The 51,356-nt window shown below is 73.1% G+C and carries 48 protein-coding genes and 2 pseudogenes (1 of these 50 cut by a window edge); 38 read left to right on the top strand and 12 right to left on the bottom strand.

The window, feature by feature from the left end; translation table 11 throughout:
* Positions 1–189: pseudogene (locus tag A6A08_RS09270) on the bottom strand (1,3-beta-glucanase); the annotation flags it as partial.
* A 474-nt stretch (positions 190–663) separates the two neighbouring features.
* Here A6A08_RS09270 and A6A08_RS09265 point away from each other — a divergent pair.
* The 3 genes from A6A08_RS09265 (at position 664) to mshC (ending at position 2,623) form a co-directional block, all read left to right on the top strand.
* Positions 664–873 (top strand): hypothetical protein, encoded by a 210-nt coding sequence (locus tag A6A08_RS09265; RefSeq protein WP_073702129.1) that lies wholly within the window; start codon positions 664–666, stop codon positions 871–873.
* A gap of 232 nt (positions 874–1,105) precedes the next feature.
* Complete coding sequence (locus A6A08_RS09260; RefSeq protein WP_073702128.1) at positions 1,106–1,294, top strand: hypothetical protein; 189 nt, start codon at positions 1,106–1,108, stop codon at positions 1,292–1,294.
* 105 nt (positions 1,295–1,399) lie between these two features.
* Positions 1,400–2,623 carry a cysteine--1-D-myo-inosityl 2-amino-2-deoxy-alpha-D-glucopyranoside ligase gene (gene mshC / locus A6A08_RS09255; protein ID WP_073702127.1) on the top strand — a complete coding sequence of 408 codons (1,224 nt, stop codon included), beginning with the start codon at positions 1,400–1,402 and terminating at the stop codon, positions 2,621–2,623.
* Between the two features lie 77 nt (positions 2,624–2,700).
* On the opposite strand, the gene A6A08_RS09250 is transcribed toward mshC, so the two are convergent.
* Together A6A08_RS09250 and A6A08_RS28705 are read right to left on the bottom strand one after the other, a co-directional pair.
* Positions 2,701–3,222 carry a nitroreductase family deazaflavin-dependent oxidoreductase gene (locus tag A6A08_RS09250; protein ID WP_073702126.1) on the bottom strand — a complete coding sequence of 174 codons (522 nt, stop codon included), beginning with the start codon at positions 3,220–3,222 and terminating at the stop codon, positions 2,701–2,703.
* A gap of 171 nt (positions 3,223–3,393) precedes the next feature.
* Positions 3,394–3,678, bottom strand: coding sequence for a hypothetical protein (locus A6A08_RS28705; RefSeq protein ID WP_242422218.1), 285 nt, complete (start codon positions 3,676–3,678; stop codon positions 3,394–3,396).
* Between A6A08_RS28705 and A6A08_RS09245 the strand changes: the two genes are divergently transcribed.
* Both A6A08_RS09245 and A6A08_RS09240 read left to right on the top strand, forming a co-directional pair.
* Positions 3,658–4,557, top strand: coding sequence for a hypothetical protein (locus A6A08_RS09245; RefSeq protein WP_242422204.1), 900 nt, complete (start codon positions 3,658–3,660; stop codon positions 4,555–4,557). The two genes, A6A08_RS28705 and A6A08_RS09245, sit on opposite strands and share 21 nt — an antisense overlap.
* Positions 4,558–4,688: 131 nt before the next feature.
* Positions 4,689–5,105 carry an ABATE domain-containing protein gene (locus A6A08_RS09240; RefSeq protein ID WP_199866887.1) on the top strand — a complete coding sequence of 139 codons (417 nt, stop codon included), beginning with the start codon at positions 4,689–4,691 and terminating at the stop codon, positions 5,103–5,105.
* Between the two features lie 97 nt (positions 5,106–5,202).
* Here A6A08_RS09240 and A6A08_RS09235 read toward each other — a convergent pair whose 3' ends face one another.
* Positions 5,203–6,042 (bottom strand): PAC2 family protein, encoded by an 840-nt coding sequence (locus tag A6A08_RS09235; protein WP_073702125.1) that lies wholly within the window; start codon positions 6,040–6,042, stop codon positions 5,203–5,205.
* A gap of 284 nt (positions 6,043–6,326) precedes the next feature.
* On the opposite strand from A6A08_RS09235, the gene metH reads away from it, so the two are divergent.
* The 7 genes from metH (at position 6,327) to A6A08_RS09200 (ending at position 17,869) form a co-directional block, all read left to right on the top strand.
* Positions 6,327–9,800 carry a methionine synthase gene (gene metH, locus A6A08_RS09230; RefSeq protein ID WP_073702124.1) on the top strand — a complete coding sequence of 1,158 codons (3,474 nt, stop codon included), beginning with the start codon at positions 6,327–6,329 and terminating at the stop codon, positions 9,798–9,800.
* A 299-nt stretch (positions 9,801–10,099) separates the two neighbouring features.
* The gene (locus tag A6A08_RS09225; protein WP_073702123.1) at positions 10,100–10,813 is read left to right on the top strand and encodes an HAD family phosphatase; all 714 of its coding nucleotides are present in this window, start codon (positions 10,100–10,102) and stop codon (positions 10,811–10,813) included.
* Between the two features lie 157 nt (positions 10,814–10,970).
* Positions 10,971–11,465, top strand: coding sequence for a cellulose synthase (locus A6A08_RS09220; protein WP_242422202.1), 495 nt, complete (start codon positions 10,971–10,973; stop codon positions 11,463–11,465).
* A 580-nt stretch (positions 11,466–12,045) separates the two neighbouring features.
* Positions 12,046–13,095 (top strand): ABC transporter permease, encoded by a 1,050-nt coding sequence (locus tag A6A08_RS09215; protein WP_073702121.1) that lies wholly within the window; start codon positions 12,046–12,048, stop codon positions 13,093–13,095.
* 100 nt (positions 13,096–13,195) lie between these two features.
* A complete protein-coding gene (locus A6A08_RS09210) occupies positions 13,196–14,944 on the top strand; it encodes an ABC transporter substrate-binding protein (protein ID WP_073702120.1) in 1,749 nt (582 codons plus the stop codon).
* A gap of 84 nt (positions 14,945–15,028) precedes the next feature.
* Entirely contained in the window at positions 15,029–16,042 is a 1,014-nt protein-coding gene (locus A6A08_RS09205) for an ABC transporter permease (protein ID WP_073702119.1), read from the top strand.
* Between the two features lie 45 nt (positions 16,043–16,087).
* Complete coding sequence (locus A6A08_RS09200) at positions 16,088–17,869, top strand: ABC transporter ATP-binding protein (protein WP_073702118.1); 1,782 nt, start codon at positions 16,088–16,090, stop codon at positions 17,867–17,869.
* Positions 17,870–18,062: 193 nt separating this feature from the next.
* Here A6A08_RS09200 and A6A08_RS09195 read toward each other — a convergent pair whose 3' ends face one another.
* Positions 18,063–18,695, bottom strand: coding sequence for a TetR/AcrR family transcriptional regulator (locus tag A6A08_RS09195; protein WP_199866886.1), 633 nt, complete (start codon positions 18,693–18,695; stop codon positions 18,063–18,065).
* 66 nt (positions 18,696–18,761) lie between these two features.
* Between A6A08_RS09195 and A6A08_RS09190 the strand changes: the two genes are divergently transcribed.
* From A6A08_RS09190 to A6A08_RS09155, 9 genes are all read left to right on the top strand, one after another.
* Positions 18,762–19,988, top strand: coding sequence for an amidohydrolase family protein (locus A6A08_RS09190; protein WP_073702116.1), 1,227 nt, complete (start codon positions 18,762–18,764; stop codon positions 19,986–19,988).
* Positions 19,985–20,710 carry a hypothetical protein gene (locus tag A6A08_RS09185; RefSeq protein ID WP_073702115.1) on the top strand — a complete coding sequence of 242 codons (726 nt, stop codon included), beginning with the start codon at positions 19,985–19,987 and terminating at the stop codon, positions 20,708–20,710. The genes A6A08_RS09190 and A6A08_RS09185 overlap by 4 nt, the downstream gene beginning before the upstream one ends.
* Before the next feature lie 173 nt (positions 20,711–20,883).
* A complete protein-coding gene (locus A6A08_RS09180; RefSeq protein ID WP_073702114.1) occupies positions 20,884–21,597 on the top strand; it encodes an ABC transporter ATP-binding protein in 714 nt (237 codons plus the stop codon).
* Positions 21,594–23,456 (top strand): hypothetical protein, encoded by a 1,863-nt coding sequence (locus A6A08_RS09175; RefSeq protein WP_242422200.1) that lies wholly within the window; start codon positions 21,594–21,596, stop codon positions 23,454–23,456. The genes A6A08_RS09180 and A6A08_RS09175 overlap by 4 nt, the downstream gene beginning before the upstream one ends.
* A complete protein-coding gene (locus A6A08_RS28700) occupies positions 23,402–23,773 on the top strand; it encodes a hypothetical protein (RefSeq protein WP_242422198.1) in 372 nt (123 codons plus the stop codon). The genes A6A08_RS09175 and A6A08_RS28700 overlap by 55 nt, the downstream gene beginning before the upstream one ends.
* Before the next feature lie 521 nt (positions 23,774–24,294).
* Complete coding sequence (locus A6A08_RS09170) at positions 24,295–24,867, top strand: GNAT family N-acetyltransferase (RefSeq protein ID WP_073702113.1); 573 nt, start codon at positions 24,295–24,297, stop codon at positions 24,865–24,867.
* Positions 24,868–25,352: 485 nt separating this feature from the next.
* Positions 25,353–25,517, top strand: a complete 165-nt coding sequence (gene rpmG, locus A6A08_RS09165; RefSeq protein ID WP_073702112.1) for a 50S ribosomal protein L33 — start codon at positions 25,353–25,355, stop codon at positions 25,515–25,517.
* A 67-nt stretch (positions 25,518–25,584) separates the two neighbouring features.
* Positions 25,585–25,833 (top strand): type B 50S ribosomal protein L31, encoded by a 249-nt coding sequence (locus tag A6A08_RS09160; protein WP_073702111.1) that lies wholly within the window; start codon positions 25,585–25,587, stop codon positions 25,831–25,833.
* Between the two features lie 205 nt (positions 25,834–26,038).
* The gene (locus A6A08_RS09155; protein ID WP_073702110.1) at positions 26,039–28,420 is read left to right on the top strand and encodes a lysylphosphatidylglycerol synthase transmembrane domain-containing protein; all 2,382 of its coding nucleotides are present in this window, start codon (positions 26,039–26,041) and stop codon (positions 28,418–28,420) included.
* Between the two features lie 15 nt (positions 28,421–28,435).
* Here the strand turns inward: A6A08_RS09155 and A6A08_RS09150 are convergent, their stop codons facing one another.
* Entirely contained in the window at positions 28,436–28,894 is a 459-nt protein-coding gene (locus A6A08_RS09150) for a hypothetical protein (protein ID WP_073702109.1), read from the bottom strand.
* Positions 28,895–29,061: 167 nt separating this feature from the next.
* Here A6A08_RS09150 and A6A08_RS09145 point away from each other — a divergent pair, with 167 nt between their 5' ends.
* Positions 29,062–29,814, top strand: a complete 753-nt coding sequence (locus A6A08_RS09145; RefSeq protein WP_073702108.1) for a class I SAM-dependent methyltransferase — start codon at positions 29,062–29,064, stop codon at positions 29,812–29,814.
* Positions 29,815–29,842: 28 nt separating this feature from the next.
* On the opposite strand, the gene A6A08_RS09140 is transcribed toward A6A08_RS09145, so the two are convergent.
* The 3 genes from A6A08_RS09140 to A6A08_RS09130 all read right to left on the bottom strand — a co-directional run bounded on the left by A6A08_RS09140 (position 29,843) and on the right by A6A08_RS09130 (position 32,514).
* Complete coding sequence (locus A6A08_RS09140; RefSeq protein WP_073702107.1) at positions 29,843–30,664, bottom strand: SigB/SigF/SigG family RNA polymerase sigma factor; 822 nt, start codon at positions 30,662–30,664, stop codon at positions 29,843–29,845.
* 364 nt (positions 30,665–31,028) lie between these two features.
* A complete protein-coding gene (locus A6A08_RS09135; protein WP_242422237.1) occupies positions 31,029–32,024 on the bottom strand; it encodes a glycosyltransferase family 9 protein in 996 nt (331 codons plus the stop codon).
* A 70-nt stretch (positions 32,025–32,094) separates the two neighbouring features.
* The gene (locus tag A6A08_RS09130; RefSeq protein WP_073702105.1) at positions 32,095–32,514 is read right to left on the bottom strand and encodes a CBS domain-containing protein; all 420 of its coding nucleotides are present in this window, start codon (positions 32,512–32,514) and stop codon (positions 32,095–32,097) included.
* Positions 32,515–32,892: 378 nt separating this feature from the next.
* On the opposite strand from A6A08_RS09130, the gene A6A08_RS09125 reads away from it, so the two are divergent.
* From A6A08_RS09125 to A6A08_RS09065, 13 genes are all read left to right on the top strand, one after another.
* Positions 32,893–34,551 (top strand): carbamoyltransferase C-terminal domain-containing protein, encoded by a 1,659-nt coding sequence (locus tag A6A08_RS09125; protein WP_073702104.1) that lies wholly within the window; start codon positions 32,893–32,895, stop codon positions 34,549–34,551.
* Positions 34,548–36,044, top strand: a complete 1,497-nt coding sequence (locus A6A08_RS09120; protein WP_073702103.1) for an HAD-IIIA family hydrolase — start codon at positions 34,548–34,550, stop codon at positions 36,042–36,044. Before A6A08_RS09125 ends, A6A08_RS09120 begins: the two co-directional genes overlap by 4 nt.
* A complete protein-coding gene (locus A6A08_RS09115) occupies positions 36,041–37,057 on the top strand; it encodes a glycosyltransferase family 9 protein (RefSeq protein ID WP_073702102.1) in 1,017 nt (338 codons plus the stop codon). The genes A6A08_RS09120 and A6A08_RS09115 overlap by 4 nt, the downstream gene beginning before the upstream one ends.
* Positions 37,054–38,121 carry a glycosyltransferase gene (locus A6A08_RS09110; protein ID WP_073702101.1) on the top strand — a complete coding sequence of 356 codons (1,068 nt, stop codon included), beginning with the start codon at positions 37,054–37,056 and terminating at the stop codon, positions 38,119–38,121. Before A6A08_RS09115 ends, A6A08_RS09110 begins: the two co-directional genes overlap by 4 nt.
* The gene (locus A6A08_RS09105) at positions 38,118–39,377 is read left to right on the top strand and encodes a glycosyltransferase (protein WP_073702100.1); all 1,260 of its coding nucleotides are present in this window, start codon (positions 38,118–38,120) and stop codon (positions 39,375–39,377) included. Before A6A08_RS09110 ends, A6A08_RS09105 begins: the two co-directional genes overlap by 4 nt.
* A complete protein-coding gene (locus tag A6A08_RS09100) occupies positions 39,377–39,967 on the top strand; it encodes an SIS domain-containing protein (protein WP_073702099.1) in 591 nt (196 codons plus the stop codon). Before A6A08_RS09105 ends, A6A08_RS09100 begins: the two co-directional genes overlap by 1 nt.
* Before the next feature lie 53 nt (positions 39,968–40,020).
* A complete protein-coding gene (gene rfaE2 / locus A6A08_RS09095) occupies positions 40,021–41,343 on the top strand; it encodes a D-glycero-beta-D-manno-heptose 1-phosphate adenylyltransferase (RefSeq protein ID WP_143181727.1) in 1,323 nt (440 codons plus the stop codon).
* Between the two features lie 88 nt (positions 41,344–41,431).
* Positions 41,432–42,118 (top strand): SDR family oxidoreductase, encoded by a 687-nt coding sequence (locus A6A08_RS09090; protein ID WP_073702097.1) that lies wholly within the window; start codon positions 41,432–41,434, stop codon positions 42,116–42,118.
* Positions 42,119–42,256: 138 nt separating this feature from the next.
* Complete coding sequence (locus A6A08_RS09085) at positions 42,257–43,249, top strand: UDP-glucuronic acid decarboxylase family protein (protein ID WP_073702096.1); 993 nt, start codon at positions 42,257–42,259, stop codon at positions 43,247–43,249.
* A gap of 40 nt (positions 43,250–43,289) precedes the next feature.
* Positions 43,290–44,162 (top strand): glycosyltransferase family 2 protein, encoded by an 873-nt coding sequence (locus A6A08_RS09080; RefSeq protein ID WP_073702095.1) that lies wholly within the window; start codon positions 43,290–43,292, stop codon positions 44,160–44,162.
* On the top strand, positions 44,159–45,058 hold the full coding sequence (locus A6A08_RS09075) for a glycosyltransferase family 2 protein (RefSeq protein ID WP_073702094.1): 900 nt from the start codon (positions 44,159–44,161) through the stop codon (positions 45,056–45,058). The genes A6A08_RS09080 and A6A08_RS09075 overlap by 4 nt, the downstream gene beginning before the upstream one ends.
* 114 nt (positions 45,059–45,172) lie before the next feature.
* Positions 45,173–45,940 (top strand): MerR family transcriptional regulator, encoded by a 768-nt coding sequence (locus A6A08_RS09070; RefSeq protein WP_073702093.1) that lies wholly within the window; start codon positions 45,173–45,175, stop codon positions 45,938–45,940.
* A complete protein-coding gene (locus A6A08_RS09065) occupies positions 45,937–46,299 on the top strand; it encodes a hypothetical protein (protein WP_073702092.1) in 363 nt (120 codons plus the stop codon). The genes A6A08_RS09070 and A6A08_RS09065 overlap by 4 nt, the downstream gene beginning before the upstream one ends.
* A 46-nt stretch (positions 46,300–46,345) precedes the next feature.
* On the opposite strand, the gene A6A08_RS09060 is transcribed toward A6A08_RS09065, so the two are convergent.
* Positions 46,346–46,846, bottom strand: a complete 501-nt coding sequence (locus A6A08_RS09060) for a hypothetical protein (protein WP_143181723.1) — start codon at positions 46,844–46,846, stop codon at positions 46,346–46,348.
* Positions 46,847–47,190: 344 nt separating this feature from the next.
* On the opposite strand from A6A08_RS09060, the gene A6A08_RS09055 reads away from it, so the two are divergent.
* Positions 47,191–47,823 (top strand): DUF2461 domain-containing protein, encoded by a 633-nt coding sequence (locus tag A6A08_RS09055; RefSeq protein ID WP_073702090.1) that lies wholly within the window; start codon positions 47,191–47,193, stop codon positions 47,821–47,823.
* 166 nt (positions 47,824–47,989) lie between these two features.
* Here A6A08_RS09055 and A6A08_RS09050 read toward each other — a convergent pair whose 3' ends face one another.
* The gene (locus tag A6A08_RS09050; RefSeq protein ID WP_073702089.1) at positions 47,990–49,786 is read right to left on the bottom strand and encodes an acyl-CoA dehydrogenase; all 1,797 of its coding nucleotides are present in this window, start codon (positions 49,784–49,786) and stop codon (positions 47,990–47,992) included.
* A gap of 138 nt (positions 49,787–49,924) precedes the next feature.
* On the opposite strand from A6A08_RS09050, the gene aroQ reads away from it, so the two are divergent.
* The gene (gene aroQ, locus A6A08_RS09045) at positions 49,925–50,413 is read left to right on the top strand and encodes a type II 3-dehydroquinate dehydratase (RefSeq protein ID WP_073702088.1); all 489 of its coding nucleotides are present in this window, start codon (positions 49,925–49,927) and stop codon (positions 50,411–50,413) included.
* A gap of 63 nt (positions 50,414–50,476) precedes the next feature.
* Here the strand turns inward: aroQ and A6A08_RS09040 are convergent, their stop codons facing one another.
* Complete coding sequence (locus tag A6A08_RS09040) at positions 50,477–51,112, bottom strand: histidine phosphatase family protein (protein ID WP_073702087.1); 636 nt, start codon at positions 51,110–51,112, stop codon at positions 50,477–50,479.
* 136 nt (positions 51,113–51,248) lie between these two features.
* Between A6A08_RS09040 and A6A08_RS29105 the strand changes: the two are divergent.
* Positions 51,249–51,356 (top strand): annotated as a pseudogene (locus tag A6A08_RS29105) (SAM-dependent methyltransferase) (its annotated part continues 81 nt past the right edge of the window); the annotation flags it as partial.

Here is a 51,356-nt window from a genome sequence, read left to right as displayed (position 1 = left end):
GCCGTCGAACTCGTCCGACCACACCAGGGCGGACTGCGCCGCCTGGGCGGTCTCCGCGCCGGCGGCCGCCGCACCGGCCTCCGGCGCGGGGGCGGCCGACGCGGTACCGGGGAACAGGAGCGCCGCGGCGGTGAGGACGGACGCGGCCGCGGAGAGGAGGGCCGGACGTGGAGGGGACGCGGTACGCATGGACTACTCCGGGGGGAAGGCCCCGCGACGGCGGGGCGTTGGCGGGCGGAGTCGGGCCCGGCGCGTGTACGCCGGACACGGTGGTGACGACCGTTCGGAGTCGGTGCGTCACTCAGAGGGTTGAAACGTTAAGTTACTTTACGTTTAGTCAGCCTTCCGCACAAGAGGTGTGAAGGACGAAAGGGACAAGGATTCGGCTCGGGGGTGCGGCTCCCTTCCGGTGCGGCGCGCCGCACGCGCGGAAGGCGGCGGCCCGGTGCCATGTATTCCGCTCGGGACAACGGGTAGAGGACAGGGACACCGTGGCCCTGTCCCTCCCGATCCCCACTGACCTGGGGGAGGGCGAAAGGATTCCGGAAGCGTGCCGTAGGCGCGGGACGGGATCGTGTCCACGGTGAACCCGGGACGCGGGAGACGCATCCCACCGTGCCCCGGGGTATCCCTGACCCGCCCATCCACCCCGAAGGACCGCCCATGAGCGTCATCACCGCCCACGACCGTGCACTTCTCGACGACCAGGCTCCGTACGCACGTACCGGGCGCCGTGACACGGCCCGGGCGAGGTGGCGGCTCCGCGCGATCCAGGCGGACATCGCCGAGTTCGGTTCGCCCGAGGACCCCGACCTGGCACAGGCGAGGGAGGAACTGGACCTGCTGGAGACCGCGGCGGCCGCCCGGCCCTGACCTCGCAGCCCCCGGGCCCCGCCCGCCCCTCCGGCCGTGCCCCGCCACCCGCCCGGGCGCACCACGTCCCCGACCCCACCGCCGCGGCCGCCTGCCGGGTCCTCGCGGCCACCGTCACGTTCGTGCTCACCAGGGGCTTGTCAACCCCCAGGGTGACCAGGGCGTCTCTGAGGGAGACGGCGCGCACGCCGTCAGGCTCGCGTGGAGGCACGCGTTCAGGGCAGGGGGCACGATGGAGGGCCGTAACGGCAACCTGATGGAGACCGGGGCGTACTGGCTGCTCTACGTGGTCTCGGTCAGCGGGGCGCTGCTGCACTGGCGGCTGGGCAACGAGGGCATGGCCGCGGTGTGCGCCATCGCGGCGCTGTTCGGCGCGGTCCTCATCAGTAGGAGGCGCCTGAGGATCGCCGCGCACCGCTGAGTCCGCCCGCCGCGCTATTCCCGTCCGTTCTGGGGCGATCATCACGTGTGGCGACCACCCTTCTGGGGAGGTGTGCCACGTGCGCGTCCGGATAGGCTTCCCGGTATGCGTTCATGGTCTGCGCCTGACATCGTCCCCCTGCCGGGTACCGGCGGCCCCCTCCGCGTCCACGACACCGCCACCGGCCGGATACGGACGACGACGCCGGGCCCCACGGCGGGGATGTACGCCTGCGGCATCACCCCCTACGACGCCGCCCACCTCGGCCACGCCTTCACCTACCTCACCTTCGACCTGGCCAACCGGGTGTGGCGCGACGCCGGGCACGACGTCGACTACGTGCAGAACACCACCGACATCGACGATCCGCTGCTGGAGCGCGCGGAGGCCACCGGTGTCGACTGGCGCGACCTGGCCCACCGCGAGATCGACGTGTTCCGCGAGGACATGGCCGCCCTGCGGATCATCCCCCCGACCTCCTACGTCGGAGTGGTGGAGTCCGTCGACCTCATCAGCGACCTCGCCGCGCGCATCCGCGACACCGGCGCCGCCTACGAGATCGACGGTGACCTGTACTTCTCCGCCGCGGAGGCCGCCGACCTCGGCAGTATCAGCCACCTGGACCGCGACCAGATGCTGGAGCTGTTCGGCGAGCGCGGCGGCGACCCGGGGCGCGCCGACAAGAAGGACCCGCTGGACTGGCTGCTGTGGCGTGCCGAGCGCCCCGGCGAGCCCGCATGGGACAGCCCCCTGGGCCGCGGCCGCCCCGGCTGGCACATCGAGTGCAGCGCCATCGCCCTGGACCGGCTGGGCCCGGCCTTCGACCTCAACGGCGGCGGCAGCGACCTGATCTTCCCCCACCACGAGATGGGCGCGGCCGAGACCCGCTGCGCCACGGGCGGACCCAACGCCCACAACCACCTGCACGTGGGCATGGTCGGCCTGAACGGCGAGAAGATGTCCAAGTCCCTGGGCAACCTGGTGTTCGTGTCCAAGCTGCGCGAGCAGGGCGTCGACCCGGCCGTCATCCGCCTGGCCATGCTCGACCACCACTACCGCGCGCCGTGGGAGTGGACCGACGCCGAGCTCCCCGGAGCCAACGCGCGCGCCGACCGCTGGCGCGCGGCCCTGGCCCTGGGCGCCGCTCCCGACGCCGCTCCGGTGCTCGCCGCCGTGCGCGCGGCCCTGGCCGAGGACCTGGACTCGCCCGCGGCCCTGGCCGCGGTGGACGCCTGGGCCGACACCGCCCTCACCGAGGGGGGCGTCGACACCGGCGCGCCCGCCCTGGTGCGCGCCACAGTGGACACCCTGCTGGGCGTGGCGCTGTAGGGAGCCGCCGCGGTTCCCGCGGCGGGTCCCGCACGGGCGCGGAGGGTGCCGCCGGGCCGTGCGCGTGAGCGGTCGGCTCAGCGCTCGGACAGGTCGGGGTAGGGCGTCCTCGGCGGGTCGTCGGGGGACAGGCGGACGACCGGAACGCCGTTCTCGCGGTCGGCTCCCAGCCGCTCGAAGGACTCCGGACCGCCGTCCACCCCGTGTCCCAGCCCCCGCACCAGCGCTGAGGCGGTCCCGGGGTACCGCTGCGCGTAGTGCGCCAGCACCTGTCCGGACTCCTCGGGGGGAAGGACGGTGGCCGTGCCCCGTCGGCGCCGGCCGCCCACCTGGAACAGCACCCGCGGCTCCCGCAGGATGTTGCGGAACCACTGCGACCGCGAGCCGTACCCGGAGGCCACCAGCACCGTTCCGGTGGCGTCGTTGCCGCCCACCACCTCCAGCACCGCCTGCCGGACCTCGCCCGTGGTGCGCCCCCTGTGGGTGAGCAGCACGAACCGGTCGCCCAGCAACGCCCCCAACCCGAGCCGGTACAGCCAGATCGGGGCGCGCAACAGCGCCCGGCGCGTGGGTGTGGCGGGCGGCTGGGCGAACGACATGTGAGGCGGCCTTCCTGCGGTCGGTCCCGGGGCGGCACGAGTGTAGCCACGCGGCCGCCCCGGCGCCGGGCGCCACGCCCGTGGACCGTCGGCGGGCGCTGCCACGATCCGGGGCATGCAGACAGGACCGGACGTACTCCGCACCACCGACTGGACCCGCACCTTCCACGCCTACGGCTCCGGTGCCGACGCCCCCGCGTACCTCGCCCCCTGCTCACCGGCGACGGCGAGGAGCGCACGCGCGCTCCGGACTACCTCCACAGCGCGATCGTCCACCAGGGCACGGTCTACACGGCCACCGTCCCCGCCGCTCTGTTCGTCGCCGGGATCCTGGACCGCCCCGAAGTCGACGACCGGACCCAGGACCCGCTCTCCGCGGCGACGGGCGCCGGGGCCGGTCCCCTCCGGCACGCCCTGCTGGGTTTCCTCGCCCACGTGGCCGAGGGAGCGCTCCACGCGTTCCTCGACGGCGAGCCCGAATCCGGCCTCCCCTCCGAGGCCGAGTTGGACCGGGTGCACGACGCCCTCGACCCCGAGAACGAGGACGAAGCTGTCGAGGTGCGGGAGGAACCCGTCATGGAGGTGCTCATGCGCCGGGTGGGACAGGACATGCGCGCCGCCGCACCCGCGCTGTACGAGGCCGTCCGGCCCCTCCTCACCCACCACGGCGCCCTGACGCGCATCCGGGCGGTGGAGGCCGCGGCGGCCCTCGCCCGGCTGGGCGGCCTGGAACCGGACCTGTCCGGTGCCGCCGACATGGCCGAGTCCCGGGACGAGGGCGCGGCCATCGTCCTGGCCCTGGGCGGGTCCGGCGGCGACACCACCGAGTTCCTCACCCACGCCGACCCGGCGATCCGCGCCTGCGCCGCCCTGGCCCCCTGCCAGCGCGGCAACCCGGTCGCCACCGCGGAACTGGTCGCCGCGCTCGCCGACCCCGCCGGGGCCGACGCCTGGTTCACCTTCCGCCCGGCCTTCTTCGACGGGCACGTCCGCTCCTCCCTCGTCCGCGCCCTCGCCGACCGTTCGGGCCCCCAGGGCGCCGAGCGCCTGCTCCCGGTGCTGCGCGCGGTGGCCCCGTTCACCACGCCCCTCACCGCGGAGAGGGACGCCGGTCCGCTGCTCACTCTGGCCTTCGCGCCTCGCGTGAGGGCCGAGGGGCCGCGCGACCCGGTCGGCGACCCGTCGTCCCTCACGGACGTGCAGCGCGCCTACCTGTGCGTCCTTGCCGAAGCGGACGGGTTCTGGAGCGACAGGACCGCCGACTTCGCGGTCGTCCTCGCACGGCTGGGGCTGCCACGGGACCGAGAGGGGGTCCGCGCCCTGCTCGATTCCTGAGGACGATCGTCCGGCGAACCGGCGCCGTCCGCGCGCACCCGTCTCACCGTGCACGTGCACGGTGACCACCTGTGGCCACGACCTCGCTCAAACACCGGCATCCGGGGCCCAACCGTGGTGGGATAGCCTCCATGACGACCACCACCCCCACGCGGCGCAGCACGGCCGCCGAACTCATCGCGGACTTCGTCTCCACAGGGGGCGGCCTCACCGACCGGGCCGACCTCGCACGGTTCCTCCGTGAGCACCGCCTGGCCACCGAGGGCGCCATTCCCATCACACTGGCCGACCTCGACGAGGCCATCGCCCTGCGTGACGGTATCCGAGCCGTCCTGGAGTGCCGCCCCGACCCCGACCACGAGGCGATCGCCCGGGCCCAGAAGGTCCTGGACGGCCTGCGCGTCACCGTCCGCCTCCAGCCCGTGCCCGACGCCGGGACACAGCTCGCCCCCGCCGTCGTGGACGAGGTCCGCCGCGGCCTGGCCCGCATCGCCGGTGCCTGGGCCTCGGTCCTGGCCACGGGGGAGTGGCGCCACCTGCGGCTCTGAGGCCGACCGCCCCGGCGCCTGAGCCCAGGCGCCCGGACGGACCCGCACGGAAGCGGGCCCCGGCGATCCGCCGGGGCCCGTCGGCTCGTGGAGGCGCTCAGCCCTCGTCGTGGCGGCGCAGGTAGCGCTCGAAGTCCCGGGCGATCGCGTCCCCGGAGGCCTCCGGCAGATCGGCGGTGTCCTTGGCCTCCTCCAGGCCGCGCACGTACGCCGCGATGTCCTCGTCCTCGGCGGTCAGCTCGTTGACGTTGGACTCCCACGAGACGGCCTCGTCGGGCAGCTCGCCCAGCGGCACCCGCAGGTCCAGGAAGTCCTCCAGCCACGCCAGCAGCGCCAGGGTCGCCTTCGGGCACGGCGGCTGGGCGACGTAGTGGGGGATGGCCGCCCACAGCGACACCGTCTCCATACCCACCGAGCTGAACGTCTCGTGGGCCACGCCCACGATCCCCGTCGGACCCGAGTAGGTGGTCGCCTCGAGCCCCAGGGCGGTGCCCAGGTCCACGGGCGAGGCCATCCCGGTCACCGGGATCGGCCGGGTGTGCGGGGCGTCCGCCAGCAGCGAGCCCAGCATCACCACCCGCCGCACGCCCAGTTCCCGGGCGACCGCCAGCAGGTCGGCGGTGTAGGAACGCCACCGCATGTTCGGCTCGGGGCCGGTCACCAGCACCACGTCGCGCCCCGACCCCGGCGGCCTGGCCACCTGGACCCGGGTCGTGGGCCACTCGACCTCGCCGACCACGCCGTCCACGACCGACATGCGCGGCCGTGTCACCTGGAAGTCGTAGTAGTCGTCCGGCGTCAGGGCGCACAGCTCGTAGGCGCCCCACTCCCTGGAGAGGTGCTCCACGGCGAGACTCGCCGCCTCTCCGGCGTCGTTCCACCCCTCGAACGCCGCCACCATCACAGGTTCGACAAGCTCCCGGACGAGCTTGGTCATCGATGGCCCCTTCCTGCACGCGGACGGGGTCCACCCTACGGGGTTCCGACCCGCCCGGGAAACCGTCGCCCGCACTCCGGTGGAGGGAGCGGGTCACACTCCGTGGGACACCCGTCTCACGTGCTGGAACGGGCGATCGGGTAACCTCGCAGACAGCGACTGACAAGGACGCCGCCGTCCCCGGACGCCCCGACCCGCCTTTCGCACCGCGGGTCCACCCAGTGCCACGCGTCACGGGGGCATCAGCTGGGCCGCCGCGGTGCCCCGACATAGAGTTGCGAAATATGAGAGCTAGCCCAACCTTCCGCGAAGCACTGTCCCAGCGCGTCGTCGTGGCGGACGGAGCGATGGGCACCATGCTCCAGGCACACGATCTCGACCTCGACCAGTTCGAGGGCCACGAGGGCTGCAACGACATCCTCAACATCACCCGTCCCGACATCGTCCACGACACCCATGCCGCCTTTCTTGCCGTGGGTTCGGACTGCATCGAGACGAACACCTTCTCCGCCAACCTCGGAGGCCTCTCCGAGTACGGCATCGAGGACCGCACCCACGAGATCGCCCAGGCCGGAGCACGCGTGGCCCGTGAGGCCGCCGACGCCTACTCCACCCCCGACCACCCCCGCTACGTCCTCGGATCCGTGGGACCCGGTACCAAGCTGCCCTCCCTGGGGCACGCGCCCTACGCCCTGCTGCGCGACCACTACGAGCAGTGCGCGCGCGGCCTCATCGACGGCGGATCCGACGCCATCCTGATCGAGACCTGCCAGGACCTGCTCCAGGTCAAGGCCGCCGTGGTCGGCGCCAACCGCGCCCGCAAGGCCGCGGGCAGGGACGTCCCGGTCATCGCCCAGGTCAGTATCGAGACCAACGGCACCATGCTGCTGGGCTCGGAGATCGGCGCCGCGCTGACCTCCCTGGAGCCGCTCGGCATCGACGTCATCGGCCTCAACTGCTCCACCGGCCCCGCCGAGATGAGCGAGCACCTGCGCTACCTGTCCCACCACTCGCGCATCCCCATCTCCTGCATGCCCAACGCGGGCCTGCCGGAGCTGGGCCCCGACGGCGCCGTCTACACCCTCTCGCCCGAGGAACTGGCCGACGCCCACGACACCTTCACCTCCGAGTTCGGCCTGAGCCTGGTCGGCGGCTGCTGCGGCACCACCCCCGAGCACCTGCGCCAGGTGGTCGAGCGCGTTCAGGGGCGCGGGATCAAGGACCGCAGGCCGATCGTGGAGGCGGCGGCCTCCTCCCTCTACCAGAGCGTGCCCTTCCGCCAGGACGCCAGCTACCTGGCCGTGGGCGAGCGCACCAACGCCAACGGCTCCAAGAAGTTCCGCGAGGCCATGCTGGAGGGCCGCTGGGACGACTGCGTGGAGATGGCCCGGGACCAGATCCGCGACGGCGCCCACCTGCTCGACCTCAACATCGACTACGTGGGCCGCGACGGGGTCAGCGACATGCGCGAGCTGGCCTCGCGCTTCGCGACCTCCTCCACCCTGCCGATCATGCTCGACTCCACCGAGCCGCCCGTGCTGGAGGCGGGCCTGGAGTCCCTCGGCGGCCGGTCCGTGATCAACTCGGTCAACTACGAGGACGGCGACGGTCCCGACTCCCGCTTCACCCGCATCATGGAGCTGGTCAAGGAGCACGGCGCCGCCGTCGTGGGCCTGTGCATCGACGAGGAGGGGCAGGCCCGCACCGCCGAGTGGAAGGTGCGCGTCGCCACCCGCCTCATCGAGCAGATCACCGGCGAATGGGGGCTGCGCACCGGCGACATCGTCATCGACTGCCTCACCTTCCCCATCACCACGGGGCAGGAGGAGACCCGCCGGGACGGCCTGGAGACGATCGAGGCCATCCGCGAGCTCAAGCGGCGCTACCCGGACGTGCAGACCACGCTGGGGCTGTCCAACCTCTCCTTCGGCCTCAACCCGGCCGCCCGCATCGTGCTGAACTCGGTGTTCCTGCACGAGGCGGTCCAGGCGGGCCTGGACTCGGCGATCGTGCACGCCTCCAAGATCGTGCCGATCAACCAGATCCCCGACGAGCAGCGCCAGGTCGCCCTCGACATGGTCTACGACCGGCGCGAGGGCGACTACGACCCGCTCTCGCGCTTCATGGACATGTTCGAGGGCGTGGACGCCAAGTCCCTGAGGGCCTCCCGGGCCGAGGAACTGGCCGCCCTGCCGCTGTGGGAGCGCCTGGAGCGGCGCATCATCGACGGCGAGATGGCCGGAATCGAGGCCGACCTCGACGAGGCGCTGGAGTCCAGGCCCGCCCTGGCCATCGTCAACGACACCCTGCTCGCGGGTATGAAGACCGTCGGCGAGCTGTTCGGCTCCGGCCAGATGCAGCTGCCCTTCGTCCTCAAGTCCGCCGAGGTCATGAAGGGCGCCGTCGCCTACCTCGAACCGCACATGGAAAAGAGCGACGACGACGGCAAGGGCCGCATCGTCCTGGCCACGGTCAAGGGCGACGTCCACGACATCGGCAAGAACCTCGTCGACATCATCCTGTCCAACAACGGTTACGACGTGGTCAACATCGGCATCAAGCAACCGGTGTCGGCGATCCTGGAGGCGGCCGAGACCGAGCGCGCCGACGTGATCGGCATGTCCGGCCTGCTGGTCAAGTCCACGGTGATCATGCGGGAGAACCTGGAGGAGATGAACTCCAGGGGCCTGTCCGAGCGCTTCCCGGTCCTGCTGGGCGGCGCCGCGCTCACCCGCTCCTACGTCGAGCAGGACCTGGCCGAGGTGTTCGACGGCCACGTGCGCTACGCCAAGGACGCCTTCGAGGGGCTGCGCCTGATGGACGCGTTCATGGCGGTCAAGCGCGGCGAGGAGGGCGCCGAACTGCCCGCCCTGCGCCAGCGCAGGGTGAAGTCCGGGGCCAGGCTCAAGGTGACCGAGCCCGAGGAGATGCCCGCCCGCAGCGACGTGTCGACCACCAACAGGGTGCCCGTGCCGCCCTTCTGGGGCGACCGCATCAGCAAGGGCGTCCCCCTGGCCGACTACGCCTCCTTCCTCGACGAGCGCGCGACCTTCATGGGCCAGTGGGGCCTCAAGGCCGCGCGCGGCGGCAACGGCCCCACCTACGAGGAGCTCGTGGAGACCGAGGGCCGTCCCCGCCTGCGGATGTGGCTGGACCGCATCCAGACCGACGGCCTCCTGGAGGCCGCCGTGGTGCACGGCCACTACCCCTGCTACAGCGAGGGCGACGACCTGGTGGTCCTGGACGAGGACGGCGAGCGCGAGCGCACGCGCTTCACCTTCCCGCGCCAGCGCCGGGACCGCCACCTGTGCCTGTCCGACTTCTTCCGGCCCAAGGAGTCGGGGGAGCTGGACGTGGTGTCCTTCCAGGTGGTGACCGTGGGGTCGGCGATCAGCCGCGCCACCGCCGAGCTGTTCGAAAAGGACGCCTACCGCGACTACCTGGAGCTGCACGGTCTGTCGGTGCAGCTGACCGAGGCGCTGGCCGAGTACTGGCACACCCGGGTGCGCGCGGAGCTGGGCTTCGCGGGCGAGGACCCGGCGGAGCTGGAGGCCTTCTTCAAGCTCGGCTACCGGGGCGCCCGCTTCTCCCTGGGCTACGGGGCCTGCCCCGACCTGGAGGACCGCGCCAAGATCATGCGCCTGCTGGAGCCCGAGCGGGTGGGTGTGACGCTGTCGGAGGAGTTCCAGCTGGTGCCGGAGCAGGCCACCGACGCGATCGTCGTCCACCACCCGGAGGCGACCTACTTCAACGTCTGACCGGCTCCCGGCCCGCCCGGGAGGCTGGCGCGGTCCCGCACGCCGGGCCCGGTCCGGCCCCTCTCCCACGGGGGCGGGCCGGGCCCCCGTGTGTGGGAGAGCTCTCCCCCCGCCGCGGTCCGAGAGTTCGTAGTGTGGAAAGGACGCCGACAGGTCCCCTTCACGGTGAGGGCGCCCCGCGTCCAGCACGATGATGACGCACACCACCGGGGTGCCCCCTGGGCGGGCCGGAACCCATGACACACGAGGGGAGAGCGTGGTGTCCCTGCCGGTCCCGGCCGGAACACGCCACCGAACACATGAGCGAGCAGAGCACCCTGAGCCCTGACACCTCCGACGCCGCGGCACCCGGGGGCAGACGCCTCCAGGCGGTGCTCCTGGACATGGACGGCACCCTCATCGAGAGCGAGCACCTGTGGGGTGAGTCCGAGGCCGAGCTGGTCGCCGAACTGGGCGGGGTGTGGACCGAGGAGGACCACGCGCGCAACGTCGGCAACGCCGCCGAGCCCGTGGGCCGCTACATCATCGACCTGACCGGCGCCCACCACCTCACCCCGCGCGAGGTCGCCGACCGCCTGTACGCACGGTTTCGCGCCAAGCTCGCGGGAGGCGCCCAGCTGCGCCCGGGGGCCAAGGCGCTGGTGACCATGCTGTCGGAGGCCGGGGTGCCGGTGGCCCTGGTGACCTCCACCGAGCGCCCGCTGGTGCAGGCGGCGATCGACGGGATCGGCCTGGACAACTTCGACGACTCGGTGGCCGGGGACGAGGTCGCCGCGAACAAGCCCGACCCCGACCCCTACCTCAGGGCCGCGCGGCGGCTCGGGGTCGATCCCGCGCGCTGCGTCGCCTTCGAGGACTCGGTGGTCGGCGTGGCCTCGGCGGCCGACGCCGGGTGCGTCACGGTCGCGGTGCCCAACCACGTGGAGATCCCGCCGCGCGAGGGCGTGGTGTTCCGGGACACCCTGGTGGGCGTGGACCTGGACTGGCTGGAGTCGCTGGTCGCCGACCGCTGAGCGCGACCGGGACGTCCCTCCCCTTCCCTTCGCCCGCCCGGGCGCCGGACGCACGGGTAGCGTGGAGGGGGGAGCCCCGACGCGGGCGCCGGATCGGGGGCACGCCCTAAGGGATCGACCGGATGTGCGTTCCGGCGCCGGATGGGAGACTGGGCCCATGCCTGAGAATCTGACATGGATGACCGGTCTGGTCCTGGGAGGCGGCCTCACCCTCGTGGGACTGGTGATCTCCTTCGTCGTGTGGCGGGCCAAGGGGGCCGCCGCCGGCCTGCGGGGGGTGGCGTGGTCGCTGCTGCCGCTGGCCGCCGGTCTGATCGGGCTGATGAACGCCGTCTGGCAGTTCGTCATGAGCATCTTCGGCATCCTGGTCGGCCTGCTGTTCAACCCGGCGGTGTGGGCCGGCGTGGTCCTGCTGGGCGTGGCGGTGGTGCTCTACGTGGTCTCGGGCGTCATGCGCGCCCGCGGCGCGGGGACCCGGCCCCGGGACAAGGCGCCCAGGGCCGCGGGGGAGGGCGCCCGGCCCGGTACGGCCGCCGGGGCCGGGGACGCCAAGGGCCAGATGGGCGCGCCCCCCAAGAAGTCCGGCGCCGCCGACGACCTCTCCGACTTCGGTGACATCGAGGAGCTGTTGCGCAAGCGCGGTATCGAGTAGCCCGCGCGGCGCCCGGGAGGGCCCGCCCACGACGGACGGACGACGACGGTCCCGCCGACGCGGGGCCGTCGTCGCTTTTCGGATGGGCGCTGACACGCTATGCCACATAGCACTTGCCATAGCGTTCCTCTTTGGCGGACGAACCGGTGCGCATCCGGACGTATCGTTGGTCCAACGCCACCGGGCATCGTCCCAGCTCGCGTCCGGTCATCCGATGAATGCGAACTGTGTCAGCTTTTGTTGTTATATAAGCCTTTTGACATTGTTTGTCACGATTTAGATACATGATCGGATATTGGACGCTCCGCACTCGACGGGCGAGTAAGTTGGTCGCTGTGTAACAGCCCGGGTGTATCGGTCCCGGTGTGTCCAACCTCTCAGGTGATGCGGCACACCCGCACGGACCGGGGTCTGCGCTGACGGGTCACCACCCGCCGCGCCGACACAGCGCCCAAGCCAGCCAGCGTCGAGAACCGGCCGGCCCCACTGTGAGCTCCGCAGGTCATCCCCGGCGGTTCCACACGTGGGTTCTGTTCCGTTCTCCTCGGCCAGAAGCGTATGAGTGGAGAGTGGTGGCCTGATGAGCGCGCCCTCGCATGCCCCCGATTCGGCGGAGCAGGCGGAGCAGACCGACGCCGTGAACGTCGCTACGCAGGCCCGTGAGGTCCGCGGAGACTCCGACAACCGGTCCCTGCGCCAGATCGCCTGGCAGCGGCTGCGCAAGGACAAGGTCGCCATGGTCTCCGGCGTGGTCGTGGTCCTGCTCATCCTGGCCGCGATCTGTGCGCCCCTGCTGGCCAAGTGGTTCGGGGCCCCGCCCACCCAGTTCCACCAGGACCTGATCGAGCCCAGCACCGGCCTGCCGATGAAGGACCCGGCCAATCCGAGTCCGTTCGACACCGATCCCTGGGGTGCGATCAGCGCGGAGCACCTGCTGGGCGTGGAGCCCGTCACCGGGCGCGACCTGTTCAGCCGCATCGTCTACGGCGCCCAGATCTCCCTGCTGGTGGCCTTCCTGTCCACGGTGCTGTGCGTGGTCCTGGGCACCCTGCTCGGCATCGTCGCCGGGTACAAGGGCGGCTGGATCGACACCGTCATCAGCCGGGCCATGGACGTCTTCCTGGCCTTCCCGCTGATGCTCTTCGCCATCGCTCTCGTGGGCGTCATCCCCGAGGGCGTCCTCGGGCTGACCGGCAACGGTCTGCGCATCGGCGTCATCGTCTTCATCATCGGCTTCTTCAACTGGCCCTACATCGCCCGCATCGTCCGTGGACAGACGCTCTCCCTACGCGAGCGGGAGTTCGTCGAGGCCGCCAGGAGCCTGGGTGCCAGCAACCGGCACATCCTGTTCAGGGAGATCCTGCCGAACCTGGTCACGCCGATCATCGTCTACTCGACCCTGCTCATCCCGACGAACATCCTCTTCGAGGCGGCGCTGAGCTTCCTCGGCGTCGGGATCAACCCGCCCACCCCGAGCTGGGGGAAGATGCTGTCCGACGCCGTACCCCTGTACGAGAACGCGCCGTACTTCGTCGTCTTCCCGGGTCTGGCCATCTTCGTCACCGTGCTCGCGTTCAACCTGTTCGGTGACGGACTCCGAGACGCTTTCGATCCCAAGACCTCCGACTGATCCCGGCCGGTGGCCGCCCCGCACGGCTGCCACCACGGCATGAGATCCGACGACAGGTTGATCCCATCATCCCCATCAGGTTCGTATGAGAGGCAGTCCCTTGAGGAAACGCACCCTCGGCTTCGTCGCGCTGGGCGCGGCGGCGTCCATCTTCCTTTCGGCATGCGGAGGCGGTGACTCCGCGGGCGGAGGCTCCGAGTCCGACGCCAGCTTCAACCAGGGGGCGACCGAGGTCGTCAACCCCTCGGACAAGACCGGCGGCACCCTGCGCTACGCCATCGCCACGGACTTCGACTCCACCGACCCGGGCGACACCTACTACGGCTTCAGCTGGAACTTCAGCCGCTACTACGCCCGTACGCTGCTGGCCTTCACCCCGGCTCCGGGTGAGGAGTCCTCCGAGCTGACCACGGACATGGCCGCGGGTATGCCGGAGCCCAACGACGACTTCACCGAGTGGACCGTCAAGATCCAGGAAGGCCTCAAGTACGAGGACGGTTCCGAGATCACGGCGCAGGACATCAAGTACGCCATCGCGCGCTCCAACTACAACGGCGGAGAGCTGCCCAACGGTCCGCGCTACTTCGAGGCCCACCTGGACCAGGAGCCCTTCAACGTCTACGAGGTCGACAACCCGCTGGAGACCTTCACCGCGGTGGAGACCCCGGACGACCACACCCTGGTCTTCCACCTCAAGGACTCCTTCTCCGAGTTCCCGTACGTGCTGACCCAGTCGCAGACCGCCCCGGTGCCGGTGGAGGCCGACCGCGGTGCGCTGTACAAGGAGCACGTCGTCTCCTCGGGCCCGTACAAGTTCGACGGCGACTACGAGCCCGGCGTGAAGCTCGACCTGGTCCGCAACGAGCACTGGGACGCCGAGACCGACCCGATCCGCCCGGCCCTGCCGGACGAGGTCACCGTCCAGATCGGCATCGACCAGGACGAGATCGACCAGCGCCTGGTCAACGGCGACATCGACGTCGACCTGGCCGGTGTCGGCGTCGGCCCGGCGATGAAGAGCACCCTGCTCACCGACGAGGACGCCCAGTCCAACCTGGACAACCCGTTCAGCGGTGCGCTGCGCTACGTCAACATCCACACCCCGGTCATCGAGGACGTGGCCTGCCGCCAGGCGATCATGTACGCGGCCGACCGCGACAGCCTGCACCGCGCCTGGGGCGGCGAGAGCGGCGGCGACATCGCCACCAACCTGCTCCCGCCGACCATCCCGGGCTCGAACCCGGAGTCGAACCTGTACTCGTCCGAGGACAACAAGGGCGACCTGGAGTCGGCCGAGGCCAAGCTGGAGGAGTGCGGCGAGGGCGACGGCTTCAGCACCACCATCGCCGTCCGCGACGGTCGTCCCAACGACATCGCCACCGCCGAGTCCCTCCAGGAGTCCCTGAAGCGCGTCGGTATCGAGATCGACATCCAGACCTTCCCGGCCGAGGACTTCTTCGCCCAGTACGCCGGCTCGCAGGACTACGTCCGTGAGAACGACATCGGTCTGAGCGTCTCCGGCTGGAGCCCGGACTGGGCCACCGGCTACGGCTTCGCCTCCAAGATCACCGACGGCGACGCCATCCAGAAGACGGGCAACTACAACACCTCCGAGCTCGACGACCCCGAGGTCAACGAGCTGTGGGACAAGGCCCTCCAGACCGAGGACCCGACCGAGCGCGCCGCGATCTACGAGCAGATCGACACCCTGGTCATGGAGCAGGCGGCCATCCTGCCGGTCGTCTTCGACCGTGCGCTGTACTACCGCTCGGACGAGCTGACCAACGTCTACCACACGTCCGCGTACGCGATGTACGACTTCATGGCCCTGGGCGTGGACCGGGGCTAGAGCCCCAACCGGCCTGAACTAGTACGAGAAGGCAGGTGAAAGCGGCGGGGTCCACGGCCCCGTGGGACCCCGCCGCTGACCGCGATGCTGAACTATATTCTCCGCCGCCTGGGCGCGGGACTGCTGCTGCTCGCCGTCGTCACGGCGGTGACCTTCTGGATCTTCTACGTCCTGCCCCGGTGGGCGGGCGTGACGCCGCGCGGCATGGCCGCGATGTACGTGGGCAAGGCGCCCACCCCGGAGGCGCTCGACGCCACCGTGGAACGGCTGGGCCTGGACCAGCCCGTCGCGATGCAGTTCCTGGAGTTCGTGCGCGGCCTCCTGCTCGGCCAGGAGTTCACCTTCGGCCGGGAGACGGTGGAGTGCGCCGCGCCCTGCCTGGGCTACTCCTTCACCACCAACAGCCCCGTGCTGCCCCAACTGCTCGACCGCCTGCCGGTCACCGCCTCGTTGGCCTTCGGCGCGGCGATCATCTGGATCATCGGCGGCGTGGCCGTCGGCGTTCTGTCCGCGGTCAAGAAGGGCAGCTTCTTCGACCGCCTGGCCATGGGCACCGCCCTGGTGGGCGTGTCCATGCCGATCTACTTCACCGGCCTGCTGGCCCTGGCCTTCCTCGTGCACAAGTGGGAGCTGTTCCCGGTCTCGCGCTACGTTCCCCTCAGCGAGGACCCGGTCGCCTGGTTCCAGGTGATGTTCCTGCCCTGGGTGACCCTGGCGTTCCTGCACGCGGCCCAGTACGCGCGTCAGACACGTGCGGGGATGCTGGAGGTCCTCGGGGAGGACTACATCCGCACCGCCCGCGCCAAGGGCCTGAGCGAGCGCCGCGTGATCTTCAAGCACGCGCTGCGCCCCACGCTCACCCCGATCGTGACCATCTTCGGTCTTGACGTCGGCCTGGTCCTCGGTGGTGCGATCCTCACCGAGACGGTGTTCTCCCTGAACGGCATCGGCGCCTACGCCATCGACGCGATCGTCGGCAAGGACCTGCCCGTGGTGCTCGGTGTGACCCTGATGGGCGCCGTCTTCATCGTCGTCTGCAACCTGGTCGTCGACCTGCTCTACCCGGTCCTCGACCCGCGCGTGCGGATCGCCGGCTGACGCCCGACAGCGTTGAACAGACCAGCTCTAACGAAGGAAAGTGACATGGCCTCGACCGAGCCCGTCGTCCGGGTGGACGACCTGCGGGTGACGTTCCCGACCATGGACGGCGACGTTCACGCGGTGAACGGGCTGTCCTTCGAGGTGCCCGCCGGGGGTGCCCTCGGTATCGTGGGCGAGTCCGGCTCGGGCAAGAGCGTGACCTCGCTGGCGCTGATGGGCCTGCACCGGGGCAGCCGGGCGCGCATCACCGGGTCCATCGAGGTCGCGGGCCAGGACGTGGTCAGCGCCTCGGACAGGAAGCTGCGGCGGATGCGCGGCAACGACATCGCGATGGTCTTCCAGGACCCCATGCAGTCGCTGCACCCGCAGTACACGATCGGCAACCAGCTGATCGAGGCCTACCGGATCCACAACCCCAAGGCCACCAAGGCCGAGGCGCACAAGCGCGCCGTGGAGTCCCTGGACCGGGTGGGGATTCCCCATCCGCAGAAGCGGATCAACTCCTATCCGCACGAGTTCTCCGGTGGTATGCGCCAGCGTGTGGTGATCGCGATGGGGTTGATGTGCGATCCGAAGGTGTTGTTGGCCGATGAGCCGACGACGGCGTTGGACGTGACGGTGCAGGCGCAGGTGCTGGACCTGTTGGACGAGCTGCGCACGGACCTGGGGATGGGGTTGATCCTGGTCTCGCACGATCTGGCGGTGGTCGCCGGTTCGGTGGACGAGGTCGTGGTCATGCGCCACGGTGTGGCGGTGGAGCGCGGTGACGTGCGCACGGTCCTGGCCGAGCCGGAGCATCCCTACACGCGGGCGCTGCTGGCCGCGGTGCCGCGCGTGGAGCTCTCCCGAGCACAGCGCCGTGCCCAGGACCGGGCCGAGCGCGACAAGCGCGAGGGCAGGGTCACCGAGGCGGGCGAGTTCTCGGCCTTCACCCCGACCGCCACCCCGGCCGCCACGGGCACGGACTCCTCCGAGGAGACCCCGCTCCTGCGAGTGGAGGATGTGGCGCAGCGGTTCGGTGTGCGTGGTGGTGTGTGGGGGCGTACGACGGACTTTTGGGCTGTGAAGGGTGTGTCCTTCGATCTGTTCCGGGGGGAGACCCTGGGGATCGTGGGGGAGTCGGGTTCGGGCAAGAGCACGCTGTCGCGGATGGTGATGCGGTTGTTGGAGCCCACCCGGGGCCGGGTGGAGTTCGAGGGCCGCGACATCACGCACATGTCCGAGCGGGAGCTGCGTCCGTTGCGTCGGGACATGCAGATGGTGTTCCAGAACCCGTATTCGTCGTTGAATCCGCGGGTGACGGTGGGGGACGCGATCGGGACGGCGCTGCGGGTGCAGGGTGAGCGTGATGGCCGGAAGGTGCGCCGTCAGGTGCAGGAGCTTCTGGAGCGGGTGGGGTTGGAGCCCGATCACTACAACCGGTTCCCGCATGCGTTCTCGGGGGGTCAGCGGCAGCGGATCGCGATCGCGCGGGCGTTGATCCTCAAGCCGAAGCTGATCATCTGTGATGAGCCGGTGTCGGCGTTGGACGTGTCGACGCAGGATCAGGTGTTGCGGTTGTTGTCGGAGTTGCAGGACGACTTCGGGTTGACGTACATCTTCGTGGCGCATGATCTGGCGGTGGTGCGTCAGGTGAGTGACCGGGTCGCGGTGATGCGTGCGGGTGAGGTCGTGGAGATGGGTGACAGCGACTCGGTGTATGAGGAGCCGAGTAGTGACTACACGCGTCAGCTGCTCAACGCCGCCCCCGTCCTGGACCCCGACGAGGCCCGCAGCCTGCGTGCCGAGCGTAGGGAAAAGCGCGACAAGAAGACCGCCGCGTAGGCTTCGGCCTCCGGCCGTCCCCGGGACGGCCCGGCTCTTCGGTACCGCACGCCGGTGCCGCCGTGGAACCCCGCGGCGGCACCGGCGTCGTCGTGTCCGGGCCCGTCGGCCGGGCCCGTATCCCCTTCCCCGTGCCCCGGGAGGACCTCGGACGGGCACGGGCCCCGAGGCACCGAAGCCGCGGCCGTCCCGCTCACCGCGAGGGTGCCCGGCCGGTCGCGGCGGCCGCGAACAGGCGGGCCAGCTCCCGGGCGTAGGCCTCGTGCTCCCCGGCCGGCCTGCGACGCAGCCTGTGGGGCGCTGAGCCCAGGGCGGCGAAGAGGGTGTCGGTGAACACCTCCGGGTCGAAGTCCCGGAACTCCCCGTGGCGCTGCCCCTCGGTGAGGAACCCGACCAGCTCGGCGCGCCCGGAGGCCTCGTTCTCGGTGATCCACCCGCGGACGGCGGGCGGCACCGCGGCACCGATGATCTCCTGGCGCGCGGCCATCTCCTCCGGGTGCTGCGAGCAGTACCTGACGTGGCCGGCGACGATGCGGTGCAGCCCGTCCTCGAACCCGGCCAGCGGCTCGGGCCCTCCCTCCATGGCGCGGTCCAAACGTGTGTGGACATGCTCCAGCACCTGCCGTATCAGGCGCTCCTTGGTCTTGAAGTGATAGGTGATCAGGCCCGGGCTGACCGAGGCCCGCGCGGCTATGCGCACGAAGGACGCGCGCGCGTAGCCCTCCTCGGCGATGGTCGCGATCGCCGCCGCGACGATCTGGCGGCGGCGGGCCTCCTCGATGAAGGACCGCTGTCCTCCCCCGTCTCCACTATCGGCTGGTTGCATGTACAGAATCCTATATGCTCAACTAGGAAGTGGTCGACCACCGAAGAACACCCCCGAGAGGCCGCCATGAAAGACCACGCGATCGCCCTGACCGGGGCCACGGTCCTCGTCGGTGAGGACCTGGAGCCGCACGGGGACGCCGTCGTCGTGGTCGGGCACGGCCGCGTCACCGCGGTCGGCCCCGGTGCGCCGGTGCCGCCCCGCGCCCGGGTCCTGGACCTCGCGGGGCACACCGTCCTCCCCGGACTGGTCGACGCCCACGTCCACCTCGGTGCTCCCGAGACCGGGAGGGGAGAAGGGCCGCCCGGTCCACTGGCCCGGGCCGGGGCGGTGGCCGACTGGCTCCGCTTCCAGCCGCGCAAGAGACGCGGCTTCCTCCGCCACGGGGTCACCACGGCGTGCAGCCTGGGCGACGAGAACGCCTGGGTCCACGACTTCCGGCGCAGGGCCGCCGACGGCACGCTGACCGGTCCCCGCCTGCTGATCGCCGGACCGCTCTTCACCGCTCCCGGAGGACACCCGGTCGCCACCGTCGGCGCCGCGCCCGGCGACGACTGGGTCCGCGTGCCCCGCGGTCCGGACGAGGCCCGCGCGCAGGTGGCGGCGCTCGTCACGGGGAAGGACCCCGTCGATCTGGTCAAGGTCGTGCACGACCGGGGCGACCCCCGCCGCCGGAGCCTGGAGCCGCTCGACCCGGGCGTCCTGGCCGCGATCGTGGACGAGGCCCACCTCCAGGACACACCGGTCGCCGCCCACTGGGGGAACCTGACCGACCTGGAGGAACTGCTGGAGGCCGGCGTCGACCACCTCCACCACCTCGAAGCGCGCGGACCCCTCGACGGGTGGCCGCAGGACCTGCTCTCGGAGGCGGTGCGGCGCGGCGTCACCCTCACCCCGACCCTGGCCGTCACCGAGGCCGTCGGCGACCCCCGCACCGCGGCGGTCCTGCGCGAGCGGGCCGGGGAGTTCGCCGACGCGGGAGGCACGCTCCTCGCGGGCAGCGACGCCGGGATGCCCTCGGTGCGCGCCGGCTCCGGGCTGCTCCGTGAGATCGAACTGCTCACCGCCTGCGGCCTGGCCCCGCGACGGGCACTGGTCGCGGCCACCTCGGCGCCCGCCCGCGCGCTGGGCGCCCTCCACGTCGGCGCGGTCGTCCCCGGGCGCGCCGCCGACCTCGTCGCCGTCCGCGGAGACCCGCTGGCCGACCTCGGTGCTCTGCGCCGGGTGGGAGTGGTGCTGCGCGGGGGGCGCGTCGTGGTCGACCGGATCCGGAACAGGAAGAGGACACGATGAACACCCACCGACCGCCGTCCGTCGTCCGCGAGGGCAGGACCACGCATGTGTTCCTGTGGACGTTCTTCCCCCTGCTCGGTGCCGGGCTCGGCTGGACACTGTCCCGGGTGCCGGGCTGGCTCGCCCACGTGCCCGCGTGGGTCCACCAGCTCCCGTTCGTCCCCGGAGAGGAGCAGACCGCCCTCCTGGCCCGGTTGGACGGGCCGGTCCTCACCGTCGTCCTGGTCGTCCTCGGGGTCCTGGCGGGCGGTTTCGTCGCCCTCTCCTCCTATGACGACATGGTGGCCGTCGAGGCGGCCGAGGACGGGGTGCGCATCACCCGCTCGGGCAGGACCACGACGTTCGAACGCGCGCGGGTGCGCGCGGTCTTCCTGGACGGCCGGGAGCTGGTCCTCCTCGGGCCGGACACCGCCGAGCTCGCCCGGGAGCGGACCGACCACGGCGGGAAGCGGCTCCGCGCCGCGTTCGAGGCGCACGGCTACCCCTGGCACGACGGCGATCCGCACCGGGAGGAGTTCCAGCGCTGGGTCGACGGGATGCCGGGCCTGGAACAGCACGCCCAGGCCGTCCTGCGGGCCCGTCAGGCCGCGCTGCGGGACAAGGACGCCGACGACAGCGCTGAACTGCGCGCGGAGCTCGCACGCCTGGGTGTCGTCGTACGGGAGGAGGGCGGGCGCCAGTACTGGCGCCCGGTCCGCGACGGATCCCCCTCACAGGGGTGAGTCCGCTGGGCCCGCGACCTCGGTGGTCCGGGCCCAGGGTGCCCGGTTCGGTGGCGCCCGGCGCCTGTCCGGTGGTTCGGCCGCACGCGAAGCCGCCTTCGGCCCTTGAGGGACGCGCCGCCCCAGCGCCTCGTCCGCAGTTTCGTGAGAAGACCCCGCTCGGAGAAGAACACATGCCGCACGGCACCGACGCACCGGCCCCGCACCGCGCCTCCGAGGAGGTGCCACCGCTGCGACTCAGCGGGGTCAGCTACACGGTCGCAGGCCGCCTCCTGCTGGACGAGGTGGAACTGAGTGCCCGCCGCGGCACCTCGACCGTGGTCACCGGCCCCAGCGGCAGCGGCAAAAGCACCCTGCTGGCCTGCGTCATGGGACTGTCGGCACCCACATCCGGAAGCATCCGCGTCGCCGGACGCGAGATCACCCGGATGCGCCGCAGGGAACTGGCCGCGGTACGCAGCCGCGACATCGGCATGGTGTTCCAGGACGGTGAACTGCTGCCCGAACTCACCCCGGTGGACAACGTCGCCCTGGCCGGGCTGCTCGCCGGACTCGGCGCCGAGGAGGCCGTCGAGCGGGCCCGCACCCTGCTCGCCGACCTGGACGTCACCACCGCCGCCGAGACCACCGGCGAACTCTCGGGAGGTGAGCACCAGCGCACCGCCGTGGCCCGGGCACTGATCACCGATCCCTCGCTGCTGCTGGCGGACGAGCCGACCGGCGCGCTGGACCCCGACAACCGCGACAAGGTCGCCGACCTGTTGTTCGCCCTGCCCGCCCAGCGCGGGTGCGCGCTGGTGGTGGTCACCCACGACCGGGACCTGTCCGAGCGCAGCGATCACGTGTTCCACCTGCGGGAAGGACGCCTGAGCGAGGTGGGGCGATGAGCCGCGACAGCGCACCGAGCCTGACCGGGCAGCTGCTGACACTGGGGCGGACCCGCACCGGAGGCGTGTCCCAGCGCACCCGCCAGATCGTGCTCACCATCGCCACGGCCGCCCTCACGGCCGTGCTGCTGGGCCTGGCCGTGATCGCGGCGACCTTCGACGGACGCGACCTGCGCGACGCCATGCGCCAGCCCATCATCGTTGCTTCGCCCGAGCGGGCCACGGCCTGGTGGGGGGAGAGCCCCGACCACGCGGGGCGGTGGCAGCACTCGGTGGTCTACCTCGACCCCATCGACCCCGCCGCGCCCCCGCCGCCGGGTCTGGACTCCTGGCCTGGCCCGGGACAGGTGTACCTGTCTCCCGCGCTGGCGGACACCGGTCCCGGGGTCCGGGACCGCTACGGCGAGTACGCCGGGACCATCGGACCGCAGGGGCTGCTCTCCCCGACCGAGCGCCTGGCCTATGTGGGGATGCCTGAGGACGCCGCGGTCCCCGACGGATGGATGTATCCGATCGCCGGGTTCGGCCCGCCGGGCATCTTCCCCTTCGGGGAGAAGATCACCCTCACCCCCGCGGCCCAGGATCTCATGATCGCGGTCTACCTGGTGTTCGTGGTCCTGCCCGCGGGTGGGTTGTTCGTCGTGGCCGCACGGTTCGCCGCGGCCGGGCGCGACCGGCGCGCCGCCCTGCTGAACGCGCTGGGCGCGCGCACCCGCCACCAGTTCCTGGCCGGTCTGTCCTCCTGTCTGCCGGCGATCCTGGCCGGTACCGCCCTCGGCTCTGCGATGGCCGTGCCCGTGTTGCTGGCCGACGTGACGGTGCCCGGGATCGACTACATCGTGCGCGCGGCTGACGTCCGGCGCATGTGGTGGTTCCTTGCGGTCGCGGTGGCCGTCGCGGCCGTCTCGGCCGCGTTGGGCTACGCCGCCCTGCACGCCCGCCGGGCCCAACGCGGCACCACCCGGCCGCGCCCGGCCACCGATCGCGTCGCGACCTGGAAGATCGCCCTGTTCGCGCTGTTCACCGTCGTTACCTCGGCGGCCGCCCTCATCCCCCCGGGCAGCCCCTGGACGATACCCGTCTACGCGGCTGGGCTCCTGGGAGCGTTGGCCTTCGCGCCCTCGGCGCTGGCGGCCCTGCTGGCCTGGGTCGGGGCCGCGGCGGCCCATCGGGGCCTGCGCACCGGTCGCCCCACCTGGATCGTGGCCGGCCGCTGGTGCCAGCACCGCCCCGGGGTCCTGGCCCGCCTGGTCGCCCCGGTGGTCATCGGCGTGGTCACGTTGGTCAACATGCACTACTTCCTCGCCTCGGAGACCCTGACCTCGGTGCAGGCCCGCCAGACCGACGAACGCCTGGCCGACAGCGCCCTGAGCGTGTCGGCACACGACCTGACCGCCCAGCGCGTCATGGAGGCGGCCCGGGCCCTGCCCGAGCGGGCGCGCCTCATGGCCGTCGACACCGCCGACGAGGGAGAGGGCCCCACCGTGCTGCGGGCCCCCTGCTCCACCCTGCGTTCCCTACAGCTGGACTGCCCCCAACAGCCCACACCGGTGGAGCCGGGAACCGGCGACATCCGCGTCACCACACTCGTCGACTGGCAGGCCGGCAGCGACGTGCGGATCCAGGCCTCCCCGGCCCCACCCGCCGAGGGAAGCGTGGAACAACTGGCCGTGCTCTCACCCCGGGAGGACCCCCTCACCCTCGCCGAGGTCCGCAACACCCTCCACCCCGTGCTGGGGCCCACCACCGGGGTCGACCGGCCGGCCTCACTGGAGATGACCCCGGCCAACGCGCGCCTGTCGCAGTGGGTGTGCTCCTGGGCGGTTACGGCCTGGCTCTGTTGGCCACCGCCGGGCTGATCAGCGCGGGCGGGCACATCGCGGAGGCGGCACGCTCCACAGCCCCGTTGAGCGTGCTCACCGGCCGCAGCCGCTGGCACCTGGGTATCGCGCTGGGCTTCCTCACCGCTCCCATGGCCCTCGCGGCGATCCTGTCCGCGGCGCTGAGCCTGCCGCTGGGCACGGTCATCCAGCAGAACCGCCAGGTCCCGGCCGCCCCACCCGACACCCTGGCCGCCATCACCCTGGGCGCCCTCGCCCTAGCGCTCGCGGCCGGACTGGCGGCGGGGACGGCCTCGGCCCGGACGGCCGCGACATGGCGCCCCGGCAGGTGGTGAACCGTCGAGGACCCGGTGATCGTGCGTGCGGCGGCAGCCCTCAACGACGCACGGCCACAGGACTCCCCCGGGGATACCACTGAGGAAGAGCACGGTAGGGCAGATTCAGCCGTGTGGAAATGCTGTGGTCGGCCATAGGTCGATCATGTGCTTTTCCGTGCCGTCACGGGGGCGCATGGTCTGCTGTTCCTGCTCGAACGAGCATTCTTCGCCGTCGTTCTCATCCCATGGGGCATCTGCGAGTGAACTTGCTTCCTCGCGTCCCGCGTGACGGAGGAAACCACCGCATTCACCGCCCATGGGGGGTTCCGCAATGCCTGACGTGGTGCCCCGTCCGACCTGCTCTCAGATGCGCGTGCTCCGTGGAGGACGCCGGCCGGGACCCGCCTGAGGGCTCCCTACGGTCCCTGCGGCCCGGGTTCCGGCCCCCGCCCCATGACCGGGTGTCCCGCGCGAAGGGGCATCGGCGGCGTGCCGTCCGCACGTTGCCGGTGTGACGGGACGGCGTCGATACTGGGCCCGTGACCCCCTCCGCGCTCCCGCCATGGCCGGTGACACCGCCGGCGCACGGCCGTGTCGTGCTTCGCCGGCCGAGTGTGGCGGACACCCCGATGGTCCGCGAGCTGTCGACCGACCCGTACGTCCCGATGACCGGGTCCCTGACTCCGAACGCCTCGCCCGCCGAGGCACTGGCCTGGGTACACCGGCAGCACGACCGGTACACGGCGGGAGCGGGCCTGTCGTTCACGGTCGCCGACGCCCGCACGGGCGCCGCGCTGGGCACCTGCGGACTCTGGCTGCACAACCTCGCCGTGGGCCGGGCCACGGTCGGGTACTCGGTGGCTCCCTCCTCCCGGGGGCGCGGGGTCGCGGCCGACGCCCTGTCCGCGCTGACGGCCTTCGGCTGGAAGGTACCGGAGCTGTTCCGGATCGAGGCCTACATCGAGCCGTGGAACGCCGCGTCCGTGCGGACGGCCGAGCGTGTGGGCTATGTCCGCGAGGGACTGTTGCGCAGTCACCAGCCGATCGGCGGCCGGCGGCGCGACATGCTGCTCTACGCGACCGTGCGCACCGTGCACGGCGACCCGCCATGACGGCGCGCGCATGGGAACACCGAGGTAGGCGGCGGCCCGGAGTCAGTGCGGTGACCGCGAAGGTGCACCGGCCCGCCCCATGAGCCGCGATCTTGTACCTATAGCGAGTTTGGGCGCTCAACCTCGCTCTAGGTACAAGATCATCCGGGGGTGGAGCACTCCAGGCACCGGCAACGTATTCGGTCAGTCCGCCAGGGGAGGGGAGGGGCGGCTCCGCGCCCGGGGCCGGCCGCGCGGCTCCCGGTGTCGGCCGAAAGGGCACGGGGTAGGCCTGTGAACAGGCCAACGTCACGCCCGCCGGTGTGTCGAGTCGACACCGTCCCGGGTCGACGTGGTGTGGTGGTCGCGCGTACGGCGGGCCGTGGGCCCGTGCTCCGGAGCCTCCCCGGGTGCGGCGCACTCCCTCGCCGGCCTTCGACCGGCCAGATCAGGAATGAAAACGGTTATCATCGACTTGTCACGTGTGGAACCCGGAGGAGGCATCCATGGCACGTAACGAGACCCGACCGATCATCAAGCTCAGGTCGACCGCCGGCACCGGCCACACCTACGTCACCCGCAAGAACCGGCGCAACACGCCCGACCGGCTCACCCTGCGCAAGTACGACCCGAGCATCCGCCGGCACGTCGACTTCCGCGAGGAGCGCTGAGCGGTACTCATCGACCGCGGGGCCCGCCACCGGGCCCCTCCACCGACCGACTTCCACAGGGGGACACATGAAGCCCGGAATCCACCCCGACTACCACCCGGTCGTCTTCCGCGACCGCGCGGGTGACTTCGCCATCCTCACCAGGTCCACCGCCACCAGCGACAAGACCATCGAGTGGAGCGACGGCAACACCTACCCGCTGATCGACGTCGAGATCTCCAGCGCCAGCCACCCCTTCTACACGGGCCAGACCCGCGTGGTGGACACCGCGGGCCGCGTGGAGCGCTTCCAGCGCCGCTACCAGCGCAAGCGCTGAGCGGTCGGAACCGACGGCGGGGCCGGGTGCCCCGCCACCCGGCCCGCACCGGAGGAAGAGCCCGGCGGTGGGCGCCGCCACGTGCCGGAACCCGCCCGTTTCCCGCGCGCGGTGGCGCACCCGGTGCCGTGCGGCCGGTCCCGGTCGCGCGAAACGCCCCCGCCCCTGGCCCCCCGGCCCCCGTCGATCGGGCACTCTGGGGGACGTGACACCCCGAACCGACGAAGCTCCCTCCCAGACCCCCCGCACCGCGCGGGCCCCGCGCAGGCCCGTGGACCTCCTGGTGGGCGCGGTCGGCCTGCTCGTGGTGGCGGCGATCATGGCCGCCGTCCAGCTCGCCACCGGAGACGTGGAGGCCACCGACCCCGACCGGCTCCGCGCGCTGCTGCCCACCGGCCTGTTCCTGCTCGCCGCCGTGGGCGCCAACCTGCTGCTCATCGTCCTGGTCAGCTACGTCGTCCTGCGGGTCCTGCTCACCGCGGGGCCGCGGCCGCTGGCCCGGCCGGTCACCGCCGGGATCGCCGCCTACACCCTCGCCTCGCTGGTCAACGCCACCCTCATAGCCCTGATCGGCCCGGAACGGCTCCCCGACGTGCTCGCACCCGACGACGTCTTCACCAGCGCCGCCCTGGGCTACGTGGCCGCCGTCCTCGCCTTCGCCCGCACCATGCCCGCCGGCATGCCCCGGGTCCGCTCCGCTCTGTGGGCCGGCAGCACCACCGTCGCCGTCTGCGCGCTCCTGGCCGGGGTCGCCAGCCTCCTCGCCCTCGCCCTGACCGTCCTGGTCGGCCTCACCTGCGCGGCCCTGGTCCGCTACGCCCTCGGGGAGAGACCGCCGCCCCGGGCCGACGGACGCCTGCACGAAGAACTGCGGCGGTTCGGCGTGAGCGCCACCGACGTGGTCCGCGCGGACGACGACGCGGAGGGCAACCCCCGCTACCTGGCCGAACTCGACGACGGGCGCAGGGGGGAGCTCATCGTGCTCAGCTCGGAGAGCACCACCGGGTTCTGGCGGCGCCTGCGCGACCTGCTCTTCCTGCGCGGCCCCGTGGCGCCCCGGATACTCTACGGCGTGCGCCGCCGCGCCGAGCACGCCGCGCTGATGAGCTTCTCCGCCCGCCAGGCCGGGGTCACCGTTCCCCGTGTCCTGGCCGTCGGTGAGCTCGGCCCCGGTACCGTCCTGCTGGTCCGTGAGCTGCCGGCCTTCCGCGCCCTGGACGAGTTGGAGGACGAGGAGCTCACCGATGAACTGCTCGACCTGTGCTGGGACGAGCTCGGACTGCTGCACCGGTACCGGCTGGCGCACGGCAACCTCAACGGCGCCACCGTCGGCGTCATGGGCCGTCCCCCCGAACGGGCGGTCTTCACCGGCCTGGACCGGGGCGCGGTGGCCGCCCCCCAGCTCCAGACCGCGCTGGACCAGGCCGCCATGGTCACCCTGCTGGCGATGCGGGTGGGGGCGGAGCGGGCCGTGGACTCCGCGGTACGCGCGCTGGGGGTTCCGGCCACCGCCGCGGTCCTGCCGTTCCTGCAGCCCGCGGGCCTGCCCTACGCGCTGCGCGCGAGCCTGCGCGGGGACCGGGGGCTCCTCGGGCGGCTGCGCGAGTGCGTGGTGGGCATCGCCCCGGAGGCGCCCTCCGAACCGGCGCGCCTGGAACGGATGCGGCCGCGCACCATCGTCAGCGTGATCGTCGTGACCGCCGTCGGCCTGGTGCTCCTGTACCAGCTCACCGGGGTGGATTTCAGCACCATCGGCCAGGCCGACCCCGGGTGGGCGGCGGCCGCCGTCGTGGCGTCCGTGGTGTGCACGCTCTCCGCCGCGATGATCCTCATCGGCTTCGTTCCCGTGCCGCTGCCGTGGTGGCGCACCGTCATGGTCCAGTACGCGGGCTCGTTCGTGCGCATCGCCGCGCCCGCCGGGCTGGGGTCGATCGCGATCAACACGCGGTTCGTCACCAAGGCGGGGGCGCCCGCCTCGCTGGCCCTGTCTGCGGTGGGCCTCACCCAGCTGGTCGGATTCATGGTGCACGTGCCGCTGCTGCTGGTGTGCGCCTACCTCACCGGCACCTCGTACTGGACGGGGTTCACGCCGTCCCCGACCGTCGTGGTGATCAGCATCGCCGGAACGGCCGCTGTGGGCATGACCCTGCTGGTCCCCCGACTGAGGTGGGCCGTCGCCGACCGGGTCCGGCCCTACCTGCGCGGAGTGCTGCCCCGGCTGCTGGACATGCTGCAGAGCCCGTCCAGCCTGGCGCTGGGCCTCGGGGGGACGCTGCTGCTGACCGTGGCGTTCGTGCTGTGCCTGCACTTCTCGGTGCTGGCTTTCGCCGACCCGGGGACCCGGGTGAGCCTGGTGGCGGTCGCGGTGGTCTTCCTGGCGGGCAACGCGATCGGCTCGGCGGCTCCCACGCCGGGCGGCCTGGGAGCGGTGGAGGCGGCCATGATCGGCGGTATGACCGCCGTGGTCGGCGTCCCCGCGGCCGTCGCGCTGCCCGCGGTGCTGCTGTTCCGGCTGCTGACCTTCTGGCTTCCGGTGCTGCCCGGCTGGGGCGCCTTCTCCTACCTGCAGCGCCGCGAGGCCATCTGAGCGGGTACGCCGCCGTCAGGACGCGCGGGACCGGGGGCGCACGGCCCTGTCGACCCCCCAGGCGACGAGACCGGTGACGGCGCCGACGACCGCGCCGGTGACCAGGCTGCTGACCACGGCGAAGCCACGGACGACGACCGTGTGCACGACGGACGGCAGGTCGCCGAGGTTGCCGCCCAGCGTCGGCGGGTTCCCGTCCCAGGAGATGTTCCACAGCAACTGGTGGCCCAGCGCGAGGAGGACCCCGTGGAACAGGCCGACCACCAGCAGCGTCAGGAACGGGTTCGGTACCCGCGCCAGGACGGCCGCGGCCACCCACACGAGCGGCGGGACGAACACGAACAGGGCGTTGACGAACGTGCCCTCCTGGATGAGGTCGAGGTCGTGCAGTACCACGCGGGGTACTGCGAGCAGGGCCAGCCCGACCAGGGCGGTCCACGGCAGGCCGAGAGCGGGGCGGTTCTGTGCGGTCATGCCCCCGACGCTACGGACACCGGCCCCCGGCGGGCGTCCGCGTCCGGTCTCGACCGTGTACGTCCGAACGCGTCACCGGTGTCGCCCCGTGTCGTCCATCCGGTTGGGAGAGCCCCGTGCGGTCCCGAGAATGGTCGGGACCCACGGAACCGTGAAGGGGGAGGCCCATGCGTGACTTCGACGACCTGGTGGACGAGGCCGTGCGGCGCCCGGTCTCGGGATGGGACTTCCGCTTCCTGGACGGCCGGATGGTCGAGGAACCGCTGCCCTGGTCCTATGGTGACCGCGCCCGGGAACTCGTACGCGCGGCACCTGGTCCGGTCCTGGACCTGGGCACCGGGGGAGGCGAGTTCCTCTCCGGCCTGGCTCCGCTGCCTCCCGGCTCCCGGGCCACCGAGGGCTGGCCGCCGAACGTCCCCGTCGCGCGCGGCAGGCTGTCGCCCCTGGGGGTGGAGGTGGTCGAGCCGGGTCCCGGCGGAAGCCTGCCCCTGCCCCCGGGCCGGTTCGGTGTGGTGCTCGACCGCCACGAGGCCTACGACCCCGGGGAGGTCCGGCGGGTCCTCGCGCCCGGCGGGGTCTTCGCCAACCAGCAGGTCGGCGGTAACGACGGCTACGAGCTCAGCGCCCTCCTGGAGGGGCCTCCGCCCGACCGGGACGCGCGCTGGGACCTGGACGCGGCCGTCACGGGGCTGGAGGAGGCGGGTCTGACCGTCACCCGCACCCGGCAGGCCAGGGCGCTGCGCCGCTTCCTCGACGTCGGTGCGCTCGTGTTCTACCTGCGCATGGTCCCGTGGCAGGTACCCGGCTTCGACGCCCACACCTACCGCGAAGCGCTCCGGCGACTGCACGGTGGGCTGGTGCGGGGCAGGCCCCTGACCTGCACCGTGCACCGCTTCTTCACCGAGGCCGCACGGGACTGAACGGCGGCGTCGGGGGCGGTCGGCCGGGTCAGGAGCCGCCGTCCCCGCGCGCCGGGTCCGGGACGACCTCCCTGCGCAGCTGGTCCAGGACCCCCGCGAGCAGCCGGGACACGTGCATCTGGGAGTAGCCCAGCGCCTCGGCGATCTCGGACTGGGTGTGGTCGCCGAAGAACCTCAGCATGAGGATCCTGCGCTCCCGCTCGGGCAGGCGCGCCAGGGCGGGCTTGATCGACTCGCGTTCGACCACCCGCTCCAGGGCCTCGTCCTCGCTGCCCAGGTGGTCCTCCAGCGGGACGCTCGCCCCCCGGCCGGAGCCCGAGGCGTCGGGCGCGTCCAGGGACAGGGAGCGGTAGGCGGCCGAGACCTGGGTCAGCTCGCGTACCTCGGCCTCGGAGATCCCCATCGCCCCGGCGAGCTCCGCGGTCGTGGGCGTGCGCGCGTGGGTCTGCTGGAACTCGCCGGTGACGCGCCTGAGCTGGCTGCGGTTCTCCTGGTGCCGCCGCGGTACGCGCACGGCCCAGGTGTGGTCGCGGAAGTGGCGCTTGATCTCCCCGGTGACCGTGGGCAGCAGATAGGAGATGAACGGCTTCCCGCGGTCGGGGTCGTAGCCGTGGATGGCCTTGACCAGCCCGAGCATGGCCGTCTGCTTCAGGTCCTCGTAGGGTTCGCCCCTGCCGTCGTAGCGGCGGGCGATCCGCTGCACCAGTGGACGGTACAGGTCCATCACGCGCTCGCACAGCACGATGGCGCGCGGGTCCTGGCTCGACAGTGCCTTCAGGGCCGCCAGGAGCTCCTCCGCCGAGGCGGAGGAGGTCGAGGAGGCATCCACGGCTTCGGTGTTGGCGGACACTAAGACCTCACTCGTCGATGGACTTCGCTGAGGCCCGGGGCCGGTTTCGTCCGCGTCGTCGCGTGATGTCCGGTCGCCCTCCGGCACGCGGTGTCCACGGGTGTGTTCGTGTGGACGGCGCTGGAGGGCGGCGGCTTCGGCGGCCTGCCCGGCGGACGCGGCTTCGGGGCCGGTGGTACGCAGCGTGTACGTGCCCATGAGTACGGTTCCGAAAAGCGCGGGACCACGACTTGGAGGAAGCTTGTCCGGGTGTTGGGGGACCCGGGACCGGGACGGTCCGCACCTGCGGCCGGCGGGGGACCGGAGCGTGCGGAGAGTGCGCCACGCCTCCCGCCGGGAGGCGTGGCGCACTCTCCACGAGGAATCAGGGTTCGCCGGCAGCCCGTCGTTCGTGGACCCCCCGCCCGTTCGCGCGGTCGGCGGCCGCAGCGGTCGCGGTGTCGCACGCGGCGAGGACCTCGTCGACGCCGATGGCCGCCAGGCCCGGGTCCAGCGTCGTGGCGTGCGGGTCGCCGAGCCGCCCGGACCACAGGCACACATGGAGGTCCCGGTCCACCCGGGGGCCCCACAGCCTCGGGGACACGGGCCCGAAGAGGCGTACCGACGGAGTGCCGTAGGCGGTGGCCAGGTGGCCGACACCGGTGTCCCCGCACACCACCAGCCGGGCCTCGGCGACCAGGCGCGCCAGCAGGTCCAGGGAGGTACGCCCGGCCAGGACGGCCCTGGGCCCGAGCCCCGCGGCCTCGGCCACCCGTTCGGCCAGGGCCGCCTCGCGCTCCGATCCGGTCACCAGTACGCGCAGCCCCGAGGCCGCCAGGTGCCCGGCCACACGCGCGAAGCGCTCCGCGGGCCACCGGCGCGACTCCGAGGCCGCTCCGGGATGGACGACGGCGGTGTCCCCCGTGACCACCGCGTTCTTCTGTCCGGGCCCGTCCGACCACTCCGGCGGACGCGGCCACCTCAGGTCGTCCGGATCGGCCGCCACACCGTGCAGGCGCAGCAGGCGGCACCAGACCTCGGCGTCGTGGACCCCCTGCGGCCACTCGGGGCCGGGCCACTCCGGTGCGGACGGATGCCCGTGGGTCCACAGCCGTTCCGGCCCCAGGGAGGCCAGGGCCGCCGTGCTCTGCGGCCCCCTGCCGTGCAGGTTGACCGCCAGGTCGGGGGCGGAGGCCCCGTCCGGGACGCACAGCGGCGCGGTCGGCAGGACCTCCCAGCGCAGCCCGGCCAGCGCGACCAGGCGCCGGTACCACGAGGGGCCCGCCAGGATCCGGTGCCACGAGGGCAGTGCCCCCTCCAGCGCGCGCAGCGCGGGGACGGCGGTGGCGAAGTCACCGAGCCCCAGTGCCCGCGACACCAGCAGGGAAGGCCCGCTCCCGCCCGGGCCTCCTCGGCCGGGCGGGAGCGGGAGCACGTCCCCGGCGGGACGCTCAGCGGTTGGGGTCGGCGGCGCTGACATCGGACAGAGCGGAGTCCTCGTCGACGGCACGTGCCAGATCCCCCATGCTCACGACACCCACGACACGGTCGTCGTCCACCACCGGGAGGCGGCGCACGGCGCTGGTGCGCATGATGTGCACCGCGTCGGAGATACCGCTCTGGGGCGGCACCGTGGCCAACTCGGAACTGCAGATGTCCGAGGCGGTGTGCTGCTCGGGGTCACCGCCCTCGGCCACGCAGCGCACGACGATGTCGCGGTCGGTCAGGATGCCCATGATCCTGTTGTCCTGGGTCACGACCACGTCGCCCACGTCGGAGTCGCGCATGATCTCCGCGGCCTCGCGCAGCGACGTGTCCGGTGAGACGGTGCGGACCGGGGTGCTCATCACCTCGTCGATGCTTCGCGGCATGGCCTGCTCCTTTCTGCCGGTTTCTGCCTCGGTCGTGTCCCTGCGGGCGGTCCCGCGCCCGGGAGGCGGCCTCGCCGGTGCGGGCGAGGGAGCCCGGAACACTCCTCGGCCTCACCCGTCCCATAGCCCGCATCCACCGGGGCAAACATGGTGTTCCACCGCATGTCAACGGGGTGTCGGCTCCTGCACACGCGTTCGGTGTCGGCGGGCCGTTCACGCGTCCGGTGCCGACGGCCGGTCCCCGTCCCCGTGCCCATTGCCGGGGCAGGTGGGACGCGTGTGCCTGCTTCCGCCCCATGTTTAGTCGTCGCTTCGACTGGTAGTCGAGTGAGTGCGCTCAGCGTACGAGTGCACGGACTTGTCCAGGAGGGAGCGGTCATGAGAATCCTCGGTGTCAACGCCGTCTTCCACGATCCGGCGGCGGCGCTCGTCGTGGACGGTCACACCGTCGCGGCGGCCGAGGAGGAGAGGTTCTCCCGGCGTAAGCACGGCAAGGAGGCGGTCCCCTTCTCGGCCTGGGAACTGCCGGTGCAGTCGATGCGCTGGTGCCTGGAGCACGCGGGCCTGCGCCCGGCCGATCTGGACGCGGTCACCTACTCCTACGACCCCGCCCTGTCCGACCCCGAGGGGCCCGGACAGGACCGCGGCTGGGAGCGGCTGCGCACGTTCTACGTCGAGCGCGCGCCGCACTTCCTCGCCACCGCCCTGCCGGGCCTGGACCCGGCCAAGGTCAGCTACGTACCCCACCACGTCGCCCACGCGGCCTCCACCGGGCTCGCGGCCCCTGCCGGGGCCGGGAGCGGCGAGTGCGCGGTGTTCGTGGCCGACGGGCGCGGCGAGAGCACCTCGCACCTGGCGGGCGTCTACACCGGAGGGCGCCTGGAGGTCCTGGCCCGTCAGCCGCTGCCCGAGTCTTTGGGCCTGGTCTACGAGGAGCTCACCGAGCACGTGGGCTTCCACCGCTCCAGCGACGAGTACAAGGTGATGGCCCTGGCCTCCTACGGCGAGCCCACCATGCTCGACCGGCTGCGCGAGCGCATCCGCTACGAGGGCGACGGGCTGGTCCGGGCCTCCGGCGTGGACTGGAGCTCCTTCGCCGAGCGGTGCGTGCCCGGCCAGGAGCCCGCCAAGGAGCACGCCAACCTCGCCGCCAGTGTGCAGGCCGCCATGGAGGAGGCGCTCCTGGGGGTGCTCGGCTGGCTGCACGAGCGGACCGGGAGCCCGCACCTGACGATGGCGGGAGGGGTGGCGCTCAACTGCGTCGCCAACAGCCGCATCGCCCGCGAGAGCCCCTTCGAGAAGGTGTGGGTCCAGCCCGCCTCCGGAGACGCGGGCACCGCGCTGGGCGGCGCACTGCACCTGGCCTCGCTGGTGGAGGACCACGTCGCGCCCATGCCCGGCGCCGACCTGGGCCGCTCCTGGGACGAGGACGAGCTGTGGCACCTGCTGCGCGAGGCCGACGTGGAGTTCGAGCGCCCCGACGACCTGGCCGACACCGTGGCCGAGGCCCTGGAGGGCGACGCCCTGGTGGCCTGGTTCCAGGGCCGCTCGGAGTACGGGCCCCGCGCCCTGGGGCACCGCTCCCTGCTCGCCAACCCCGCCAACTCCGGCAACCTCGAACGGCTCAACCGGGTCAAGGGCCGCGAGCAGTTCCGGCCCGTCGCGCCGATGGTGGCCGAGCGCAGGGCACCGGAGATCTTCTCCGGCGGCCCCCTGCCCAGCCCCTACATGCTCTTCGTCCACGACGTGCACCCCGACTGGCGCGACCGCATACCCGCTGTGGTCCACGTGGACGGCACCGCCCGGGTCCAGACCGTCTCACCCTCCGACGACCCGCTCACCTCGCGCCTGCTGGAGCGCTTCGAGGCGCGCAGCGGCCTGCCCGTGCTGGTCAACACCAGCCTGAACACCGCCGGACGCCCCATGGTCGACTCGCCGCGCGACGCGCTGGAGTGCTTCGGCTCGGCGCCCGTGGACGTCCTGGCGATCGGACCGTTCGTCGTCCGCCGCCACCCGAGGGAGAGGGTGTACCGATGAGCGCGCCCCGCTACGCGGTCGTCGTGCCCACCGTGGGGCGCCGGACGCTGCCCCGCGTGCTGAGGCCCCTGCTCGACGCGCCGTCCGAGGCGGCGCCCGAGGAGATCGTCGTCGCCGACGACCGGCCCCTGACGGAGACCGGGCCCCTGCCCGGCACCGACCACGCCCGGGTGCGCGTCCTGCGTACCGGGGGCGGCGGCCCCGCCTCCGCACGCCAGGCCGGATGGCACTCCTGCCGCAGCGAGTGGATCGCCTTCCTGGACGACGACGTCGCCCCGCCCGACGACTGGCCGGAGCGCCTGTGCGCGGACCTGGCCTCCCTGCCCCCCGAGACGGGGGCGAGCCAGGGGCGCATCATCGTGCCCGACCCCGAGGGACGTGCTCCCACGGACGCCGAACGCGCCACCCTGGCCCTGGAGGGCGCCCGGTGGATCACCGCCGACATGGCCTACCGCAGGAGCGCGCTGGAGGCGGTCGGCGGATTCGACACGCGTTTCCCGCGCGCCTACCGGGAGGACACCGACCTGGCCCTGCGGGTCATGGACGCCGGATACGCCCTGGTCCGGGGCGAGCGCGAGTGCGTGCACCCGCTGCGCGGCGGCGGCCGCTGGTCCAGCCTCCCCGCCCAGCGCGGCAACGCCGACAACGCCCTGATGGACCGCCTGCACGGCCGCGGCTGGCGCGACCGGGTCGGCGAGGGGCCCGGCGGTCTGCGCGGGCACGTCGTGACCACGGCCGCGCTCGCGGCCGCGGCCGGGGCCGCGCTGGCCGGGCACCGCAGGACGGCCACCGCACTCGGCGCCCTGTGGGCGGCGCGCACCGCCGCCTTCGCCGGGCGGCGTGTCCTCGGCGGTCCCGCCACCGCCGCCGAGGTCGCCGACATGGCGGTGACCAGCGTGCTCATCCCGCCGCTGGCCTGCTGGCAGCGGCTGCGCGGCGAGGTCCGCCACGCCGGGGCGCGCCCGGCCACCGGTGTCCGGGCGATCCTGTTCGACAGGGACGGCACCCTGGTCGAGGACGTCCCCTACAACGGCGACCCCGACAAGGTCCGGCCCACGCCCGCCGCCGCGCGGGCACTGGACCTGGCGCGCCGCGCCGGACTCGCCGTCGGGGTGGTGAGCAACCAGTCCGGGATCGCCCGCGGCCTGCTTATCCCCGACCAGGTGGAGGCGGTCAACCGGCGCGTGGACGAACTGCTCGGCCCCTTCGACGTCTGGCAGGTGTGCCCGCACGGCGAGGAGGACGGCTGCCGGTGCCGCAAGCCCGAACCCGGCATGGTCCACTCCGCCGCCGCCGAACTGGGGCTGTTCGCCTCCCAGTGCGCGCTGGTCGGCGACATCGGGGCCGACGTCGACGCCGCCCGCGCCGCGGGCGCGCGCGGGGTGCTCGTGCCCACCGCGGCGACCCTGGACGCGGAGCGCCGGGCCGCCCCCGAGACCGTACCCGACCTGGAGGCCGCCGTCCTGCGCCTCCTGGGAGGGGGCGCTCCGTGAGCGGTGGCACCGTGCTCGTGGCACGACTGGACAGCATGGGCGACGTCCTGCTGTCGGGGCCGGCGGTACGAGCCGTCGCCCACGGCGCCGACCGGGTGGTCTACCTGGCCGGTCCCCGGGGAGCCGAGGCCGCCGCGCTGCTGCCGGGCGTGGACGAGGTCATGACCTGGTGCGCCCCCTGGATCGCCGCCGACCCGCCTCCGGTGGACCGCGAGGAGGTCACCGGCCTCGTGGAGCGCCTGTCCCGCGTCGGCGCGGACGCCGCCGTTCTGCTGACCTCCTTCCACCAGTCGGCCCTGCCGCTGGCCCTGATCCTGCGCATGGCCGGGGTGGCGCGGATCTGCGCCGTCAGCGAGGACTACCCGGGCAGCCTGCTCGACGTACGCCACCACGTGGCCCACGGCATCCCCGAGGCCGAGCGGATGCTGTCCCTGGCCGAGGCCGCCGGGTACCCGCCCGCGGCCGGCGAGACCGGGCGCCTGGACGTACGCCGTCCGCTGCCCGACACCCGGGAGCTGACCGGGCCGGACGGGTACGCGGTGGTCCACGTCGGCGCGGACGCGCCCTCCAGGGAGCTGCCGCCGGAGCTGGCCGCCGAGACCGTCGCCGCGCTCGCCGGGCGCGGACACCGGGTCCTGGTCACCGGCTCGGCGGGTGAGGCGGACCTGGCCGGGAAGGTCGCCGCGCGCGGCGGCACGGACCTGGCCGGGCGCACCACCGTCGCCGAACTGGCCGACCTGCTCGACCGCGCCGCCGTCCTGGTCTCGGGCAACACCGGCCCCGCGCACCTGGCCGCAGCGGTCGGCACGCCCGTGGTCTCGCTCTTCTCCCCGGTCGTGCCCGCCTCCGCATGGGCCCCCTACGGCACACCGGTGCGGATCCTGGGCGACCAGCGGGCTCCCTGCGCCGACACGCGGGCCCGGACCTGTCCCGTGCCCGGGCACCCCTGCCTGAACTCCGTGTCCTCCGACGACGTCCTGACCGCCGTCGACGAACTCCTGGGGGAGCGATGACCGTCCACCACCCGACGCCGAGCCCGGCCCCGACCGCCGAGGTCGGGACGGCTCCGGCCGACATGTCCCAGGGCGAGGCCCGGACGCCCCGGCGCGTCCTGCGGATCCTGCTCTGGCACGTCCACGGATCGTGGACGACCGCGTTCGTCCACGGCGGGCACACCTGCCTGCTGCCGGTGACCCCCGACCGGGGGCCGGACGGGCGGGGCCGCGCACGGACGTGGGACTGGCCCCGCAACGCCGTGGACACGCCCTGGGAGCAGATACGCGGGAGCGAACCCGACCTGGTCATCCTCCAGCGCCCGCACGAGATCGCCCTGGCCGAGAGGCTCCTGGGCCGCACCCTCGGCAGGGACGTGCCCGCTGTCTACGTCGAGCACAACACCCCCCGCGACGACGTGCCGGTCACCCGCCACCCCGTGGCCGACCGCGACGACATCCCCGTCGTCCACGTCACCCACTTCAACGACCTGTTCTGGGACTGCGGGCGCGCCCCCACCCGGGTGGTCGAGCACGGCGTGCCCGACCCCGGGTACCGCTACACCGGCGAGATCGACCGCGCGGGCGTGGTGCTCAACGAGCCCCTGCGCCGCTGGCGCTTCACCGGCACCGACCTGCTCCCCGCGCTCGCCGAGCGGGTGCCCCTGGACCTGTTCGGCATGGGCGTGGCCGGGGTCCCCGACCACTTCGGGCTGCCGGCCTCGCGGCTGCGCGCCCACGAGGACCTGCCCCAGGGCGCCATGCACGACCAGCTCGCCCGCCGCCGCGCCTACGCGCACCCCCTGCGGTGGACCTCGCTCGGCCTCTCCCTCATCGAGGCCATGATGCTCGGCCTCCCCGTCGCCGTCCTGGGAACCACCGAGGCGCACGAGGCCGTACCACCGGAGGCGGGCACCGTCTCGACCGACCCCCGAGTACTCGCGGAGGCACTGCACGCGTTCCATGAGGACCGCGACCTCGCCCTCCGCACAGGCAGGGCCGCACGCGCGGCGGCCCTGCGCCGCTACGGGCTCACCAGGTTCCTCGACGACTGGGACCGGGTGCTACAGGAGGTGACGTCATGAGGATCGCCATGGTCTCCGAACACGCCAGCCCGCTGGCGGCGATCAGCGGAGAGGACGCGGGCGGCCAGAACGTCCACGTGGCCGAGCTGGCCGCGGCGCTCGCCGCGCGCGGACACGAGGTGGCCGTCTACACGCGCCGCACCGACGCCGAGAAACCCGACACCGTGTCCATGGGGCCGGGAGTGCGGGTGGAGCACGTGCGCGCCGGACCGGCGGCCCCGATCAGCAAGGACGAGCTGCCCCGGTACATGCCCGAGTTCGCGCAGCGGCTGCGGGCGGCCTGGCGGATCCACAGGCCCGACGTCGTCCACGCCCACTTCTGGATGAGCGGTTTCGCCTCACTGCGCGCGGCCAACACCCTGGGCCTGCCGGTCCTCCAGACCTTCCACGCCCTGGGCACCGTCAAGCACCGCCACCAGGGCTCGGACGACACCAGCCCCGTCGAGCGCATCCCGACCGAGCGCGCCGTGGCCGGCCAGTGCGACATGGTCGTGGCCACCTCCACCGACGAGCGCCGCGAACTCGGTGAGTGGGGCGTCCCGCCCGAGCGCGTCGCGGTCGTGCCCTGCGGTGTGGACACCTCCCGCTTCACCCCGGAGGGACCCGCCGCCGCGCGCGGCGACCGTCCGCGCCTGCTCAGCCTGGGCCGCCTGGTCAGGCGCAAGGGCGTGGACACCGTGATCCGCGCGCTGGCCGAGGTGCCCGACGCCGAACTGGTCATCGCGGGGGGCGCCGACCTGGACCGCCTGTGGACCCAGCCCGAGGCGGTGCGATTGCGCATGGTCGCCGAGCGCATGGGCGTCGACGACCGGGTCCGCTTCCTGGGGTGCGTGGACCGCTACGAGGTCCCCGCCCTGCTCAGGTCGGTCGACGTGGCCGTCAACGTGCCCTGGTACGAGCCCTTCGGGATCTCCACCGTCGAGGCGATGGCCTGCGGCGCCCCCGTGGTGGCCTCACGCGTGGGCGGCCACGTGGACACCGTCGTGCACGGGGAGACCGGCCTGCTCGTGCCGCCCCGGTCGCCCAAGCGGTTGGGTCGCGCCGTGCGCTGGCTGCTCTCCGACGAGGAGGCCAGGTCCTCCTTCGCCGACGCTGCGGCTGAGCGCGCCCGGGAGCACTACTCCTGGGCGGAGGTGGCCCGGCGTACCGAGGAGTGCTACCTGCACGTGACCGGCACGGCCGTGGCCGGCGTTCCGGCGCCCCGCACGGTCAGCAGCACGCCGGTCGGCACCACGGCCTGGGGAGGTGAGGAGTGATGCACGCGCACCTGAGGCGGCTCAGCTCCGCCTTGGACGACACCGACGCGGCCCTCGTCGAGGAGTGGGGCGGCCGCGCCGCGCGGGCCCTGAGCGGCGGGCAGCGCCTGTTCGCCTGCGGCAACGGCGGCAGCGCGGCCGAGGCCCAGCACCTGACGGCCGAGCTGACCGGGCGCTTCGAGGACGAACGCGCACCCCTGTCGGCCATCGCGCTGCACGCGGAGACCTCCAGCGTCACCGCCATCGCCAACGACTACGGGTACCGCCAGGTCTACGCGCGCCAGCTGCGCGCACACGCCCGGCCCGGCGACCTGCTGGTGTGCATGTCCACCAGCGGCAACAGTGAGAACGTCGTCGCCGCGGCCAAGGCCGCGCACGAACTCGGCGTCACCTGCTGGTCGATGACCGGTCCGGGCCCCAGCGCCCTGGAGTCGCTCAGTGACGAGACGGTCGCGGTCCCCGCGCCGAGCACCTCGACCGTGCAGGAGGTCCACCTGGCGCTCGTCCACGTGTTCTGCGCCGCGGTGGACCGGGAGCTGGCGGCGCGCGAGCACGGGGTGTTCGTCCCGGCGCGGAGGGCCGCCACGTGAGCGCCGCCGAAGGACCCGTGGTGGTGGTCGGCGACGCCCTGCTCGACGTGGACATGCGGGGCGTGTCACGGCGCGACTGCCCCGACGCGCCCGCGCCCGTGCTGGAGGGGACCGAGACCTGGTACCGGCCGGGCGGCGCGGCCCTGGCCGCTCTGTGCGCCCGCGAGGGCGGCCGTGAGGTGGTCCTGGTGACCGCCGTGGGCCGCGACGCGGCCGCCGACGACCTGGCCGCCCTCCTGGACGGGGAGGTCGCCCTCGTGGGCATGCCCCTGATGGAGCGCACGCCCACCAAGACCCGGGTCCAGGCCAACGGGCGCACGGTGGCCCGTCTGGACGAGGGATGCGACGGCGTGGAGGAGACCGCGTCCGGCGCCGCGGTGGCGCGGGCCCTGGCGGACGCCTCGGCCGTGCTGGTGGCCGACTACGGGCACGGACTCACCCGCCAGAGCGCCGTGCGCGAGGCCCTGGCCGCGTGCGCGGACCGCGTCCCGCTCGTGTGGGACCCGCATCCGCGCGGTGCGGCGCCCCTGCCCGGAGCGCACCTGGCCACGCCCAACGCGGTCGAGGCCCAGGTGTCGGAGGACGGGGGCGAGCGGGCCCTGCATCGGGCCGGCGAACTGGCCGGAGTGTGGGGGACGCGCTCCGTGGCCGTCACCCTCGGCGCGCACGGGGCCGCATGGGCCGGCGGGGCCGGGGAGTACGCCCTGGTGCCGGGCGAGCCCGTGGACGCGCCGGAGGACACCTGCGGGGCGGGCGACGCCTTCGCCGCGGCGTGCGCCACGGCACTGGCCGACGGAGCTCACGTGCGCGACGCCGTCCGCCACGGGGTCGGCTCGGCGTCGGCCTTCGTGGCCCGGGGCGGCGCCTCGGCCCACACCCGCCCGCGTCCCGGCGCGCCCGCCCCGCGCACGCCCGCTCCGCGGAACGCGGTCGGCGGACGGGGCGAGCGGGTCGTGGCCACCGGCGGCTGCTTCGACGTCCTGCACGCGGGCCACGTCGACCTGCTGCGGCGGGCCCGGGCCCTGGGGGACCGCCTCGTGGTGCTGCTCAACAGCGACGCCTCCGTGCGGGCGCTCAAGGGTCCCGGCAGGCCCGTCGTCGGCGAACGCGACCGCGCCCGGGTGCTGTCCGCGCTCGACTGCGTGGACGAGGTCGTCGTGTTCGGGGAGGAGACGCCCGAACGCGCCCTGGAGGAACTGCGGCCCGACGTGTGGGTCAAGGGCGGCGACTACGACGTGGAGGAGCTGCCGGAGACACCCGTCGTACGGCGGGCCGGGGGAGAGGTGGTCACCGTGCCGCTCCTGCCCGGCCACTCCACGACCGGGCTGATCACCCGCATACGCGGTCGGGGCCGCGACAACGTGCCCATCCGCTAGACGGCCGGTTCCGCGCCGACCGCCCACAGACCACCGGCTCCGAGCCGGTCACCACAGACGAGTACCGACATGAGGAAACGGGGGAGATATGCGTCCACTCGGAAACACGCTGATCACCGGAGGCGCTTCGGGCCTGGGAGCCGCCACGGCCGAGGCCGTGGCCGCCGAGGGCGGGCACCCGATCATCCTCGACAGGCAGCACCCCGGCAACGACCTGCCCTTCGAGCAGGTGGACCTGGCCGACCGCGAGGCGGTCGAACACGCCGTCCAGCAGGTCGTCGTCCAGCACGGGCGCATCGACGCCCTGGTCAACGCGGCCGGGACCGACGCCTGCGGCACGCTCACGGACGTGTCCGCCGACGACTGGGAGCGGGTCGTCCAGGTCAACCTGCTCGGCACCGCCGCCGTGACCCGCGCGGCCCTGCCGCACCTGCGCTCCTCCGAGGGCACGATCGTCAACTGCGCCTCCACCCTCGGCCTGCGCGCGCTCAGCGACGCCACCGCCTACTGCGCCTCCAAGTTCGGGGTCGTGGGCTTCACCCGGGCTCTGGCCGCCGAACTCGCCGGCCAGGTCGGGGTGACGCTCCTGGTTCCCGGAGGCATGAGCACGTCCTTCTTCGACGGCAGGCCCGACCAGTACAAGCCCGGCCCCGACGCCAAGCTCAACGCGCCCGAGGACGTGGCCCGCTCGGTGGTGTTCGCGCTGCGCCAGCCGCCCGGCTGCGAGGTGCGCGAGCTGGTCGTCTGCCCCTCGCAGGAGCCGTCCTGGCCCTAGGCGGTTCCGGCTGCTCCGCTCCGGCCACGTGTCCGGGCGCCGCCGGAAGCCCGGCGGCGCCCGGACACGCCCCGCCGACCCAGCCCTCCAACAACAGACCCAGGCAAGTGGTGAGACCCTCCGAGGAGGTGGGCGACGATGCGTGAACCCGCGTCGAGAGGAAAGGCCCTGGTCACCGGTGGTGCCGGATTCATCGGCTCCCATCTGTGCGAACGGTTGCTGGAGAGGGGCACACACGTGGTGTGCCTGGACAACTTCGCCACCGGCCGCGCGGAGAACGTGGGGCATCTGGCCGGGCACCCGCGATTCGAACTGAGGGAGGCCGACCTCACCGAACCGCTCGCACTGGACGAACCCGTGGACACGGTGTTCCACCTGGCCTCGGCCGCCTCGCCGCCGGACTACCTGCGCCTTCCGGTGGAGACGCTGGAGGTGGGCAGCCTGGGCACCCGCAACGTCCTGGCACTGGCCGAGGAGTACGGCGCGCGCCTGGTCCTGGCCTCCACCAGCGAGGTCTACGGAGACCCGCTGGAGTACCCGCAGCGCGAGACCTACTGGGGCAACGTCAACCCGGTCGGCCCGCGCAGCGTCTACGACGAGGCCAAGCGCTACGCCGAGTCCCTGACGATGGCCCACCACCGGGCGCGCGGGGCGGACGTGGGGATCGCACGCATCTTCAACTGCTACGGGCCGCGCATGCGCGCCGACGACGGCCGGATGGTGCCCACCTTCGTCACCCAGGCGCTGGAGGGCCGGCCCCTGACCGTGGCCGGCGACGGCCACCAGACACGGTCGCTGTGCTACGTGGAGGACACCGTGCTGGGCCTGCTCGCCCTGGCCGACAGCAAGGCGACGGGTCCGATCAACATCGGCAGCGACGAGGAGCTGTCCGTGCTGAGCCTGGCCCGCATCGTCCTGAACGTCACCGGCGCGCGGGAGGGGATCACGTTCGTCGAGCGCCCGGAGGACGATCCGCGCTTCCGGCGACCCGACATCCGCCTGGCCGACGAGGTGCTGAACTGGCGTCCGCGCATACGCCTGGAGGAGGGTCTGCGGCGCACCGTCGCCTACTTCGTGGAACAGCGCTCCCGCTACGACGGCCTCGCGGAGGGGGCCACACCCGCCAACTGAGGCGGCCGGGCGAGGGACCGAGGACGACAGGGAGGACAGAGTGGGCAACCCGGAGCACTCGCGGGTCACCGTGGTGGTGGCCACCCGCGACCGCCGCGACGAGCTGCTGCGCACGCTGCGGCACCTGGAGGGGCTGCGGCCCCGGCCGCCCGTGGTGGTCGTGGACAACGCCTCCACCGACGGCACCGCCGAGGCCGTCCGCTCCGGGTTCCCCGACGTCCAACTCGTACGCGAGCCCCGCAACGCCGGGTGCGCCGCCCGCAACACCGGCGTGGCGCGCGCGGACACGCCCTACGTCGCCTTCTGCGACGACGACTCCTGGTGGGCGCCGGGGGCGCTGGAGGCGGCGGCCGACGCCCTGGACGCCCACCCGCGCCTGGGACTCGTGGCGGCGTCCGTGTTCGTCGGGGAGGAGGAGAGGCCGGACCCGGTCAACGAGGCGCTGGCGCGCAGCCCGCTGCCCGGCGGCGGTCTGCCGGGGCCGCGGATACTCGGCTTCCTGGCCTGCGCGGCCGTGGTGCGGCGCGAGGCCTTCAAGGAGGTGGGCGGTTTCGACCCGCTGCTGTTCTTCGCCGGGGAGGAGGCGCTCCTGGCCCAGGACCTCGCGGCGGCGGGCTGGGGCCTGTGCCACCTGGAACACGTACACGTGCACCACCACCCCTCCTCCGTGCGCCCGCCCGGCAGGTGGCGGCGGACGCTGGATGAGCGCAACGCCCTGCTGACCGTCTGGCTGCGCCGCCGTCCGGGCCTGGTCCTGACCCGGACGGCGCGGCTGGCCGGGCGCTCACTGCGCGATCCGGTCTCCCGCGCGGCCCTGGCCGGGGCGCTGCGGGTCCTGCCCGCGGCGGTGGCGCGGCGCCGCCCGGTGCCCGCGCGTGTGGAACGCGACCTGTCCCTGCTGGAGGAGGCATGAGCGAGGACGCCCGCGTCGGGATCGTGGTCATCACCCGCGACCGCCGCGACGAGCTGCTGCGTACCCTGGACCGCCTGGAGGACCTGCCCGGGCCGCCGCCGACCGTGGTGGTGGACAACGCCTCCACGGACGGCACGGCCGACGCGGTCGGCGGGCGCCACCCGTGGGTACGGCTCATCCGGGCGGGCGCCAACCTGGGCTCGGTGGGCCGCAACGTCGGCGTGGAGGCCCTGGACACGCCCTACGTCGCCTTCTGCGACGACGACACCTGGTGGGAGCCCGGCTCCCTCGAACGGGCGGCCGACCTGCTGGACGCCCACCCCGGCCTGGGCTCGGTGACGGCGCGCCTGCTCGTCGAACCCGGGGGACACGAGGACCCCCTCACCCCCGAGCTGCGGCACTCGCCGGTCCCGGGCCCCGACTGGCTGCCCGGGCCCGCCCTGCTGGGGGTGCTGGCCGGGGTCACCGTGTTCCGCGTCCGTGCCTTCCAGGAGGTGGGGGGCTTCTCCCCGCGCCTGTGGCTGGGCGGGGAGGAGGAACTGCTGGCGCTGGACCTGGCCGCCGCCGGGTGGTGGATGTGCTGGGACGAGCAGACGGTCGCCCACCACGCCGCCTCCCCGGTACGCGACCCCTCCCGGCGACGCCGCCTGGGCATCCGCAACACCCTGTGGACCGCCTGGCTGCGGCGCCCCGCCGACGGCGCGTGGCGGCACACCTGGTCGGTCCTGCGGTCGGTGCCGCGCGACCGCTCCAGCGCGATGGCCGTCGCCGAGGCGCTGGCGGGCCTGCCGTGGGTGCTCAGGGAGCGCAGGCCGGTCCCGCCCGGGGTGGAGCGGGGACTGCGCGCCCTGGAGGGGCCCCGCCGGGAGTCCAAGGCCCGGCGCTACGTGGGCTGAGCCTCTCCTCCCGGACTGTCCGGACCGACCGCGGACGGCTTGCGGTTGACGTAACGTCAACCCCTAACGTCGTTCCCGGGTCGGACGGACCGGCCCGGTGAGGGGAAGGCCGCGATGTCCTGGCCGATGGCGCAGGTGTGCCGTATGAGCGGGGTCACCTCCCGAACACTCCGGCACTACCACCGGATCGGGCTGCTGGAACCGGCGTGGACCGGCCCCGGCGGGATACGCCACTACGGACACGAGCAGCTCCTGCGGCTCCAGCGCATCCTGCTGATGCGCGAGCTGGGCATGGGACTGGCCGACATCGCCCGGGTGCTCGACGAGCACCGGGGCCAGGCCGAGGCGCTGCGCGAGCACCTGCGCGGCCTGCTGGCCGAGCGCGACCGCATCGACACCCTCGCCGCCACCGTGCGCCGCACCGTCGACGCACTGGAGGAGGGAGACGCCATGGAGGCCGCCAACCGGCCCGAGGAGCTGTTCGCCGGATTCGACACCTCCTTCTACACCGAGCACGCCCGGACCGAGTGGCCGAACGAGTGGGGCCAGGCCATGCGGGCCACGGAGGGACTGACCGAGGACGACTGGGCGCGGGGCCGCGCGGAGGTCGCCGCCCAGATGGGGCGGATGGCCGTGCACATGGCGGCCGGGACCCCGGCCGGCGACCCGGTGGTCCAGAGCGAGGTGCACGCCCACTACCTGACGGTGAACCGTACGTGGACACCCGACGCGAACGCCTTCGCCAACCTGGGCCACGTCTACGCCGAGGAGGGGCCCTGGCGCGAGATCTACGACAGGGTCGCCCCGGGCCTGGCCGACTACCAGAGCGAGGCCATGAGGGTCTACGCCCACGAACGGTTGGGATGGAGGGGGCAGGCGTGATCCCCGGACACTGGCACGCCCACCGGCGGGAGGAGGACGGGGAGGTGCTCGGCTACCTCGAACCCGTGGGCGGGGAGAGGTACCGTCCGGTCACGCTCCTCGGCCACCCCGTGGACGGCCCCGTCGGGGAGGAGGACGCCCGTGCCGCGCTGGACGCCCGCGGCCTGTCCTACCTCGCCGACCCGTGGCTGCTGAGCCTGCCCGGGCGCGGGGAGCCGATCGCGGTGCGGATCCTGGAGGTCGGTCCGCGCAGTGTACGGGTGGCCAACGTCGACCTCGGCTACGAGGAGGCCGACTACGGGCACGTGTTCGTGCTGGACGTACCCGAGACCGGACGCCTGCGCCCCGCCAGGAGCTGAACCCCGCCCCCGGCGGGGCCCGGGGAGGGGACGGCCGGGGGCCGGATCAGGCGGTCACCGTGGGCCGGGGCGGCACCACCGGCGTCTCCTCGTCCTCACCGCCCCCGTGCCTGCACCAGGGGCACCACACCGCGACACGCGAGTGCCGCATGGCCCACAGCAGGCCCGTCGAGACGAGCACGAAGAACAGGGAGACCCCCGCTGCGGGGACGAGGAACCCGAGCGCGATCACCACGGCGGCGGCCACCAGGGCGGCGCGGCCCATGTGCTCGGCGACCCAGTGGAAGGTGCGCAGGGGGCGCCGCCACCGTTCGGCGACCTCCGAGCCGCTCAGGGGGATGTCGGCCGCGCACAGCTCGCACAACCTGCCGCGGTGGGTCGCCCAGTGCAGGGCCATGGCCGCGTACATCGGCGCGAAACCCAGTGCCAGGGCCCAGGCGGGAAGGTCCGGAATCCACAGCCCCGGCACCGCGAGGAGCACGGTCCAGGGGACGGCCCGCTCGGCGTGGTGGCCCACGGCGACATGGGCGCGCAGATCATTCTTCACGGCTTTCCTCAGGAGATCGGTTCGACGAGAACCCGCGGGTCCGTCCTGGAGAGAGGGGAGGGGATTCCTTCATTGTGCGTGCTGTGGGCGAGTGCTGCCGACCGGCCCCCGGCCAGAGCGCGTCGGGGAGGACGTCCAGGATGGTGCGGTCGCGGGGACCGGGCCCCTCACGCGCGGGTACACCTCCCGGGGAAGGGGGAAGCGCGATGGCCGACGCCGGCCCCTACCGGGGAACGGCCGCCGACGGGACGGTGGTCGTCGGAGGCTGTTGGCCGGCGGGTTCGGGGGACCACCGCGGGGTAGGGCGCCAAGGGCGCACCGGCCACCATCGTGTGAGGAGAGGGATGGACTTCACCGGCTTCACCGAGGAGACGTTCACGTTCTTCGACGGGCTGGCCCGCGACAACTCCAAGGAGTACTTCCACGCCCACCACGAGGTCTACGTGCGCGCCGTGCGCGAGCCCGCCCGCGCCCTGGCCGGAGCGCTGGAGGAGGAGTTCGGTCCGATGAAGGTGGGCCGACCCAACCGTGACACGCGCTTCTCCCACGACAAGAGCCCCTACAAGACCCACGTGGGGTTGGCCGGTCAGGGGCAGGGCACGGTCGGCCGCTACCTCCAGTTGGGCCTGGACGGACTGTGGGTCGGCGCGGGCTACCACGCGATGTCGAGCGCGCAGGTCCAGCGTTTCCGCGAGGGCGTCGACGACGGCCGCGAGGGCCCGCGCCTGGACCGGATCGTCGACGAACTGGCCGGTCAGGGCTTCGACCTCGTCGGGGACACCCTCAAGACCCACCCGCGTGGCTACGGCGGCGACCACCCGCGCGTGCACCTGCTGCGCTACCGCTCCCTGGGGGCCGAGCACCACGTGGAGCGCTCCGGCGAGCTGTGCTCACCCGCGCTCCTGGACACCGTCCGCGCCGACTGGCGGGCGCTGCGCCCCCTCCTGGAGTGGCTGGAGCGGCACGTCACGAGCTGAACCGGCCGCGGAGCCCGCGCGGTGGAAACGGGGCACGCACCCCGGCGCCCGGGACCGGGCGGGGGCGGGGGAGACCACCTCCGGCACACCGCCGTCCAGGACGGGGCGCGCGCCCCCACCCGTCGGCGGGCCCCGGACGCGGCGGCCCGCCCCCTTCCGCGACCCCTCAGAGCACGTCGGGCGAGACGTCCAGGACGGTGCGGTCGCGGGAGGCCACCAGGTCGAACTGCGGGCCGGTGCGCGGCAGCTCGTGCCGGAAGAAGTAGGCCGCCGCGGCGCGCTTGCCCTCGTAGAAGCCGCCCTCGCGGCCGTGCGCGGCCACCAGCTGCTCCAGCCACAGCCACGCCACCACCACGTGGCCCACCGCCTCCAGGTAGGGGGTGGCGTTGGCCAGTGCCACGGCCGGGTCGCCCTCGGCCCAGGCCGCCGCCGCCGTCTCCGCGGTCCGGTCCAGGGCCGCCGACAGCAGCTCGGCGTACTCGGCCTCGGGGCCGCCCAGCTCCCGGGCGCGGGCCACGGTCTCCCGCGCCGTCTCCAGCAGCAGCGTCAGCCGGGCGCCGTCGTCGAGCACGGCCTTGCGCCCCAGCAGGTCCAGGGCCTGGATGCCGTGGGTGCCCTCGTGGATCGGGTTGAGCCGGTTGTCCCGGTAGTGCTGCTCCACGTCGTACTCGCGGGTGTAGCCGTACCCGCCGTGCACCTGGATGGCCAGGCTGTTGGCCTCCACGCACCACTGGGAGGGCCAGCTCTTGGCGATCGGGGTGAGCACGTCCAGAAGCAGGTGGGCGCGTCGGCGGACGTCCTCGTCCTCGGCGCTGGCGGTCTCGTCCACCAGCCGGGCGCAGTACAGCACCAGGGCGAGCGCGCCCTCGACGTAGCTCTTCTGCGCGAGCAGCATCCGGCGCACGTCGGTGTGCTCGATGATCGGCACCTGCGGCTGGGCGGGGTCCTTGGCGCCCAGCGGCCGGCCCTGAAGGCGCTCACGGGCGTAGGAGAGGGACTTGAGGTAGCCGGTGTAGCCGACGGCGGTGGCTCCCGCGCCCACCCCGATCCGTGCGCCGTTCATCATGTGGAACATGTACTGCAGCCCCTGGTGGGGCTCGCCCACCAGGTAGCCGACCGCGCCCGGCCGCCCGCCGGGGGTGTGGCGGCCCTCGCCGAAGTTGAGCAGCGCGTTGACGGTGCCCCGGTAGCCCATCTTGTGGTTGAGTCCGGCGGGCACGACGTCGTTGCGCTCGCCGATCGAGCCGTCGTCCTCCAGCAGGTACTTGGGCACGACGAACAGGGAGATGCCCTTGACCCCGGGCGGGCCGCCGGGGATCTTGGCGAGCACCAGGTGCACGATGTTCTCGGTCAGCTCGTGGTCGCCCGCGGAGATCCACATCTTGTTGCCGAACAGCCGGTACGTGCCGTCCTCCCCGGCCTCGGCGCGGGTGGTGATGTCGGCCAGGGAGCTGCCCGCCTGCGGCTCGGACAGGCACATGGTGCCGGTGAAGCGCCCCTCCACCATGGGAAGCACCCAGGTGTCGATCTGCTCCGGGCTGCCGTGCGCCAGGAGCAGGCGCGCGTTGCCCGCGGTGAGGAAGGGGTAGGCGGAGGTGCCCAGGTTGGCGGCCTGGAAGTAGGCGCTGCACGCGCTGGAGACCGCGTGCGGGAGCTGGCCCCCTCCCACGGAGGCGGGCATCCCGGCGGCGCTCAGGCCGGTCTCGGCGTAGGCCTCCAGGGCCTTCCCCACCTCGGGGATGACGTGGACGCGCTCGCCGTCGAAGTGGGGCTCGTTGGCGTCGTTGGCCTTGTTGTGCGGCGCGAAGTGGTCGGTGGCCACGCGCTCGGCCAGTTCCAGAGCCGCGTCGAGGGTCTCGCGGGAGTGGTCGGCGTAGTGGGGACGGCTGGTGAGCGCCTCGGTGTCGAGCCACTCGTAGAGCAGGAACTGCAGGTCGCGTGCGGACAGCAGGGTGGACGCCACGGGTCGCCTCCTAGGAATCGTGGACCGACTGGTCGGTATGCTACCTGCCGTGCGGTTCCGGGGTGACCGGGGCCATGGGCTCCTCGCCCGGGCCCTCTAGGCTGGCTGCCACCGACTCGAGAAGGAGAGCTGACCCGCATGTCCGCTGTGTCCGACCCGTCCCGCACCGTCCTGCTGCTCAACGGTCCCAACCTCAACCTCCTGGGGACGCGCGACCCCGCGCAGTACGGCACCACCACCCTGGAGGAGGTCGAGCGGCGCGTGGCCTCCCTCGGCAGGGAGCTGGGCGTGGAGGTGGTGTGCGCGCAGAGCAACAGCGAGGGCGCTCTGGTGGACCGGATCCACGAGGCGCGCGGCTGGGCCGGCGTGGTGCTCAACCCCGGCGCCTACGCGCACTACGGCATCGCGCTGCGGGACGCGATCGACGCGGTCGAGGCGCCCGTGGTGGAGGTGCACATCTCCAACGTGTACGCGCGCGAGGAGTTCCGGCACACGTCGGTGACCGCGCCGGTGGCCGCGGGCTACGTCGCCGGATGCGGTGTCTTCGGCTACGAGCTGGCCCTGCGCGCGGTGCTGCGGCGTGGCGCCGAGCGCCGGGAGGCGGCGGGCGGGGCCCAGGCGGGGTGAGGGAGGCCGGCCGGTACCGCCCGCGAGGAGGTACCGACCGGTCGGTTTCCATCGGGCACGCGTTCAGCGGTAGGTCATCAACGCGGAACCGCCCTGCTCCAGGTGGGCGTGGTCGTTGAAGGACAGCAGCTGGGTGCCGCCGCGGCCGTGCAGCAGCTTGGTCACCGAGCCGTTGACCACCACGCGGTTCATCGCCAGGAACCCGGACGGGGAGGTGCCGAGCAGGGTCGAGCACACCGTCGCGATGACCCCGGCGGAGGTGAACACCAGTGCCGTCTCGCCCCGGCCCAGCCCGGAGACCAGGTCGTCCAGCGCCGCGCGCACCCCCGAACGGAAGCCCTCCCAGGTGCCCGGTCCGCTGCCCCCGGCCTCGATCCACGCGCTCAGGGAGGCGTCGAGCCGCTCCTGGAGGGAACCCGTCCCGGCCGGGTGGGAGCCGAGCAGGCCGAGGTGGTCGTACTCGTTCCAGCGCTCGTCACCGAGGGGCTCCAGGCCCAGCCCCGCCTCCTCCAGGGCCGCGGCCGCGGTCTGGCGCTGGCGGCGCAGCGCGCCCGTGACGACCCGGCGGACCGGCAGCTCGCGCCGTTTGAGCTCGGCGCCCAGGAGCCGGGCCTGTTCGTAGCCGGTCGGGCTCAACTCGTCGTAGTCCTCCGCCTCCGGAGAGGCCTTCCCGTGGCGGATCAGGTAGATAGCTGGCATCGCACCAGGGTACGAGCGGACCTCCGTGCCCCCGCGCACCGGGGGACGGGATCGGGGAAGGCGGGGCGGGGCCGCGAGGGCTTCGTGCCGTGGGCGGCCCCACCGCCGGGAAGGCCTGTGGACACGGTGATCCCTCTTGCGCGGCGCTTTTCGCGAGCAGCACGATACGGAGCGAGCGCCGTACCACCTGCGCAGCCCCGAGGGGGTCGCGGGCTTGTTCGACGGACCCGAACCGCGGCAGCCC

The sequence above is a fragment of the Nocardiopsis sp. TSRI0078 genome (assembly GCF_001905145.1).
Taxonomy (GTDB): Bacteria; Actinomycetota; Actinomycetes; order Streptosporangiales; family Streptosporangiaceae; genus Nocardiopsis.
This window is presented reverse-complemented; position numbering and strand designations above follow the sequence as displayed.

What these genes read in the sequence shown, in the direction of transcription:
- A6A08_RS09110 (WP_073702101.1), top strand. Translation starts at nt 37,054, where the DNA reads ATGACCGTCCACCACCCGACGCCGAGCCCGGCCCCGACCGCCGAGGTC.
- A6A08_RS09200 (WP_073702118.1), top strand. Translation starts at nt 16,088, where the DNA reads ATGGCCTCGACCGAGCCCGTCGTCCGGGTGGACGACCTGCGGGTGACG.
- A6A08_RS09190 (WP_073702116.1), top strand. Translation starts at nt 18,762, where the DNA reads ATGAAAGACCACGCGATCGCCCTGACCGGGGCCACGGTCCTCGTCGGT.
- A6A08_RS09185 (WP_073702115.1), top strand. Translation starts at nt 19,985, where the DNA reads ATGAACACCCACCGACCGCCGTCCGTCGTCCGCGAGGGCAGGACCACG.
- A6A08_RS09240 (WP_199866887.1), top strand. Translation starts at nt 4,689, where the DNA reads ATGACGACCACCACCCCCACGCGGCGCAGCACGGCCGCCGAACTCATC.
- A6A08_RS09175 (WP_242422200.1), top strand. Translation starts at nt 21,594, where the DNA reads ATGAGCCGCGACAGCGCACCGAGCCTGACCGGGCAGCTGCTGACACTG.
- A6A08_RS09055 (WP_073702090.1), top strand. Translation starts at nt 47,191, where the DNA reads ATGGACTTCACCGGCTTCACCGAGGAGACGTTCACGTTCTTCGACGGG.
- A6A08_RS09120 (WP_073702103.1), top strand. Translation starts at nt 34,548, where the DNA reads ATGAGCGCGCCCCGCTACGCGGTCGTCGTGCCCACCGTGGGGCGCCGG.
- A6A08_RS09085 (WP_073702096.1), top strand. Translation starts at nt 42,257, where the DNA reads ATGCGTGAACCCGCGTCGAGAGGAAAGGCCCTGGTCACCGGTGGTGCC.
- A6A08_RS09105 (WP_073702100.1), top strand. Translation starts at nt 38,118, where the DNA reads ATGAGGATCGCCATGGTCTCCGAACACGCCAGCCCGCTGGCGGCGATC.
- A6A08_RS09070 (WP_073702093.1), top strand. Translation starts at nt 45,173, where the DNA reads ATGTCCTGGCCGATGGCGCAGGTGTGCCGTATGAGCGGGGTCACCTCC.
- A6A08_RS09125 (WP_073702104.1), top strand. Translation starts at nt 32,893, where the DNA reads ATGAGAATCCTCGGTGTCAACGCCGTCTTCCACGATCCGGCGGCGGCG.
- A6A08_RS09040 (WP_073702087.1), bottom strand. Translation starts at nt 51,112, where the DNA reads ATGCCAGCTATCTACCTGATCCGCCACGGGAAGGCCTCTCCGGAGGCG.
- A6A08_RS09215 (WP_073702121.1), top strand. Translation starts at nt 12,046, where the DNA reads ATGAGCGCGCCCTCGCATGCCCCCGATTCGGCGGAGCAGGCGGAGCAG.
- rpmG (WP_073702112.1), top strand. Translation starts at nt 25,353, where the DNA reads ATGGCACGTAACGAGACCCGACCGATCATCAAGCTCAGGTCGACCGCC.
- A6A08_RS09075 (WP_073702094.1), top strand. Translation starts at nt 44,159, where the DNA reads ATGAGCGAGGACGCCCGCGTCGGGATCGTGGTCATCACCCGCGACCGC.
- aroQ (WP_073702088.1), top strand. Translation starts at nt 49,925, where the DNA reads ATGTCCGCTGTGTCCGACCCGTCCCGCACCGTCCTGCTGCTCAACGGT.
- A6A08_RS09150 (WP_073702109.1), bottom strand. Translation starts at nt 28,894, where the DNA reads ATGACCGCACAGAACCGCCCCGCTCTCGGCCTGCCGTGGACCGCCCTG.
- A6A08_RS09225 (WP_073702123.1), top strand. Translation starts at nt 10,100, where the DNA reads ATGAGCGAGCAGAGCACCCTGAGCCCTGACACCTCCGACGCCGCGGCA.
- A6A08_RS09100 (WP_073702099.1), top strand. Translation starts at nt 39,377, where the DNA reads ATGCACGCGCACCTGAGGCGGCTCAGCTCCGCCTTGGACGACACCGAC.
- A6A08_RS09145 (WP_073702108.1), top strand. Translation starts at nt 29,062, where the DNA reads ATGCGTGACTTCGACGACCTGGTGGACGAGGCCGTGCGGCGCCCGGTC.
- A6A08_RS09235 (WP_073702125.1), bottom strand. Translation starts at nt 6,042, where the DNA reads ATGACCAAGCTCGTCCGGGAGCTTGTCGAACCTGTGATGGTGGCGGCG.
- A6A08_RS09090 (WP_073702097.1), top strand. Translation starts at nt 41,432, where the DNA reads ATGCGTCCACTCGGAAACACGCTGATCACCGGAGGCGCTTCGGGCCTG.
- A6A08_RS09160 (WP_073702111.1), top strand. Translation starts at nt 25,585, where the DNA reads ATGAAGCCCGGAATCCACCCCGACTACCACCCGGTCGTCTTCCGCGAC.
- metH (WP_073702124.1), top strand. Translation starts at nt 6,327, where the DNA reads ATGAGAGCTAGCCCAACCTTCCGCGAAGCACTGTCCCAGCGCGTCGTC.
- A6A08_RS09265 (WP_073702129.1), top strand. Translation starts at nt 664, where the DNA reads ATGAGCGTCATCACCGCCCACGACCGTGCACTTCTCGACGACCAGGCT.
- A6A08_RS09195 (WP_199866886.1), bottom strand. Translation starts at nt 18,695, where the DNA reads ATGCAACCAGCCGATAGTGGAGACGGGGGAGGACAGCGGTCCTTCATC.
- A6A08_RS09260 (WP_073702128.1), top strand. Translation starts at nt 1,106, where the DNA reads ATGGAGGGCCGTAACGGCAACCTGATGGAGACCGGGGCGTACTGGCTG.
- A6A08_RS09220 (WP_242422202.1), top strand. Translation starts at nt 10,971, where the DNA reads ATGCCTGAGAATCTGACATGGATGACCGGTCTGGTCCTGGGAGGCGGC.
- A6A08_RS09250 (WP_073702126.1), bottom strand. Translation starts at nt 3,222, where the DNA reads ATGTCGTTCGCCCAGCCGCCCGCCACACCCACGCGCCGGGCGCTGTTG.
- A6A08_RS09205 (WP_073702119.1), top strand. Translation starts at nt 15,029, where the DNA reads ATGCTGAACTATATTCTCCGCCGCCTGGGCGCGGGACTGCTGCTGCTC.
- rfaE2 (WP_143181727.1), top strand. Translation starts at nt 40,021, where the DNA reads ATGCGGGGCGTGTCACGGCGCGACTGCCCCGACGCGCCCGCGCCCGTG.
- A6A08_RS09130 (WP_073702105.1), bottom strand. Translation starts at nt 32,514, where the DNA reads ATGCCGCGAAGCATCGACGAGGTGATGAGCACCCCGGTCCGCACCGTC.
- A6A08_RS09180 (WP_073702114.1), top strand. Translation starts at nt 20,884, where the DNA reads ATGCCGCACGGCACCGACGCACCGGCCCCGCACCGCGCCTCCGAGGAG.
- mshC (WP_073702127.1), top strand. Translation starts at nt 1,400, where the DNA reads ATGCGTTCATGGTCTGCGCCTGACATCGTCCCCCTGCCGGGTACCGGC.